Annotated in this window: 49 protein-coding genes and 1 pseudogene (2 of these 50 only partly in view); 33 read left to right on the top strand and 17 right to left on the bottom strand. The window is 72.1% G+C overall.

Translation table 11 applies throughout. From position 1 onward, the window contains the following. Nucleotides 1-1006, top strand: partial view of a recombinase RecA gene (gene recA / locus ACMATS_RS10875; protein WP_336412894.1) — the 3' portion only. 107 nt of this gene lie to the left of the window's left edge; only the last 1006 of its 1113 coding nucleotides appear in the window; its start codon lies off the left edge, out of view; the stop codon is at nucleotides 1004-1006. A gap of 6 nt (nucleotides 1007-1012) precedes the next feature. After that, nucleotides 1013-1624, top strand: coding sequence for a recombination regulator RecX (gene recX / locus ACMATS_RS10870; protein ID WP_414167805.1), 612 nt, complete (start codon nucleotides 1013-1015; stop codon nucleotides 1622-1624). Between the two features lie 65 nt (nucleotides 1625-1689). Here the strand turns inward: recX and ACMATS_RS10865 are convergent. The 8 genes and pseudogenes from ACMATS_RS10865 to ACMATS_RS10830 all read right to left on the bottom strand — a co-directional run. Continuing rightward, nucleotides 1690-2058, bottom strand: a pseudogene (locus ACMATS_RS10865) (rhodanese-like domain-containing protein); the annotation flags it as partial. Further along, a complete protein-coding gene (locus tag ACMATS_RS10860) occupies nucleotides 2055-2573 on the bottom strand; it encodes a cysteine dioxygenase (protein ID WP_414167804.1) in 519 nt (172 codons plus the stop codon). The gene ACMATS_RS10860 and the pseudogene ACMATS_RS10865, both read right to left, overlap by 4 nt. A gap of 125 nt (nucleotides 2574-2698) precedes the next feature. Next, nucleotides 2699-2770 (bottom strand): putative leader peptide, encoded by a 72-nt coding sequence (locus ACMATS_RS10855; protein ID WP_358344363.1) that lies wholly within the window; start codon nucleotides 2768-2770, stop codon nucleotides 2699-2701. Nucleotides 2771-2817: 47 nt separating this feature from the next. Beyond that, complete coding sequence (locus ACMATS_RS10850) at nucleotides 2818-4500, bottom strand: FAD-dependent monooxygenase (protein WP_414167803.1); 1683 nt, start codon at nucleotides 4498-4500, stop codon at nucleotides 2818-2820. Nucleotides 4501-4724: 224 nt separating this feature from the next. Next, complete coding sequence (locus tag ACMATS_RS10845) at nucleotides 4725-5645, bottom strand: amino acid ABC transporter permease (protein WP_414167802.1); 921 nt, start codon at nucleotides 5643-5645, stop codon at nucleotides 4725-4727. Beyond that, nucleotides 5642-6292, bottom strand: coding sequence for an amino acid ABC transporter permease (locus ACMATS_RS10840; protein ID WP_390778426.1), 651 nt, complete (start codon nucleotides 6290-6292; stop codon nucleotides 5642-5644). Before ACMATS_RS10840 ends, ACMATS_RS10845 begins: the two co-directional genes overlap by 4 nt. 30 nt (nucleotides 6293-6322) lie before the next feature. After that, nucleotides 6323-7246, bottom strand: coding sequence for a glutamate ABC transporter substrate-binding protein (locus tag ACMATS_RS10835; RefSeq protein ID WP_390778425.1), 924 nt, complete (start codon nucleotides 7244-7246; stop codon nucleotides 6323-6325). 130 nt (nucleotides 7247-7376) lie between these two features. Then, nucleotides 7377-8153, bottom strand: coding sequence for an amino acid ABC transporter ATP-binding protein (locus tag ACMATS_RS10830; RefSeq protein ID WP_390778424.1), 777 nt, complete (start codon nucleotides 8151-8153; stop codon nucleotides 7377-7379). 252 nt (nucleotides 8154-8405) lie between these two features. On the opposite strand from ACMATS_RS10830, the gene ACMATS_RS10825 reads away from it, so the two are divergent. Beyond that, nucleotides 8406-9110: a response regulator transcription factor gene (locus ACMATS_RS10825; RefSeq protein ID WP_414167801.1), complete on the top strand. Its 705-nt coding sequence runs from the start codon at nucleotides 8406-8408 to the stop codon at nucleotides 9108-9110. A 15-nt stretch (nucleotides 9111-9125) separates the two neighbouring features. After that, nucleotides 9126-10541, top strand: a complete 1416-nt coding sequence (locus tag ACMATS_RS10820) for an ATP-binding protein (RefSeq protein ID WP_390778422.1) — start codon at nucleotides 9126-9128, stop codon at nucleotides 10539-10541. Here the strand turns inward: ACMATS_RS10820 and ACMATS_RS10815 are convergent. Then, nucleotides 10531-11529: a TAXI family TRAP transporter solute-binding subunit gene (locus ACMATS_RS10815; RefSeq protein ID WP_414167800.1), complete on the bottom strand. Its 999-nt coding sequence runs from the start codon at nucleotides 11527-11529 to the stop codon at nucleotides 10531-10533. The two genes, ACMATS_RS10820 and ACMATS_RS10815, sit on opposite strands and share 11 nt — an antisense overlap. Before the next feature lie 115 nt (nucleotides 11530-11644). On the opposite strand from ACMATS_RS10815, the gene miaB reads away from it, so the two are divergent. Both miaB and ACMATS_RS10805 read left to right on the top strand, forming a co-directional pair. Continuing rightward, nucleotides 11645-13138, top strand: a complete 1494-nt coding sequence (miaB, locus tag ACMATS_RS10810) for a tRNA (N6-isopentenyl adenosine(37)-C2)-methylthiotransferase MiaB (protein WP_414167799.1) — start codon at nucleotides 11645-11647, stop codon at nucleotides 13136-13138. 76 nt (nucleotides 13139-13214) lie between these two features. Then, complete coding sequence (locus ACMATS_RS10805) at nucleotides 13215-13925, top strand: class III extradiol dioxygenase subunit B-like domain-containing protein (protein ID WP_390778419.1); 711 nt, start codon at nucleotides 13215-13217, stop codon at nucleotides 13923-13925. 58 nt (nucleotides 13926-13983) lie between these two features. Here the strand turns inward: ACMATS_RS10805 and ACMATS_RS10800 are convergent, their stop codons facing one another. After that, nucleotides 13984-14229, bottom strand: a complete 246-nt coding sequence (locus tag ACMATS_RS10800) for an antitoxin (RefSeq protein ID WP_390778418.1) — start codon at nucleotides 14227-14229, stop codon at nucleotides 13984-13986. Nucleotides 14230-14262: 33 nt separating this feature from the next. Further along, nucleotides 14263-14517 carry a hypothetical protein gene (locus tag ACMATS_RS10795; protein ID WP_390778417.1) on the bottom strand — a complete coding sequence of 85 codons (255 nt, stop codon included), beginning with the start codon at nucleotides 14515-14517 and terminating at the stop codon, nucleotides 14263-14265. A 183-nt stretch (nucleotides 14518-14700) separates the two neighbouring features. On the opposite strand from ACMATS_RS10795, the gene miaA reads away from it, so the two are divergent. The 6 genes from miaA to hflX all read left to right on the top strand — a co-directional run bounded on the left by miaA (nucleotide 14701) and on the right by hflX (nucleotide 22717). Beyond that, complete coding sequence (gene miaA, locus ACMATS_RS10790; RefSeq protein ID WP_414167798.1) at nucleotides 14701-15639, top strand: tRNA (adenosine(37)-N6)-dimethylallyltransferase MiaA; 939 nt, start codon at nucleotides 14701-14703, stop codon at nucleotides 15637-15639. Between the two features lie 108 nt (nucleotides 15640-15747). Beyond that, on the top strand, nucleotides 15748-16221 hold the full coding sequence (locus tag ACMATS_RS10785) for a hypothetical protein (RefSeq protein WP_390778465.1): 474 nt from the start codon (nucleotides 15748-15750) through the stop codon (nucleotides 16219-16221). 46 nt (nucleotides 16222-16267) lie between these two features. Further along, nucleotides 16268-17155 carry a diaminopimelate epimerase gene (dapF, locus tag ACMATS_RS10780; protein ID WP_390778415.1) on the top strand — a complete coding sequence of 296 codons (888 nt, stop codon included), beginning with the start codon at nucleotides 16268-16270 and terminating at the stop codon, nucleotides 17153-17155. A gap of 173 nt (nucleotides 17156-17328) precedes the next feature. Beyond that, complete coding sequence (locus tag ACMATS_RS10775; protein ID WP_391150602.1) at nucleotides 17329-19449, top strand: RelA/SpoT family protein; 2121 nt, start codon at nucleotides 17329-17331, stop codon at nucleotides 19447-19449. Nucleotides 19450-19602: 153 nt separating this feature from the next. After that, nucleotides 19603-21078, top strand: coding sequence for a M1 family metallopeptidase (locus ACMATS_RS10770; RefSeq protein ID WP_414167797.1), 1476 nt, complete (start codon nucleotides 19603-19605; stop codon nucleotides 21076-21078). A gap of 136 nt (nucleotides 21079-21214) precedes the next feature. Continuing rightward, on the top strand, nucleotides 21215-22717 hold the full coding sequence (gene hflX / locus ACMATS_RS10765) for a GTPase HflX (RefSeq protein ID WP_390778412.1): 1503 nt from the start codon (nucleotides 21215-21217) through the stop codon (nucleotides 22715-22717). A gap of 71 nt (nucleotides 22718-22788) precedes the next feature. Here the strand turns inward: hflX and ACMATS_RS10760 are convergent, their stop codons facing one another. Beyond that, nucleotides 22789-23991 (bottom strand): trypsin-like serine peptidase, encoded by a 1203-nt coding sequence (locus tag ACMATS_RS10760; RefSeq protein ID WP_390778411.1) that lies wholly within the window; start codon nucleotides 23989-23991, stop codon nucleotides 22789-22791. Between the two features lie 261 nt (nucleotides 23992-24252). Between ACMATS_RS10760 and ACMATS_RS10755 the strand changes: the two genes are divergently transcribed. From ACMATS_RS10755 to ACMATS_RS10740, 4 genes are read left to right on the top strand one after another with little or no spacing between them, the layout of a single operon-like run. Then, a complete protein-coding gene (locus ACMATS_RS10755; RefSeq protein ID WP_414167796.1) occupies nucleotides 24253-25488 on the top strand; it encodes an aminotransferase class III-fold pyridoxal phosphate-dependent enzyme in 1236 nt (411 codons plus the stop codon). A 20-nt stretch (nucleotides 25489-25508) separates the two neighbouring features. Further along, entirely contained in the window at nucleotides 25509-27437 is a 1929-nt protein-coding gene (locus tag ACMATS_RS10750; protein WP_414167795.1) for an IucA/IucC family protein, read from the top strand. Beyond that, on the top strand, nucleotides 27434-28243 hold the full coding sequence (locus ACMATS_RS10745; protein WP_390778408.1) for a GNAT family N-acetyltransferase: 810 nt from the start codon (nucleotides 27434-27436) through the stop codon (nucleotides 28241-28243). The genes ACMATS_RS10750 and ACMATS_RS10745 overlap by 4 nt, the downstream gene beginning before the upstream one ends. A 59-nt stretch (nucleotides 28244-28302) precedes the next feature. Then, nucleotides 28303-30282: an ATP-dependent DNA helicase gene (locus ACMATS_RS10740; protein WP_414167794.1), complete on the top strand. Its 1980-nt coding sequence runs from the start codon at nucleotides 28303-28305 to the stop codon at nucleotides 30280-30282. A gap of 126 nt (nucleotides 30283-30408) precedes the next feature. On the opposite strand, the gene lexA is transcribed toward ACMATS_RS10740, so the two are convergent. After that, entirely contained in the window at nucleotides 30409-31194 is a 786-nt protein-coding gene (gene lexA / locus ACMATS_RS10735) for a transcriptional repressor LexA (RefSeq protein WP_336412785.1), read from the bottom strand. Nucleotides 31195-31807: 613 nt separating this feature from the next. Here lexA and nrdR point away from each other — a divergent pair. From nrdR to ACMATS_RS10715, 4 genes are all read left to right on the top strand, one after another. Continuing rightward, on the top strand, nucleotides 31808-32356 hold the full coding sequence (gene nrdR, locus ACMATS_RS10730; protein ID WP_390778406.1) for a transcriptional regulator NrdR: 549 nt from the start codon (nucleotides 31808-31810) through the stop codon (nucleotides 32354-32356). Nucleotides 32357-32470: 114 nt separating this feature from the next. Continuing rightward, nucleotides 32471-35350 (top strand): vitamin B12-dependent ribonucleotide reductase, encoded by a 2880-nt coding sequence (locus ACMATS_RS10725; RefSeq protein WP_391150613.1) that lies wholly within the window; start codon nucleotides 32471-32473, stop codon nucleotides 35348-35350. Between the two features lie 200 nt (nucleotides 35351-35550). After that, on the top strand, nucleotides 35551-36156 hold the full coding sequence (locus ACMATS_RS10720; protein WP_390778404.1) for a YdbC family protein: 606 nt from the start codon (nucleotides 35551-35553) through the stop codon (nucleotides 36154-36156). A 235-nt stretch (nucleotides 36157-36391) separates the two neighbouring features. After that, nucleotides 36392-37051: a histidine phosphatase family protein gene (locus ACMATS_RS10715; protein WP_390778403.1), complete on the top strand. Its 660-nt coding sequence runs from the start codon at nucleotides 36392-36394 to the stop codon at nucleotides 37049-37051. A gap of 54 nt (nucleotides 37052-37105) precedes the next feature. Here ACMATS_RS10715 and ACMATS_RS10710 read toward each other — a convergent pair whose 3' ends face one another. Further along, on the bottom strand, nucleotides 37106-37486 hold the full coding sequence (locus ACMATS_RS10710) for a nuclear transport factor 2 family protein (RefSeq protein WP_391150616.1): 381 nt from the start codon (nucleotides 37484-37486) through the stop codon (nucleotides 37106-37108). A gap of 113 nt (nucleotides 37487-37599) precedes the next feature. Here ACMATS_RS10710 and ACMATS_RS10705 point away from each other — a divergent pair, with 113 nt between their 5' ends. From ACMATS_RS10705 to ACMATS_RS10690, 4 genes are all read left to right on the top strand, one after another. Continuing rightward, nucleotides 37600-38181: a TetR/AcrR family transcriptional regulator gene (locus ACMATS_RS10705; protein ID WP_391150618.1), complete on the top strand. Its 582-nt coding sequence runs from the start codon at nucleotides 37600-37602 to the stop codon at nucleotides 38179-38181. A 67-nt stretch (nucleotides 38182-38248) separates the two neighbouring features. Beyond that, nucleotides 38249-39142, top strand: a complete 894-nt coding sequence (locus tag ACMATS_RS10700; protein ID WP_414167793.1) for an ADP-ribosylglycohydrolase family protein — start codon at nucleotides 38249-38251, stop codon at nucleotides 39140-39142. Nucleotides 39143-39207: 65 nt separating this feature from the next. Next, on the top strand, nucleotides 39208-39918 hold the full coding sequence (locus ACMATS_RS10695; protein ID WP_390778399.1) for a ribonuclease HII: 711 nt from the start codon (nucleotides 39208-39210) through the stop codon (nucleotides 39916-39918). 59 nt (nucleotides 39919-39977) lie between these two features. Continuing rightward, nucleotides 39978-40556, top strand: a complete 579-nt coding sequence (locus tag ACMATS_RS10690) for a hypothetical protein (RefSeq protein WP_414167792.1) — start codon at nucleotides 39978-39980, stop codon at nucleotides 40554-40556. A 64-nt stretch (nucleotides 40557-40620) separates the two neighbouring features. Here ACMATS_RS10690 and ACMATS_RS10685 read toward each other — a convergent pair whose 3' ends face one another. Both ACMATS_RS10685 and ACMATS_RS10680 read right to left on the bottom strand, forming a co-directional pair. Beyond that, nucleotides 40621-41199: a hypothetical protein gene (locus tag ACMATS_RS10685; RefSeq protein ID WP_390778397.1), complete on the bottom strand. Its 579-nt coding sequence runs from the start codon at nucleotides 41197-41199 to the stop codon at nucleotides 40621-40623. Between the two features lie 241 nt (nucleotides 41200-41440). Next, the gene (locus ACMATS_RS10680) at nucleotides 41441-43606 is read right to left on the bottom strand and encodes a RecQ family ATP-dependent DNA helicase (protein WP_414167791.1); all 2166 of its coding nucleotides are present in this window, start codon (nucleotides 43604-43606) and stop codon (nucleotides 41441-41443) included. A gap of 132 nt (nucleotides 43607-43738) precedes the next feature. Between ACMATS_RS10680 and ACMATS_RS10675 the strand changes: the two genes are divergently transcribed. From ACMATS_RS10675 to ACMATS_RS10645, 7 genes are all read left to right on the top strand, one after another. Then, on the top strand, nucleotides 43739-45154 hold the full coding sequence (locus tag ACMATS_RS10675) for a DUF4192 domain-containing protein (protein WP_391150624.1): 1416 nt from the start codon (nucleotides 43739-43741) through the stop codon (nucleotides 45152-45154). 121 nt (nucleotides 45155-45275) lie between these two features. Next, the gene (locus ACMATS_RS10670) at nucleotides 45276-47306 is read left to right on the top strand and encodes a glycogen debranching N-terminal domain-containing protein (protein WP_414170694.1); all 2031 of its coding nucleotides are present in this window, start codon (nucleotides 45276-45278) and stop codon (nucleotides 47304-47306) included. An 89-nt stretch (nucleotides 47307-47395) separates the two neighbouring features. After that, complete coding sequence (locus tag ACMATS_RS10665) at nucleotides 47396-48157, top strand: NUDIX hydrolase (protein WP_390778394.1); 762 nt, start codon at nucleotides 47396-47398, stop codon at nucleotides 48155-48157. 219 nt (nucleotides 48158-48376) lie between these two features. Then, nucleotides 48377-50188, top strand: coding sequence for an ATP-binding cassette domain-containing protein (locus ACMATS_RS10660; RefSeq protein ID WP_414167790.1), 1812 nt, complete (start codon nucleotides 48377-48379; stop codon nucleotides 50186-50188). A 285-nt stretch (nucleotides 50189-50473) separates the two neighbouring features. After that, nucleotides 50474-51358, top strand: coding sequence for a FadR/GntR family transcriptional regulator (locus ACMATS_RS10655; protein ID WP_390778392.1), 885 nt, complete (start codon nucleotides 50474-50476; stop codon nucleotides 51356-51358). Nucleotides 51359-51735: 377 nt separating this feature from the next. Then, on the top strand, nucleotides 51736-53307 hold the full coding sequence (locus ACMATS_RS10650) for an RNA polymerase sigma factor (protein WP_391150631.1): 1572 nt from the start codon (nucleotides 51736-51738) through the stop codon (nucleotides 53305-53307). Nucleotides 53308-53446: 139 nt separating this feature from the next. Then, complete coding sequence (locus ACMATS_RS10645) at nucleotides 53447-54460, top strand: S1 family peptidase (RefSeq protein WP_414167789.1); 1014 nt, start codon at nucleotides 53447-53449, stop codon at nucleotides 54458-54460. Nucleotides 54461-54572: 112 nt separating this feature from the next. Here the strand turns inward: ACMATS_RS10645 and ACMATS_RS10640 are convergent, their stop codons facing one another. Continuing rightward, entirely contained in the window at nucleotides 54573-54803 is a 231-nt protein-coding gene (locus ACMATS_RS10640; RefSeq protein ID WP_071961820.1) for a hypothetical protein, read from the bottom strand. Between the two features lie 434 nt (nucleotides 54804-55237). On the opposite strand from ACMATS_RS10640, the gene ACMATS_RS10635 reads away from it, so the two are divergent. Further along, complete coding sequence (locus ACMATS_RS10635) at nucleotides 55238-57358, top strand: DNA gyrase/topoisomerase IV subunit B (RefSeq protein WP_390778389.1); 2121 nt, start codon at nucleotides 55238-55240, stop codon at nucleotides 57356-57358. Between the two features lie 169 nt (nucleotides 57359-57527). Beyond that, nucleotides 57528-57671 carry the 5' end (the start) of a DUF1453 domain-containing protein gene (locus ACMATS_RS10630; protein WP_390778388.1) on the top strand. Its footprint extends 345 nt past the window's final position, so the window shows 144 of its 489 coding nt (coding positions 1-144); its start codon is at nucleotides 57528-57530; its stop codon lies off the right edge, out of view.

The raw sequence follows: 57671 nt of genomic DNA, 5'->3' as shown, positions 1-57671 counted from the left end.
GATCGAGGTCATCCCCACGGGCTCGACGGCCCTCGACGTCGCCCTCGGCGTCGGCGGACTGCCGCGCGGCCGCGTGGTGGAGGTCTACGGGCCGGAGTCCTCCGGCAAGACCACCCTCACCCTGCACGCGGTGGCCAACGCCCAGCGCGCAGGCGGCACGGTGGCCTTCGTGGACGCCGAGCACGCCCTCGACCCCGAGTACGCCAAGAAGCTCGGGGTCGACATCGACAACCTGATCCTGTCCCAGCCGGACAACGGCGAGCAGGCTCTGGAGATCGTCGACATGCTGGTCCGCTCCGGCGCGCTCGATCTGATCGTCATCGACTCCGTGGCGGCCCTGGTGCCGCGCGCGGAGATCGAGGGCGAGATGGGCGACTCGCACGTGGGTCTCCAGGCCCGGCTGATGAGCCAGGCGCTCCGGAAGATCACCAGCGCGCTGAACCAGTCCAAGACCACCGCCATCTTCATCAACCAGCTCCGCGAGAAGATCGGCGTGATGTTCGGCTCCCCGGAGACCACGACCGGTGGCCGCGCGCTCAAGTTCTACGCCTCGGTGCGTATCGACATCCGCCGCATCGAGACCCTGAAGGACGGCACGGAGGCGGTCGGCAACCGCACCCGCTGCAAGGTCGTCAAGAACAAGGTCGCGCCCCCCTTCAAGCAGGCCGAGTTCGACATCCTCTACGGCCAGGGCATCAGCCGCGAGGGCGGCCTGATCGACATGGGCGTGGAGCACGGCTTCATCCGCAAGGCCGGCGCCTGGTACACCTACGAGGGCGACCAGCTCGGCCAGGGCAAGGAGAACGCCCGCAACTTCCTCAAGGACAACCCCGACCTCGCCAACGAGATCGAGAAGAAGATCAAGGAGAAGCTCGGCGTGGGCACCCGGCCCGAGGCACCGGAGGCCGAGCCCGGCGCGGACGCCGCCGCGAGCGAGCCCGCCAAGTCCGTCCCGGCCCCGGCCAAGGCCACGGGCAAGGCCGCCAAGGCCACGGCCAAGAGCTAGCCCGCCATGTCCGGAACGAGGACATGGCGAGCCGGCCGGCTGGAGCCGCATGCGGGCGACCGTACGGACGGGAGCGTCCCCCACCCGTCGAGGGCCGGGGACGGGGCGCCCCCGTCCCCGGAGGAGCAGGCGCGGGCGATCTGCCTGCGCCTGCTCACCGGATCCCCCCGCACCCGCAGACAGCTCGCCGACGCCCTGGCCAAGCGCGGCATACCGGCCGAGGCGGCCGAGGAGGTGCTCTCCCGGTTCGAGGACGTCGGACTGATCGACGACGCGGCCTTCGCCGGGGCCTGGGTGGAGTCCCGGCACCGCGGCCGCGGGCTGGCTCGCCGTGCCCTGGCGCGCGAACTCCGCACCAAGGGCGTGGACTCCGCGCTGATCGACGAGGCGGTGGGGCAGCTCGACCCCGAGCAGGAGGAGCACACGGCCCGCGAGCTGGTCGGGCGCAAGCTGCGCAGCACCCGCGGCATGGATCGCGAGAAGCGGCTGCGCCGGCTCGTCGGGATGCTGGCCCGCAAGGGGTACTCCGAGGGTCTCGCCCTGCGCGTGGTACGCCGGGCCCTCGAGGAGGAGGGCGAGGACCCCGAGCTGCTCGAGCACTACCTGCCCGGCGACTGACCCCAGCCCGGAAGCCGGCCACCCTCCGGCGGCGTCCCGTCCCCGGAGGGCCGGGGCCCGGGCGGCTGCACCGGCAGTCCCGCCGCACGCCACGCCCGGAAGCCTCCGGTCACGTCCGTGGCGTGCCGCAGCCCGAGCCGGTGCAGGGAGACCGCCGCCAGGCTGGAGGCGTACCCCTCGTCGCAGATGACGACCACGCGCAGGTCGTGCCCGGTGGCCTCGGCCGCACGGTGGGCGCAGGCCGGGTCCATCCGCCACTCCAGCTCGTTGCGCTCCACCACCAGCGCCCCCGGGATAGTGCCGTCCCGTTCCCGCAGTGCCGCGTAGCGGATGTCGACCAGCAGCCCGCCTTCGGCCTGGACGGCGGCCGCTTCCACCGGTTCGAGCCGGTCGAGCCCCGCCCGGGCCTCGGCCAGCAGCTCCTCCACCTTCATGCCCACTCCTGCGCCCACTCGACCTGCTCCAGCCTGAGCACCTGCCCACTGCGGTGATAACGCCGCATCATCGGCAGCGGCGGGTAATAGGCGTGCACGGACACCGCGTGCTCCGCCGAGGCGTTGAACACCTGGTGCACGTGATGCGGCCCGAAGGCCCGCCCGTTGCCGCCCTCCAGGTGCTGCTCACGGTCGATGCCGTCGGCGAGTTCCAGCAGCTTCCAGCCCTCGGTGGGCAGCCGGGCGGCGAGCGACTGCTCGGTCAGCCGGCCCACTGCCGTGGCGAAGGCGCCGTACGAACCGCCGTGGTCGTGCCAGCCGGTGCCCGCGCCGGGCGGCCAGCCGATGAGCCACGCCTCGCTGCCGCCCGGCCCCTCCAGGCGGATCCAGGTGCGCCCCTGAAGGTCGAGCGGCAGCGAGGCGACGAGCTCCGCGTCGGCCGCGACGCGGCGCGCGAAGGTGAGAAGTTCCTTGGCCCGAGGCCGACTTGGCGGTGCATCGGGTGCGGCGGGCACGGCGGACGCGGTGGAAGAAGGAAGGAGAGAAGACACAGGGACCGTCCTGGGTGATCGCGAAGGAAATGCGCAGCACCCGGCACCCGCAGGGGCGGACGTGCCGGCAGGGCGCGCAGGGGAGCGGATCAACAGGACGGACGACAGACGCAGCCCGCATAGCGGACGAGGTCCAGATGGACCCTCCGCCAGAAGAGCATGCTGCTGTCGGTCACACTCCGGACTCAACCATGACGGAACGGGCGGGTCAACGGTTGGCCGTAGCCTCACTGGCCGCCCCGCCGGCCGCCTCCTCGTGCTCCTCGGGCGCGGACGCCGCCGGACCGCCCGCCGCTCCGCCCCTGGCGGCGTCCGCGCACGCGTACAGCTCCGCGGGCCGCACTCCGGCCAGCGCCGCCACCAGATGCCCGTCCGGGCGCACCACCAGCACGGTGTGCGCGGCAGCTCCCGGATACCCTTCGGCGACCAGCAGTTCGGCCCGCATGGGCAGTGCGGAGACCGCCGCCGCGAGCCTCGGCATCAGTCCCGCCCCGAGCCAGTGCCGCCGCTCCCACACCCCCGTCCCTGGGGCCACCAGAACCACCAGCAGATCGCCGCCGAGCCGTTCGTGCAGCAGTACTTCCGCCCCTTCCGGATCCGTCACCGGCACGTCGGCGACCCGCTCGCCCACCTCCGTCCCGACCGGCACGGCCCCCGCGGGCGGTGCGGCCGGCGTCAGGGGCGTACGGGCGTACACCGGCAGCGCGCCGAGCGCCCCGCGCCCCAAGTGGCCCTCGGTGAGCAGGAGATCGTGGGTGCGTGCGGCGCCCGGCACCATCGCGCGCCGCACCGTGCGCCATCCGCCCTCGGCGCGCACCGACGGCAGCGCGCGGTCGGCGGCGCGCAGCCGGGCCACGATCGTCGCCCGCCGCTCGGACTGGTAGCTGTCGAGCAGCGCGTCCGAGGCGCCGTGGTGCCAGGCGAGTGCCAGCTTCCAGGCGAGGTTGCCGGCGTCCTGCAGCCCCTCGTCCAGACCCTGGGTGCCCAGGGCCCCCAGCAGGTGCGCGGCGTCCCCGGCGAGGAAGGTGCGCCCGCTGCGCCAGCGGCGCGCGAGGCGGTGGTGCACGGCGTGCACCCCGGTGTCCAGCAGTTCGTACGCCGGCGTCTCGCCGCACCACAGCGCCAGCGAGTCGTCGATGTGGGCCAGCAGGGCATCGGGGGTGACCAGTCCGCCGTCCGGCGGCAACAGCCAGTCGAGCCGCCACACCCCGCCCGGCAGCGGGCGGGCCGTCACCTCGCATCCGCGCGGAGGCGCACGGTGCAGCACCGCCTCGCCCGGCCAGGGCAGTTCGGTGCGCAGGGCCGCGACCGCGAACCGCTCCACGGCCGTGCGCCCGGGGAAGCGGGCACCGGTGAGCTTGCGGACCACCGAGCGGGCGCCGTCGCAGCCGACCAGGTAACTCGCCCGCCACGCCTCGCTGTTGTCGCTCCGGGTGCGTGCGGTGATGCCGGAGGCATCCTGCGTCAGGATGGTCAGACGATGACCGCGGGCGATCGTCACGCCGTCGGCTCCGGCGAGCGCGGCCCGCAGCTCCCGCATGAGCGCGTGCTGGGGCAGGTGCAGCGGAGACGGTTCTCCCGGGGCCGGGTCCGCCGCCTCGTCCTCCTTCTCGGCATCCCCGGAGGCCCCGAACGGCATCTGCAGTGTCACGGTCCTGCGGTGCAGGGTCCGCCAGCCCGTCCACCGGGCGCCCTCCGTCGTGGCGCAGCCGAGCCGTTCCAGCAGGGCGGCGGTCTCCGGCCGCAGTACGACCGTGCGGGCCGGGCGCCGTTCTTCGTGGTCCTCCTCCGCGGTCTCGTCCAGGACGACCACGGGGACCTCGTACCGGGCGAGGGCCAGGGCCAGGGCGAGACCGACCGGGCCGGCCCCGACGACGATCACCGGGTCCACGGCACGGCCCCCTGACGTGCGCGGCGGCGGCCGACGGTCCCTGCACCGGCGTGGTGCGTACGGGACGTACAGGGACTGCCAGGGGGAAAACGGTGCGCGATCACAGAACGTATGCAACCCATTGCTGCTGCTTGCGTCAAGTGATCAACGGCTTTGCCGCGGCGCGCCGTACGCGTGCGCCCCGCCGGTCCGGAGCAACCGACGGGGCGTCAGCGGCGGCCGGATCAGTCGGCCTTGGGGACGTCCGCGCCGGAGGCGCCCGGGCCGCCCCCGGCGGCGCTGTGGCCGGGATCGGCCATGACGGTCGCACCGGTGGCGGCCAGGGGAGGCGGAGTGCCCTTGCGCGAGCGCTTCGTGCGCCGTTCGACCCACGTGGCGACGGACGACAGTGCCAGGCACAGCAGTACGTAGATCGATCCGAAGACGATGACCATGGGGATGAAGGCGTAGACGCCGTTCACGGGTGGTGTCTGCTGGGCGAAGGACTTGCCGACGAACAGGAGTTCCTCGTAGAGGATGATGAAGCCGAGTGAGGTGTCCTTGAGGGTGACGACGAGCTGGCTGATGATCGAGGGCAGCATGGTGCGTACGGCCTGCGGCACGAGCACGGATGTCATCACCTGGGTCTTGCGCAGCCCGAGCGCGGACGCCGCCTCGCTCTGGCCCCTGGGCACGGCGTTGATGCCGGAGCGGAAGATCTCCGCCTGCACCGAGCCGTTGTAGAGGGTCAGGCCGATGACCAGGGCCCACATCGGGTCGGAGGTGAAGACGGCTGCGTAGAGCAGGAAGATCATGATGAGCAGCGGCATGGCCCGGAAGAACTCCACGAGCACGGTGGCCGCCCAGCGCACCGGCCGGTGGTCGGACAGCCGGGCGGTGGCCAGCACAGCACCGAGTGCGAGCGACAGGACGGCGGCGATGGCGAAGGTCTTGAGCGTGGTGAGCAGGCCGTCGACGATCCGCTGCTGGGTGTCGGTGTACTCGTAGGCACTCCACAGCCCGCCCTGGAACTGCCCCGTGGCATCCAGGCGGTAGACGGCGAAAGCGATCAGGCCGAGCAGCACGGCGGTGGCCAGGACACCGTAGACCCGGTTGCGCACCCGCGCCCGCGGGCCGGGGACGTCGTAGAGGACGCTGGTGCTCATCGGGCCACCGCCAGCCGGTTCTCCAGCAGCCGGAAGAGGCCGCTGATCGTGAACGTGATGATGATGTAGCAGAGCGCGATCCACAGGAAGATCACGTAAATGTTGTAGCCCGCCGCGGCGTTGAGGGTCTTCTGCACGGAACCGAGCTCGCTGACGTTGAAGCCCGAGGCGATCGCGGTGTTCTTGGCGAGGGCGATCAGCAGGCTGCCGATGGGCGGTATCGCGGTGCGGGTGGCCTGCGGGAGCACGATCTGCGTCAACGTCTGCCCGAAGGTCATCCCGATCGACCGGGCGGCCTCCGCCTGCCCCACCGGCACCGCATTGATCCCCGACCTGACCGCCTCACAGATGAACGCCGAGGTGTAACACCCCAGCGCCAGCACGGCCAGCCAGAAGGAATCCCACCCCTTCAGACCGAGCGCCGGCAGCCCCAGGGTGACGGCGAGGAACAGCAGCACCAGCGGGGTATTGCGCAGGAGCGTCACCCATGCCGTGCCGAACGCGCGCAGTGCCGGCACCGGAGAGACGCGGAACGCCGCGACGAGGGTGCCCAGCACCAGGGCGAGCAGGCCGCTGAGCGCCGTCAGTTCGACGGTGCCGAGAAACCCTTCGCGGAACATCGCGAAGTTGTCCGACAGAACGTTCACATCAACTCTCCGGGAATCGCATGCTGCCGGTCAGTACCGCTCGATCGCGGGCGGCGTGGGCGCCGGAGTGCCGGAGAGCCCCAGCGTGGCGTCGTACGCCTTCTTCCAGTCGCCGTTCTTCTCGTGCGCCTCGATGGCCTTGTCCACCGCCTCGCGCAGCGCCGTGTCGTCCTTCTTCAGGCCGACGCCGTAGGGCTCCTTGGAGAAGGGGTTGCCGACGACCTTGAGTGCGCCTTTGTTCTCGGCTGCGTAGCCCTTGAGGATCGAGTCGTCGGTGGTGACGGCGTCGACGGTGCCGTTGACGAGGTCCTGGACGCACAGCTGGTAGCCCTGCTGTGCCTTGGCCTCGGCGACGCCGTACTTGGGCTCCTTGATGCGCTGCAGCGGGGTGGAGCCGGTGGCCGAGCAGACCTTCTTGCCCTTGAGGTCCTCCGGGCCCTTGACGGGGCTGTCGGCCTTGACGAGGAGGTCCTGGCCGGCGATGTAGTACGGGCCGGCGAAGCCGACCTGCTTCTTGCGCTCGTCGTTGATCGTGTACGTGCCGACGTACAGATCGACGCCGCCGCTCGCGATCTGCGTCTCCCGGGCCTCCGAGGGCACCGTCTTGAACGTGATGTGCTTCTCGTCGAACCCCAGATCGGCCGCGATCATCCGGGCGATCTCCACGTCGAAGCCGGTGCGCTTCTTGGTGCCCGGGTTCTCGTAACCCAGGCCGGGCTGGTCGGCCTTGGTGCCGATCGTGATGGTCTTGCCCTTGATCTTCTCGAAGACCGACGATCCCTTGACGTCGGCCGAAGTGTTCACCGGATACGTCGGCACCGCCGGGGCCGACGCGCCGCCGGACGCCTTGTCGCTCTTGTCGTCGTTCGGGCTGCCCGACTTGCCGCACGCGGTCGCGGACGCGGCGAGCGCCAGCACCACGACGGCCGCTGCAGCGGTATTGCGGAGCTTCATGAAGAACTTCCTTTGCGTCTGCGGGCGTTGCCCGGCCTTCGGTGCGGCGGGGAGAGGCACAGCGAGGAGAAGCACAAGGGAGGTTTGGAACGGACCGTCCGCAGAAGGGCGGAGGGCTCGGGCGGAGCGGTCAGTGGTGCAGGATCTTCGAGAGGAAGTCCTTGGCGCGGTCGCTGCGGGGGTTGCTGAAGAACTGGTCCGGGCGTGCTTCCTCGACGATCCGGCCGTCCGCCATGAAGACCACCCGGTGGGCGGCGGAGCGTGCGAAGCCCATCTCGTGGGTGACGACGACCATCGTCATGCCGTCCCGGGCGAGCTGCTGCATGACTTCCAGCACCTCGTTGATCATCTCCGGGTCCAGGGCCGAGGTCGGCTCGTCGAAGAGCATCACCTTGGGATCCATGGCCAGTGCGCGGGCGATGGCGACCCGCTGCTGCTGTCCGCCGGAGAGCTGGGCGGGGTACTTGTCCGCCTGGCCGCCCACACCGACCCGCTCCAGCAGGCTCCGGGCGGCGGCCTCGGCCTCCCTGCGGTCCTTCCTGCGGACCTTGGTCTGCCCCAGCGTCACGTTCTCCAGAACCGTCTTGTGGGCGAAGAGGTTGAAGGACTGGAAGACCATCCCCACATCCGCCCGCAGCCGCGCCAGTTCCTTCCCCTCCTGGGGCAGCGGCCGGCCGTCGACGGTGATGGAGCCCGAGTCCGTGGTCTCCAGCCGGTTGATCGTCCGGCACAGCGTCGACTTCCCCGACCCCGAGGGGCCGATGACCACCACGACCTCACCGCGCGCGATGGTCAGATCGATGTCCTGGAGCACATGCAGCGCGCCGAAGTGTTTGTTGACCTTGCTCAGGACGACCAGTGCATCCGCGGCAGGAGCCGCGTCCTTGGTCACCGATACCTCGCTCATCGGCGTTCCTCGCTCCGTCCTCCTCGGTTGGGGAGGACCCTAATGAGCCGCAACGACCAGCGTCATTACATCTGAGCTGAAATTGAGCATAACGATCCGGCTTCGAGCGGACACCATGTGGACACAAGGTCTCCTGCCGTACAGGGGTACCGGCTGCATAACGGAAGGCCCCCGGCGGGCAGAACCCTCTTGACGCACCGGGCATCCATCGGCGTGGATGCGGTGTTGCCGCACCAGCCGCGCGGAGGGCCGATGAGACTGCTGCTCGTGGAGGACGACGATCATGTCGCCGCTGCCCTGTCGGCCGTCCTCGCCCGGCACGGCTTCGACGTCACCCACGCCCGCAGCGGCGAAGAGGCGCTCCAGGCCCTGCTGCCCGCGACGGGCGTGCCGTTCGGAGTCGTCCTGCTCGACCTCGGGCTGCCCGGCCAGGACGGCTTCGAGGTCTGCGACAGGATCCGCAAACGCACGGCCACGCCCGTCATCATGGTCACGGCCCGGGCGGACACCCGCTCGAAGATCCACGGCCTCAACCTCGGAGCCGACGACTACGTGGTCAAGCCCTACGACACCGGGGAGTTGCTCGCCCGCATCCACGCCGTCGCCCGGCGCACGCCGCCCGCCGAGAGCCCCCCGGCCGGGCAGCACGACCCCGGCGGGCCGAACGCGCTGCGGCTGGGGCCCGTCACCATCGAGGTGCCCACCCGCCGTGTCGCCGTGAACGGCACCGCCGTCCCGCTCACCCGCAAGGAGTTCGATCTGCTGGCGCTGCTCGCCCAGCGACCCGGAGTGGTCTTCCGGCGCGAGCAGATCATCAGCGAGGTGTGGCGCACCAGTTGGGAGGGGACCGGACGCACGCTCGAGGTGCACGTGGCCTCGCTCCGCTCCAAGCTGCATATGCCCGCGCTCATCGAGACGGTCCGGGGCGTCGGCTACCGGCTCGTCGTCCCGGCGTGAGGGCCGTACCCGCCCGTGCGCACCAGACTGCTGCCGCTGCTCATCGTCCTTATGGCAGGCGTGCTGCTCGCCCTCGGCCTGCCGCTCGGCGCCGGCATGGCCGCCGTGCAGCAGCAGCGCGTGGTCGTCGACCGCATCGACGACACCGCCCGCTTCGCCGCGCTCGCACAGTTCGTCACCACCAGCGCCCTCGAACCCGCTGCGGCGGCGGACGAACGGCTGCGCACCCTGCAGGCCGAACTCGCCCGCTACCAAGACCTCTACGGCATACGGGCCGGTGTCTTCTACCGCAACAGCAAGGCCATGGCCGTCGCCCCCGCCGACTGGTCCGTACCGCCCGCCGGGGAGGGCGGCCAGGCCTTCCAGGAGGCCCTCGCGGGCCGTCGCAGCCACGACCCCCAGCAGGTCTGGCCCTGGCGGCCCAGCCGGCTCACCGTCGCGTCGCCCGTCATCCGGGACGGCGACGTCGTCGCGGTCGTCGTCACCGACTCGCCCACCGGGAGGCTGCGTTCGCGGATCATGCACCGCTGGCTGGTGCTCGCAGCCGGTGAGACCGCGGCCATGCTGGTGGCGGTCGGGGCCGCCTTCCGGCTCACCGGATGGGTGCTGCGCCCGGTCCGCACCCTCGACGCGGCCGCCCACGGCATAGCCACGGGCCGGATGAACTCCCGGGTGGCCGCCGACTCCGGACCGCCCGAACTGCGCCGCCTGGCCCGGTCGTTCAACGAGATGGCCGACAACGTCGAGAACGTCCTGGAACAACAGCGGGCGTTCGTCGCCGACGCCTCGCACCAGCTCCGCAACCCGCTCGCCGCACTGCTGCTGCGCATCGACCTGCTGGCGCTCGACCTCCCCGAGAGCCACGACGAGGTGGTCTCCGTGCGGACGGAGGGACAACGGCTGGCACACGTCCTGGACGACCTGCTGGACCTTGCACTGGCCGAGCACGCCGACGCCGATCTGCAGGTGACCGACATCGCCGAGCTCGTCCACGACCGGCTGGACGCCTGGACCCCCGTCGCCGTCCGGGAGCGCGTCGCGCTCGCCTGCCGCGGCCCCGCCGCGGTGACCGGCTGGGCCGATCCGATCGCCCTCTCCAGTGCGCTCGACGCGGTCGTCGACAACGCCCTCAAGTTCACGCCTGCGGAGGCCCGCGTCGAAGTCGTCGTCGAGGCCGCGACCGACCGCATCACCGTCACCGTCGCCGACGAGGGGCCCGGCCTGGCCGACGACGAACTCGCCCGCATCGGCGACCGCTTCTGGCGCAGCAGCCGGCACCAGAACGTCTCCGGATCCGGTCTCGGCCTGTCCATCTCGCGCGCCCTCCTGGCCGCGGGCGGCGCCACCCTCTCGTACGCCCGGAACGATCCCCGCGGACTGCGGGTGACCATCACCGTGCCGCGCACGGCGGGGGAGGACGTCAGGGCTTGACCGACACGTAATAGCGCCGCGCACCCGCGTGCAGCTGCACCGGGTCGGTGAAGACGGCCGTCCGGAGGTCCACTTTCTGTGCCGCGTGGACGTACGTGCCGATGCGGTCGCGGCTTCGGATGACCGTCCGGGTGATGCCCTCGGTGAGCTCCGGGTCGGTGCTGTCCAGAGTCAGCAGGAGGTTCGCCACCGCGATGGTGTTCACCGCCCCGGCGGCGTGCAGCTCCGGATAGGCGTCCACCGGCATCACAGCGGCCCGGTAGAAACGCATCTGAGGGCCCTGAGCGTGCAGCGGGCCGACCAGGTCGCCGAGCTGGACCAGCCGGACGGGCGTTCTCTTGCCGAGCGATCCGATGGCGGTGGTGGGCAGCCCGCCGGACCAGAAGAACGCATCCAGCTCGCCGCTCTCCAGCAGCGCGATTGCTTTGTCGAGGCCGACCCGCACGGGCCTGACGTCCCTGTCGAAGTCGAGCTGCGCAGCGGCCAGCAGCCGTCGGCTGATCAGCTGGACGCCCGACTCGTCGGCGCCCACCCCGATGCGCAGCCCCTTCAGGTCCCGCGCGGACTGCACCGGCGAGTCCTTGCGGACCACGAGGTGTATGTAGTCGTCGTACAGCCGCGCGCACGCGCGCAGGCGGTGGGCACCCGGCTGCTCCTCGTCCAGGTAGGCGGCCACCGCGTCGGAGGCAGCCAGGACGAAGTCGGCCCTGCCCGACGTGAGCAGCCGGATGTTGTCGGGCGAGCCCCGGCTGTAGCGGATGGTGACGTCCAGATCGGGCAGGTCCCGCGCCAGATCCTCTTTCAGGAGCGTGCCGTACTTCGCGTACACGCCACTCGGGGCGCCCGTCGCAACGGAGATCCGCCCGCCCGGCACCGGCCGCCGGTCCGACGGCAGCAGCCACCACACCAGCAGCACGAGCACCGCAGCGGCCACCGCGCCCGTCCTCAAGAGGCAGCGCCTGGCCGGATGCGGTGGTCGGGGAGCCATGGGCGGATCCTGCCAGTCCGCCCGGCGGCCGGGAAGAGCAGAGAAGGGGCGGGGAGGGGCCGGGCCGACGGAAGAGGCGAGCTGTCCGGACGACCACGTACCCTGGTCGATTGAGATGAGTGCGAAGACATACGAGGTGCGCACCTACGGGTGCCAGATGAACGTCCATGACTCCGAGCGGCTGTCCGGCCTGCTGGAGGATGCGGGCTACGTCCGCGCGCCCGAGGGCACCGCCGAGGGTGACGCCGACGTCGTCGTCTTCAACACCTGCGCGGTGCGGGAGAACGCCGACAACAAGCTGTACGGCAATCTCGGCCGGCTGGCCCCGATGAAGACGAAGCGGCCCGGCATGCAGATCGCCGTCGGCGGCTGCCTCGCCCAGAAGGACCGCGACACCATCGTCAAGCGGGCCCCCTGGGTCGACGTGGTCTTCGGCACGCACAACATCGGCAAGCTGCCTGTCCTGCTGGAGCGCGCCCGCGTCCTGGAAGAGGCGCAGGTCGAGATCGCCGAGTCGCTGGAGGCGTTCCCCTCGACGCTGCCGACGCGGCGCGAGAGCGCGTACGCGGCCTGGGTGTCCATCTCCGTCGGCTGCAACAACACCTGCACGTTCTGCATCGTCCCGGCGCTGCGTGGCAAGGAGAAGGACCGCCGCCCCGGCGACATCCTCGCCGAGGTCGAGGCGCTCGTCGCCGAGGGCGTCAGCGAGATCACCCTCCTCGGTCAGAACGTCAACGCCTACGGCTCCGACATGGGCGACCGCGAGGCGTTCTCCAAGCTGCTGCGCGCCTGCGGCCAGATCGAGGGTCTGGAGCGCGTCCGCTTCACCTCGCCCCACCCGCGCGACTTCACCGACGACGTGATCGCCGCCATGGCCGAGACGCCGAACGTGATGCACCAGCTGCACATGCCGCTCCAGTCCGGCTCGGACACCGTCCTCAAGGCGATGCGCCGCTCGTACCGCCAGGAGCGCTTCCTCGGCATCATCGAGAAGGTGCGCGCCGCCATGCCGGACGCCGCCATCTCCACCGACATCATCGTGGGCTTCCCCGGCGAGACCGAGGAGGACTTCGAGCAGACCATGCACGTGGTCCGCGAGGCCCGCTTCGCGAACGCCTTCACCTTCCAGTACTCCAAGCGCCCCGGCACGCCGGCCGCCGAGATGGACGACCAGATCCCCAAGGAGGTCGTGCAGGCGCGCTACGAGCGTCTGGTGGCCCTCCAGGAGGAGATCTCCTGGGAGGAGAACAAGAAGCAGGTCGGCCGCACGCTGGAGGTCATGGTCGCCGAGGGCGAGGGCCGCAAGGACGACGCGACGCAGCGGCTGTCCGGCCGGGCCCCCGACAACCGCCTGGTGCACTTCACCAAGCCCGCCGAGCCGGTCCGCCCGGGCGACGTGGTCACCGTCGACATCACCTACGCCGCCCCGCACCACCTGCTCGCCGAAGGCCCGGCCCAGGCCGTGCGCCGCACGCGCGCGGGTGACGCGTGGGAGAAGCGCAACGCCGCGGAGGCGGCCAAGCCGCAGGGCGTGATGCTGGGCATCCCGGCCATCGGCGCCCCCGCTCCCTCCCCGGCCCCGGCCTCCGCCGGCTGCGGCTGCGACTGATCCGCTCAGGCCGATTCCGCCCCGTCACCCGGCCCGCCACGGCGGAGCCCGGGCGGCGGGGCGTATCGTTCGCCGCATGCTCGTCGCCGCCGCCGTATGCCCCTGTCCGCCGCTCCTCGTCCCGGAGGTGGCCGCCGGTGCCGCGGCCGAGCTGGACGGGCTGCGAGCCGCCTGTCTCGACGCCGTGGCCGTGCTCGCCGCTGCTCGTCCCGACCGGCTGGTCGTCGTCGGGCCCGCCGGACCGGAGGGCCGCAGCACGCACCCGCAGGGCGCGGTCGGTTCGTTCCTCGGCTTCGGCGTGGACGTGCAGGTGCAGCTCGGGACCGGCGGACCGGCCGGCGAGCGCGAGCTGCCGACGTCCCTGGCCGTGGCCGCCTGGCTGCTGGGGCGCACGGGCTGGTCGGCCGCGCCCGTGGAGGGCCTGGCGGTCGAGGAGCCGCTGGAGCCCGGACGCTGCCTGGAGCTGGGCCGGGAGCTGGCCGACGGCGCGGCGCGCACGGCACTGCTGGTGATGGGCGACGGCAGCGCCTGCCGGAGCCTGAAGGCCCCCGGCTACCTCGACGAGCGCGCCCGGCCCTTCGACGCGGAGGCGGCACGCGCCCTGGGAGCCGCCGACACCGCCGCACTGGCCGCGCTGGACGCACGGCTGGCCGCCGAGCTCCAGGCCGCCGGACGCGCCCCCTGGCAGGTGCTCGCGGGCGCGGCCGAGGGCACCGGGCTGAGCGGCGCGCTGCTCCACGACGAGGCGCCGTACGGCGTGGGCTACCTGGTGGCCGCCTGGTCCTGAGGGCGGACATGGCGACGGCCGTGGAGCACCCGCTCCACGGCCGTCCGCCGACGAGGTCTCAGGAGGTTCCGGAGCCCGTACCGCTGCCCTTCTCGCCGCCCTCGGCGAGTCGGCCGAGAGCGTCCTTGGCCTTGCCCGTGCCGGTCTCGATCTGGCTGCTGTACTTGCCCTTGGTCTTCTCGTCGACCGCCTTGGCAGCCTTCTCCAGCCCCTGCTCGATCTTGCCCCCGTGCTGCTGCGCGAGGTCTGCCGCCTTGTCCTTGAGCGGGTCGAGCTTCGCCTTGAGATTGTCCAACAGGCCCATGGAAACCGCCTTCGTCTTTCCTCGTTCAAGCCGTCATTTGCGGGCGCTCTCCCCGGCTTCGCTGTCGGCCGCCTGGTCCGCGGACTGCTGCTTCGGGATGTCCACTCCCTCGGCAGCCTCGTCCTCGGCGCCGCCCTCGGCCTCGGCCGCCTGCTCCGGGGCTGCCTCCTCCGGCTTCGCTTCGGCCGTCTCGGCGGCGTCGGCGGATTCCGCCGTCAGAGTGGCAGTCGCGGCCTCTTCCGTTGACGCCGAGGACGACTTGCGGCGAAACCTTGAAAACACGCCCATATCTACTCCATAACCTTACTGGTGTGAGCGAAATCCCGCGCCGTCCGGAGCGCCTCATTGCGCCGCTCCCGGACACCGGTCCGTGAACCGGCTCTCGGAACCTCGCAACAGGCAACGAGGCCGTCGGCGTCGCGTCACGTCGCTCGTTCGTGGGGCACTCCCGATGTTTGGGACACTGAACCGGTGAAAAACGCAGTTCCCGCACCCCGGGTCATCGCCGTCGTCGGTCCCACGGCGGCCGGCAAGTCCGATCTGGGCGTGGCCCTGGCCCAGCACCTCGGCGGCGAGGTCGTCAACGCCGACTCCATGCAGCTCTACCGCGGCATGGACATCGGCACCGCCAAACTCACCGAGGCCGAGCGGCAGGGGGTGCCGCACCGCCTGCTCGACATCTGGGACGTCACGGAGACGGCCAGCGTCGCCGAGTACCAGCGCCTGGCCCGCGCGGAGATCGACCGGCTGCTCGCCGAAGGACGCACCCCCGTGCTCGTCGGCGGCTCGGGCCTCTACATCAAGGGCACCATCGACGCCCTCGAGTTCCCCGGCACCGACCCGGCCGTCCGGGCCAGGCTGGAGGGCGAGCTGGCGGAGCTCGGCCCCGGCGCCCTGCACACCCGGCTGGCCGCCGCCGACCCGGACGCCGCCCGCGCGATCCTGCCCGGCAACGGCCGGCGCATCGTGCGCGCCCTGGAAGTCATCGAGATCACCGGCCGGCCCTTCACCGCGAACCTGCCGGGCGAGCGCCCCGTGTACGACGCCGTGCAGATCGGTGTCGACGTCGAGCGGCCCGAGCTGGACGAGCGCATCACACTGCGGGTGGACCGCATGTGGGAGGCCGGACTCGTGGACGAGGTGCGGGCGCTGGAGCGCGAGGGGCTCCGCGAGGGACTCACGGCCTCCCGCGCGCTCGGCTACCAGCAGGTGCTCGCGTTCCTCGCGGGGGAGTGCACCGAGGACGAGGCGCGCGCCGAGACCGTACGCGCCACCAAGAGGTTCGCGCGCCGCCAGGACTCGTGGTTCCGCAGGGACAGCCGGGTCCTGTGGCTGAACGGTGCCGCCGACCGGCGTGCGGAACTCCCGCAGAAAGCGCTGGCGTTGGTCGAACGGGCGATTACAGCCTGATCACGTGATGGCATCGGGACGCTCCGGGCGACATGACGGACCGTCCGGGCGTGCCATCATCAAGCTTCGATCGAGCCGTGAAGTCCGAGTCTGGGAGGGCGCGTGGCGATGGAGGCCGGCCCTCGCGACAGACCGCAGCAACCGCAGCGCGGAGGGCACCCCCCGGTGGCCGGGGGAGAGCCGGAAGCGCTGACGCCGGACGGCCCCGAGGACGTGCCCGGGAGCGTGCCGGAGAGCACGGTGCCCGCGTCGTTCCGCGAGCTGCGCCCGCAGCGCAGGCTGCGTCTGTGGCAGCTCGCACCGATCGTCGTGCTCGCCGCCGTCGGCTCGCTGATGTTCGCCTTCCCGCTGGCCTTCGAGTTCGGCGACGGCGGCCCTGTCGTCGCCATGCTGGGCCTGCTGCTCAGCTGCTGCGCCGCGGGCTGGGGCGTGATGGCCGCGCGCCGCGTGGGCTACACCTGGCCGGGCCTTCCGCCGCGCGGCTCCGGCCGCCGGCCGGACTGGCGGTACGTGGGCATGTACACCGTCATGGTGGCCGTCATGGTCGTGCTCGCCGTCTGGCGGGTGGCCCGCCTGCGCTGACCGCCCGGCTGCGGGGGCTGTCACAGGCGCCTCGTACCATCTAAGGGTGAGCACTGCGCAGATCGCCTTCCTCAAGGGCCACGGCACCGAGAACGACTTCGTGATCGTCCCCGACCACGAGGGCCGCATCGAGCTGTCCCCGGCCGACGTCGCCCGGCTGTGCGACCGCCGTGCCGGCATCGGCGCCGACGGCGTCCTGCGGGTCGTCCGGTCCGCCGCGCACCCCGAGGCGCACGCGATGGCCGGCGAGGCCGAGTGGTTCATGGACTACCGCAACAGCGACGGCAGCATCGCCGAGATGTGCGGCAACGGCGTCCGCGTCTTCGCCCGCTACCTCGAGCAGGCAGGCCTCGCGGAGGCCGGCGACCTCGCGATCGCGACCCGTGCCGGCATCCGGCAGGCCCACATAGCCAAGCCGGGCCCCTCCGGCGAGCCGGGCGGGATCACCGTCACCATGGGCCGCGCCCTGCTGCCCGAGGGCGAGGTCACGGTCACCGTCGGCGAGCGCACCTGGCCCGCGCGCAACGTCAACATGGGCAATCCCCACGCCGTCGCCTTCGTCGGCGATCTCACGGACGCGGGAAACCTGTTCACCGCCCCCCTCGTCACCCCGGCCGCCGCCTACCCGGACGGCACCAACGTGGAGTTCGTCGTCGACCGCGGCCCGCGCCACGTCGCCCTGCGCGTCCATGAGCGCGGCTCCGGCGAGACGCGCTCCTGCGGCACCGGCGCCTGCGCGGTGATGGTCGCGGCCGCCCGCAGGGACGGCGCCGATCCGGCGGTCACCGGCACCCCGGCGACGTACACCGTGGACGTGCCCGGCGGACGCCTGGTCATCAGCGAGAGCCCGGACGGGACGGTCGAGATGACGGGTCCCGCAGTGATCGTCGCGGAGGGCGTGTTCGACGCCTCCTGGCTGTCGGCCGCCGGCTGACGCCCCTGCACGAACGGCGCCCCGGCACCGGGTTCCGGTGCCGAGCTCCCTCGAATGGGTGATCCGTTTCACTCTGGGCGAGAGCGGGTCAGCGGTGCGTGATGGGCTCGGTAGCATCAAGCACCGGTCCGGAGGCGCGAGCCGACCGCCGGTCGACGCTGCCGGAGGTGCCCATGAGCGCAGAGGCCACGAACGCAGGTGCTCCCGGCCGCAGGCGCGGCCGTCGCATCGACCTGAGACGGCTCGGGCGCGCCGCGCTGAGCGGCTCCGGGGCCCGCGGCCGCCTCCCCGACGCCATCGACCACGTCGCCAAGGTCCACCGCAGCCACCACCCCGGCGCCGACCTCGACATCCTGCGGCGCGCGTACGTCCTGGCCGAGTCCTCCCACCGCGGCCAGACCCGCAAGAGCGGCGAGCCGTACATCACCCACCCCCTCGCGGTCACCCTGATCCTGGCCGAACTGGGCGCCGAGACGACGACGTTGACGGCCTCCCTCCTGCACGACACCGTCGAGGACACCGAGGTGACGCTCGATCAGGTGCGTGAGCACTTCGGGGAGGAGGTCCGCTTCCTGGTTGACGGCGTCACCAAGCTGGAGAAGGTCGACTACGGCGCCGCTGCCGAGCCGGAGACCTTCCGCAAGATGCTCGTCGCCACCGGCAACGACGTCCGTGTGATGTCCATCAAGCTCGCCGACCGGCTGCACAACATGCGCACCCTCGGCGTGATGCGCCCCGAGAAGCAGGCCCGTATCGCCAAGGTCACCCGCGACGTACTGATCCCGCTGGCCGAGCGGCTGGGCGTGCAGGCGCTCAAGACGGAGCTGGAGGACCTGGTCTTCGCGATCCTGCACCCCGAGGAGTACGCCCGCACCCGTGAGCTCGTCCTCGCCCATGCGGGCCGCCCGGATCCCCTGGAGGCGACCGCCGGGAGCGTACGGGCCGTCCTGCGCGAGGCGGGCATCAGTGCCGAAGTCGTCGTCCGCCGCCGCCATTTCGTCTCCGTGCACCGGGTGCGTCTGAAGCGGGGCGGGCTGAGCGGGTCCGACCTGGGGCGGCTGCTCGTCCTCGTCGCCGAGGACGCCGACTGCTATGCGGTCCTCGGCGAACTGCACACCTGCTTCACGCCGTTCATCTCGGAGTTCAAGGACTTCATCGCCGCTCCCAAGTTCAACCTCTACCAGTCGCTGCACACGGCGGTGGCGGGCGACGGCGGCCAGGCGGCCGAAGTGCTCATCCGCACGCACCAGATGCACCGCGTCGCAGAGGCCGGCGTCGTCGCCCTGGGCAATCCCTATGCGGCTCCGGAGGCGCCCGACGCGGCCGACGGCGAGCGCGCCGACCCGACCCGCCCGGGCTGGCTGTCCCGCCTGCTGGAGTGGCAGCGTGCCACCCCCGACCCCGACACCTTCTGGTCCTCCCTGCGCGACGAGCTGGCCCAGGACCGCGAGATCACCGTCTTCCGGGCCGACGGCGGCACGATCGGCCTCCCGGCCGGCGCGAGCTGCATCGACGCGGCCTACGCGCAGCACGGCGCCGATGCGCATGGCTGCATCGGCGCCCGCGTCAACGGCCGCCTGGCGACGCTGAGCACGGTCCTGCACGACGGCGACACCTTGCACCTGCTGATGTCCCGGGACACTTCTTCGGGCCCCGCTCCCGACTGGCTCGACCACGCCCGCACCCCGGCGGCCCGCATCGCCATCGGATGCTGGCTCGCCACCCACCCGCTGCCGGACCCTGCAGCACCCCCGGCCCCGCCCGTGCCCCCGAAGCCTGCTCCGCGCACCGCTGCCCCCGCGGCCCGCAGGCCGGTCGCCGTCGTCGCCGAGGGCGCGGCGCTGGCGGCCGCGAGCGTGCGCCTCGCGGGCTGCTGTACGCCCGTACCGCCGGACGAGGTGACCGGCTTCGCCGTGCGCGGCGGGGCGGTGACCGTGCACCGTGCGGAGTGCCCTGCAGTGGCCCGGATGGTCACTGCAGGGCGTGAACGGGTGACCGTGCAGTGGCGCACTCCGGACGGTGAGGGCGGCGGCGACTACCGGGTCACGCTGCGAGCCGAATCGTTCAGCAGGCCGCATCTGCTCGCCGATCTGACCGAGGTGATTGCGGCTGAGGGCGCAGCCGTCATCTCGGCCGCCGTCGAGCCGCCGCACGAGCAGCGTGTGCGGCACACCTACACCCTCCAGCTGCCGGACGCAGCACAACTGCCCGAGCTCATGCGTGCCATGAAGCGGGTGCCGGGCGTCTACGACGTGGAACGGGCCGGACGGACGGTGGCCACGGCGCAGTTGTGACCCGGAACGGAGCCCTGAGCCCGGGGCCGACGGCCCTCCGGGCGTCTTCTCGCGAGTCAGTAAATCGTCGTACGACCATTTGAGACGCTCATATGGGTGTGGCGGCGTCGTGGCGCCACGGTGCGGTGTCCGCCCGCTGGTAGCCGTGGACGCATGCCGCACTCACCCGGGACGCCCTCCCGGCGGCGCCGGTGGTTGTGCCGCCGTGCCGCCGCCCTCGTCGTCGCTGCCGCCTTCCTGATCGGGGCGACCGACCCGCCGTCCGTGGCGGCAGTGGGAGTCGACGACCGGCTGTTCCCGAACCTGGGCAACCCCGGCTACGACGTCGCCTCGTACGACCTCTCCTTCGACTACCGGGCCAAGGACCAGCCGCTCGACGCCGTCACGACGATCGTCGCCAAGGCCACCGCACCGCTGGGCCGCTTCAACCTCGACTTCGCCCATGGCACGGTCCGTTCGGTCCAGGTCGACGGCGCGCCCGCGACCTTCGCCCCCGTCCAGGAGGACGTGGTCGTCTCCCCGGCCCAAGCGGTCCCGCAGGGTGCGACGTTCACCGTGACCGTGCACCACACCAGCGATCCGCGCGGCAACACCGATGCGGGGTGGGTGCCCACGACCGACGGGCTGGTCATGGCGAATCAGCCCGACGGCGCCCACCGGGTCTTCCCCGGCAACGACCACCCGTCCGACAAGGCGCTGTTCACCTTTCACGTCACCGCCCCGAAGGACCTGACCGTGGTGGCCAACGGCCTGGCCGTCGGCCGCACCACACAGGGCGACCGCACGACATGGACGTACCGCACCGTCCACCCCATGGCCACCGAGCTCGCGCAGATCTCCATCGGGCACTACGCCGTCCCCCAGCGCACCGGACCGCACGGGCTGCCCGTCCGGGACGTCGTGCCGGCCGAGGGCGCCGGGACGCTGGAGCCCTGGCTGGCGAAGACGCCGGACCAGATCGTCTGGATGGAGCGGAAAACGGGCCCGTACCCCTTCGAGAACTACGGGCTGCTCGTCGCCGACGCCTCCACCGGATTCGAGCTGGAGACGCAGACCCTCTCCCTCTTCGAGAGCGGCATGTTCAGCCGGGCCGGCGTCCCGCCCTGGTACATCGAATCGATCATGGTGCACGAGCTGGCCCACCACTGGTTCGGCGACAGCGTCAGCCCGCGCACCTGGTCCGACCTCTGGCTGAACGAGGGCCACGCCACCTGGTACGAGGCGCTGTACGCAGAGGAGCGCGGCGGCACGAAGCTGGACGACCGGATGCGGGTCGCCTACCAGCTCTCCGATCAGTGGCGGGTCGAAGGAGGGCCGGTCGCCGTTCCCAGGCCGCCCGTCCAGGGCAACAAGGAGGGCATCTTCCGGCCCAACGTCTATGACGGCGGTGCGCTGGTCCTCTACGCCCTCCGCCAGCGCATCGGTGCCCCCGCCTTCGACCGGCTGGAGCGCGAGTGGGTCGCCCGGCACGCCGACGGCACGGCCTCGACCGCCGACTTCACCGCCCTCGCCACCGAGGTCTCCGGGCAGGACCAGGCGGCCTTCCTGAACACCTGGCTGTACGGCGAGCGGACCCCGCCCATGCCCGGCCACCCGGACTGGAAGGCGGCCACGCCGAAACTCGCGTGACGGTCCGGCGGCGACCGTGGGACCATCGACGGGTCGGCGAGGCCGCCGGCCCCGGGAATCTCCGGGGGTCACCGGGCGTTGTCGACGCTGAGAGCTCCCGTCCGGGGGCAGTCACCGATCATCACGTAAGGATCAAATGACCTCCTCTTCTTCCCTTCCCCAGGACCGGCAGGACCGGCAGAGCCTCCCGGAGAGCCTTCGGGCCGACGCCCTGATGGAAGAGGACGTCGCCTGGAGCCACGAGATCGACGGGGAGCGCGACGGCGACCAGTACGACCGCTCCGAGCGCGCGGCGCTGCGCCGCGTCGCGGGGCTCTCCACCGAGCTGGAGGACGTCACCGAGGTCGAGTACCGGCAGCTGCGCCTGGAGCGCGTGGTGCTGGTCGGCGTCTGGACGTCGGGCACGGTCCAGGACGCCGACAACTCCCTGGCCGAGCTCGCCGCCCTCGCCGAGACCGCGGGCGCCCTCGTCCTGGACGGTGTCGTCCAGCGCCGCGACAAGCCGGACCCGGCCACGTACATCGGCTCGGGCAAGGCGCAGGAGCTGCGGGACATCGTCCTTGAGTCGGGCGCCGACACCGTGGTCTGCGACGGTGAGCTCAGCCCCGGCCAGCTCATCCACCTCGAGGACGTCGTCAAGGTCAAGGTGGTCGACCGCACCGCCCTGATCCTCGACATCTTCGCCCAGCACGCCAAGTCCCGTGAGGGCAAGGCGCAGGTCTCCCTGGCGCAGATGCAGTACATGCTGCCGCGGCTGCGCGGCTGGGGTCAGTCGCTCTCCCGGCAGATGGGTGGTGGCGGCTCCGGTTCGTCCGGGGGCGGCATGGCCACCCGTGGTCCCGGTGAGACCAAGATCGAGACGGACCGGCGGCGGATCCGCGAGAAGATGGCGAAGATGCGCCGGGAGATCGCGGAGATGAAGACCGGCCGTGACATCAAGCGCCAGGAGCGCCGACGGAACAAGATCCCGTCCGTCGCCATCGCCGGTTACACCAACGCCGGCAAGTCCTCCCTGCTCAACCGGCTCACCGGTGCGGGCGTGCTGGTGGAGAACGCCCTGTTCGCCACCCTGGACCCGACCGTGCGCCGGGCCGAGACGCCCAGCGGGCGGCTGTACACCCTCGCGGACACCGTCGGGTTCGTCCGGCACCTGCCGCACCACCTCGTCGAGGCGTTCCGCTCCACCATGGAGGAGGTCGGCGACTCCGACCTGATCCTGCACGTGGTGGACGGCTCGCACCCCGCGCCGGAGGAGCAGCTGGCCGCCGTGCGCGAGGTCATCCGCGACGTCGGTGCGGTCGACGTGCCCGAGATCGTCGTGATCAACAAGGCGGATGCGGCCGACCCGCTCGTCCTGCAGCGGCTGCTGCGCATCGAGAAGCACTCGATCGCGGTGTCGGCGCGGACGGGCGAGGGCATCCAGGAGCTGCTCGCGCTGATCGACTCCGAGCTGCCCCGGCCCGCCGTCGAGATCGAGGCGCTCGTGCCGTACACCCACGGCGCCCTGGTCGCGCGGGCCCACGCCGACGGCGAGGTGCTCTCCGAGGAGCACACCCCGGAGGGGACCCTGCTCAGGGCGCGGGTGCACGAGGAGCTCGCGGCCGAGCTCCAGAGGTACGTCCCGGCGGCCCGTTCCTGAGCGGACCGACGGAAAAGGAGGGGCACCCCGACGCGGTCGGGGTGCCCCTCCTTCATGTCACCTGCGGGTGACTACTGGTTGACGAACTTCTGGCTGATGGCGTCGTAGACGCCCTTCGCCTCGGGGCCCAGGTGCGGACCCGCCAGCCACGTGCTGTTGGCCGGGCCGATCGAGGTGTTGGAGACCAGCACCGCCTTGCCGTCCGGGCCCTGGGTGAACCAGCCGCCGCCGGACGAACCGCCGGTCATCGTGCAGCCGATGCGGTACATCGTCGGCTGCGCCGGGTCGAGGCTCAGTCGGCCCGGACGGTCGACGCAGTCGTACATCTTCTGACCGTCGAAGGGCGGAGCGGCCGGGTAGCCCCAAGCGCCCATGCTCTGGAGCGACTTCACCTGCGGGACGTCGAAGTCGACGGTCAGGGCGTTGCCGACCGTCTCCTCGAGGGACTTGCCGGAGCCGGCCTCGGGCTTCACGTGCAGCACGGAGAAGTCGTACGGGGCGCCCGCGCCGCCGGTCTCGGCGCCCTGGCTGATCCACTGCGAGGAGGTCTGGGCCCAGTCCGCCCAGTACACGCCGTACGGGGCGACGTCCTGCACCGGGGCGCTGTTGACCTGCGCGCCCGGGAGGCCCTTGTCGTTGTAGGACGGCACGAAGGCGATGTTGCGGTACCAGCCGCCCTTCTGGCCGGCGTGCACGCAGTGACCCGCGGTCCACACCAGGTTGGACTTGCCGGGGTGCGCCGGGTCCTTGACGACCGTGCCCGAGCAGACCATGTGGCCCTCGGGGCTGTCGAAGAAGACCTTGCCGACCGGTGCCGCATTGTTGTGGTACGGCAGGTCGACGGACTTGGCCTGGACCGGGGACGGCTCGGGGTCGGTGACGCCCTGGTCGCCGGAGGACCCGGGGACGGTGCCCGGAGCGCTCTGCTTGGCCAGCGTCTTGTCGCTGGAGTGGGCGTCCTTCATCGTGTCGGGCTTCCAGTGGCCCTTGATGACGGGGTTGATGAAGTCCCGGGCCTCACGCAGCCACTGGTCCTTGTCCCAGTTCTTCCAGGCCCCGTCCTGCCACTTCTTCTTCCACTTCTGGATGTCCGCGGCGGAGGTGGGGAGACCCTTGGGCAGCTGGACGCTGTCGTCACCCTTCTGGCTCGCTGCCGCACTGGAGCTGTCGCTGCCCGCGGCCTTGTCGTCGGACGGGCCGCATGCGGTGGCGGTCAGCGCCAGCGCTGCGGTGAGGGCGGCCGCGGCCAAGGCCGACCTGCGGTTCGATGGCATGGAGTGGGTCCCCCTGAGTCATCTGTACGTGTTGTTGCGAATGCCTGCCGAATGCGGGCATTTGATGTGAACTTGTCATGCGAAACCCGGTGAAGGGCAGGGCCCTACTATGCCGGTGCCGTGGGAGACGGGTGCTGCCGGGTCCTCGGTTCCGGTTCGAAGGATCTTGTGCCCGAGCCGTGATCCGCAGCGCGCGGCGTCGTTGGTACGCACGGGGGACAGTCGGCCGGAGACCAGCGGCGGAAGAGAGGACCCGGAGCCGTGGCCTTGACCCAGCTACCGTCTGCGGTGCCGTCCGAGGCGTCGTCGTCCGCGCCGTTCGCCGCTCGTACGTATGCCCGCTCACTGCCCGTCGTCCCGGTGCGGGCCCGTGGACTGACGATCGAGGGGGCGGACGGCCGCCGTTACCTCGACTGTCTCTCGGGAGCGGGCGCCCTCGCGCTCGGCCACAACCATCCCGTCGTCCTCGAGGCCATCCGCTCCGTGCTCGACTCGGGTGCCCCGCTCCATGCTCCCGGACTCGCCACTCCCGTCCAGGACGCCTTCACCGGCGAGCTGTTCGCCACTCTGCCGCGCGGCCTGGCGGAGTCGGGCAGGGTCCTGTTCTGCGCGCCGGGCGGCAGTGACGCCCTCGACACCGCGGCCCGGCTCGTGCGGTCCGCGACCGGGCGGGACGGGCCCCTCCTGGCCCGTCGGCCGGAAGGCCCGTGCGACGCCCCCGGCGGACCGGAGCCCGCGGGGATCCTCGTCGAGGCCGTCCAGGGCCGGGACGGCGTACAGCCCGCACCGGACGCCTGGCTGCGCCGGGTACGGGCGGACGCCACCGCCCGCGCCCTCCCGCTCGTCGCCGACGAGACCGAGACCGGAGTGGGCCGCACCGGAGCCTTCTGGGCAGTCGGGCACAGCGGGATCGTCCCCGACGTGATGGTGCTGTCCAAGGCCATCGGCGGCAGCCTGCCGCTCGCCGTCGTCGTCCACCACGACAGCCTCGGCTCCGGACAACCCGCCGACCCCGCGGGCCTCTTCCGCGGCAACCAGCTCGCCATGGCCGCGGGAACGGCCACCTTGCGGTACGTCAGAGAGCACGGTCTGGCCGAGCGGGCGGCGGTGCTCGGCGAGCGCCTGCTGAACGGACTGCGCCCGCTGGCCCACGCGTACGGATGCGTGCAGGACGTCCGCGGGCGAGGACTCATGATCGGCGTCGCCTGTGCGGACCCGGAGGCACCGAACGATGCAACCGGCCGCTCAGCCGCACTCGCACAGGCCGCCACAGTGCAACAGGAGTGCCTGCGCCGCGGACTGATCGTCGAACTGACCGGCCGGTGCTCCTCCGAGATCCGCCTCATGCCGCCCCTCACCATCACCGACGAACAGGCGGACGCCGTGCTCGACCGGCTGTCCGACGCCATCGCCACGGTCTCCCGCACAAGCCGCCGCATCCCCACCCCCCGAACGCCGAAGGAGGCAGGCGCCGCATCCCCGGCCCGCAGGCCGTGACCCATGCACGCCGCACACCCATGAGCGCATCTCCGTACGCCGATGCGGCCACCGTCGGCCTCGCACCGGACGCACAGCCGTCGGCCCCTGTGACGACCGTGCCCCGTCCCGCAGCCCCTCACGATCCTCCGCCGCACGGTGTGCCCGACCCCCTGGACCACCCCGACCCGGCCACCGCGGCGGATGCCGCCGCCACCGAGAACCTGCTGCGCTGCTGGGTACGCGAGAACGGGGTCGCCCAGCCGCACGGCGACACCCTGTACGTACCGCTCACCGCCGGCGGAACCGTGCTCCAGGTGCCGGTGCACTACTGGTCCGTCACCGGATGGCACCGCTTCGGGGCACCCGTGCTCGGCGGGTGCCCCGACGACGCCCCGCCCCTCGATGCCGTCACACTGGCCGCCCTGCTCGGCCGGGAGGCCGCACACCACGCGGCACGCAAGGACGAGCCGCCCGTGCAGGACGGCGCCGGACTCGTCGGCCGCGTCGTCGACTCGATGCACCGCACCGCCGGATTCCTCGCCGGCCGGCGCGCCCGGCCGGCCGACCCGGACACCGGTCACCTCTTCCTGCACGGCGAGCAGTCCCTGATCCTCGGTCACCCGCTCCACCCCGCACCCAAGAGCCGCGAAGGGCTCGCCGAGTCCGAGGCGGACGACTTCTCACCGGAGTCGAGAGGATCGTTCCCGCTGCACTGGTTCGCCGTCCACCGCTCCGCGCTGGCCGCCGAGTCGGCCTGGACCGAGCGCGGCCGCGGCGTCGACGCCCCCACCCTGACGGCCCGTCTCGCCGGACCGGCCCTGGAGGCCGAACTCCCGCCCGACACGGCCGCCCTGCCGCTCCACCCCTGGCAGGCCCGCACCCTGCGCCGCCGCCACGACGTGGCCCGGCTCTTCGCCGAGGGCCTGCTCCACGACCTCGGGGCGAGCGGCGAGCCGTGGTTCCCCACCTCCTCCGTGCGCACCGTGCACCGGCCCGGCGCCCCCGCGATGCTGAAGCTCTCCCTCGGCCTGCGCATCACCAACTCGCGCCGGGAGAATCTCCGCAAGGAACTGCGGCGCGGCGTCGAGGTGCACCGGCTGCTGCGCAGCGGACTCGCCGAGCGCTGGCGCACGGCCTGCACGGGCGGGCTCGGCTTCGACATCGTGCGGGACCCCGCCTGGCTCGCGGTGGACACTCCCGACGGGACGCCGGTGCGCGGGCTGGACGTGGTCGTCCGGCACAACCCCTTCGGCCCCGGGGACGACGCCGCGTGCGTCGCGGGCCTCGTCTCGCCCCGCCCGTGGCCCGGCCGGACGACGCCCTCCGGACAGCCTGCGGTCTGCTCGCGGCTCGCCCACATCGTCGCCGGACTGGCCCACCGGACCGGGCGGCCGGCGGGCGCCGTCTCCGCAGAGTGGTTTCTCCGCTATCTGGACGCGATCGTGCGGCCGCTCCTCTGGCTCGACGGCGAGGCGGGCATCGCCCTGGAGGCGCACCAGCAGAACACCCTGGTGCTCCTGGACCGCGACGGCTGGCCCGTCGGCGGACGCTACCGCGACAACCAGGGCTACTACTTCCGTGCGTCCCGGCGGGCGGAGCTGGAGCAACGGCTCCCCGGCATCGGCCGCGACAGCGACACGTTCGTCCCCGACGAGGTGGCCGACGAGCGCTTCGCGTACTACCTGGGCGTCAACAACATCCTCGGTGTGGTCGGGGCGTTCGGCTCCCAGCACCTCGCCGACGAACGGATCCTGCTCGCCGCCCTCCGCCGCTTCCTGCAGGACACCTGCACCGGGCCCGCCCCCACCCGGTCCTCCCTCCCCGGGCACCTGCTCGGCTCCGCCGCACTGCGCTGCAAGGCCAACATGCTCACCCAGCTGCGCGGGCTCGACGAGCTCGTCGGCCCGGTCCAGACGCAGTCGGCGTACGTGACGATCGCCAACCCCCTCGCCATCCCCGCCGGATGAGCGCCGCAACCCCCGGCCCCGGGGTGAACGGGGCGGAAGGCACCGCAGGAACCGTCGGAGAAGGCGACACGCTCGAACTGCGAACGGCCGACGCGTTCACCGACGAGCTGGTCCACGTTCTGACGCAGGAGTTGCAGCAGGGAGCGACGCAGCAACAGGACGAGGCACAGGGCGGCGACTTCATCGAACTCATCGCCTGCGACCGCCCGAGCACCCCGGCCGCCGGCCGCGGCCCGGACCTCCTGGACGGCCTGGCCGAGTGGGGCCCCGTGAGCACCGGGGAGGGGCCCTTCCAGCTCGTCCCCGTGCGCGTCGAGCGCGACCTGCCACTCGTCGCACAGTGGATGAACGATCCGGCCGTCGCCGCCTTCTGGGAGCTCGCGGGGCCCGAGAGCGCCACCGCGGACCACCTCCGGGCCCAGCTCGACGGCGACGGGCGGAGCATCCCCTGCCTCGGCGTGCTGGGCGGCGTCCCCATGAGCTACTGGGAGGTCTACCGCGCGGACCTCGACCCCGTCGCCCGGCACTACCCGGCGCGCCCGCACGACACTGGACTGCACCTGCTGATCGGCAGGGTGGCCGACCGGGGCCGGGGCATCGGCACCGATCTGCTGCGCAGGGTCGCCGACCACGTCCTGGACCACCGGCCCTCGTGCACCCGGGTCGTCGCGGAGCCCGACCTGCGCAACACCGCCTCCGTCGCCGCCTTCCTCGGCGCGGGCTTCCGGCTCACCCGGGAGATCGAGCTGCCGGGCAAGCGCGCGGGGCTGATGATCCGCGACCGTGCCCTGCGGGGTCTGCTCTGACCTCGGCGTTCTCCGTTCGGCAGCCCGATGTCACTGCGGCCCCTTAGGCTGGCTGCGCTATGACTTCCTCCTCCTCGCCCTCCCTCACCGACCTGCTGCACGCCGCCGTCTCCGCCGTCGGCGGCACCGAGCGGCCCGGTCAGGTCGCCATGGCCGAATCCGTGGCGGAAGCCATCGAGGACGGTTCCCACCTGCTCGTCCAGGCCGGCACCGGCACCGGCAAGTCGCTCGGCTATCTCGTGCCCGCCCTGGCCCACGGCGAGCGCGTCGTGGTCGCGACGGCGACGCTCGCGCTCCAGCGCCAGCTCGTCGAGCGCGACCTCCCGAGGACGGTCGACGCGCTGCACCCGCTGATGCGCCGCCGCCCGGAGTTCGCCATGCTCAAGGGCCGGTCCAACTACCTGTGCCTGCACCGGCTGCACGAGGGCGCACCCCAGGACGAGGAGGACGGCCTCTTCGACGTCTTCGAGTCCGCCGCTCCGACGAGCAAGCTCGGCAAGGACCTGCTGCGGCTGCGCGACTGGTCGGACGACACCGAGACCGGCGACCGCGACGACCTGACCCCGGGCGTCTCCGACCGCGCCTGGTCGCAGGTCTCCGTCACGTCCCGGGAGTGCCTGGGTGCCTCGAAGTGCGCCTACGGCGCCGAGTGCTTCGCCGAGGCGGCCCGCGAGCGGGCCAAGCTCGCCGACGTCGTCGTCACCAACCACGCGCTGCTGGCCATCGACGCCATCGAGGGCGCCCCGGTGCTGCCGGGCCACGAGGTGCTGATCGTCGACGAGGCCCACGAGCTGGTCTCGCGCGTCACCGGCGTCGCCACCGGTGAGCTCACCCCCGGTCAGGTCAACCGCGCCGTGCGCCGGGCGGCGAAGCTGGTCGACGAGAAGGCCGCGGACGCCCTGCAGACCGCGTCCGAGAGCTTCGAGCGGCTGATGGAGCTGGCCCTGCCCGGCCGCCTGGAACAGCTCCCCGAGGACCTCGCCCACTGCCTGATGGCCCTGCGCGACGCCGCGCGCACGGTCATCACCGCCATCGGCAACACCCGCGACAAGTCCGTCCAGGACGAGGACGCCGTCCGCAAGCAGGCCCTCGGCGCCGTGGAGAACGTCCACGCGGTCGCCGAGCGCATCGTGCAGGGCTCCGAGTACGACGTCGTCTGGTACGAGCGGCACGACCGCTTCGGGGCCTCGCTGCGCGTGGCGCCGCTCTCGGTATCCGGTCTGCTGCGCGAGAAGCTTTTCAACGAGCGCTCGGTGGTCCTCACCTCGGCCACGCTCAAGCTCGGCGGTGACTTCAACGGGGTGGGGGCCTCGCTGGGCCTGGCCCCCGAGGGCACTGCGGGCGAGGACCAGCCGCAGTGGAAGGGCGTGGACGTCGGCTCGCCGTTCGACTACCCCAAGCAGGGCATCCTCTACGTCGCCCGGCACCTGTCCCAGCCGGGGCGCGAGGGCAGCCGCACCGACATGCTCGACGAACTGGCCGAACTGATCGAGGCCGCGGGCGGGCGGACGCTGGGCCTGTTCTCCTCGATGCGGGCGGCGCAGGCCGCTGCGGAGGCGCTGCGCGGGCGGCTGGACATGCCGATCCTGCTGCAGGGTGAGGAGACGCTCGGGGAGCTCATCCGCACCTTTGCCGGGGACGCCCGGACGTGCCTGTTCGGCACGCTGTCGCTCTGGCAGGGCGTTGACGTCCCCGGGGTGAACTGCCAGCTGGTGGTGATGGACCGGGTGCCCTTCCCGCGCCCCGACGATCCGCTGATGAGCGCCCGGCAGCAAGCGGTGGAGGAGGCCGGCGGCAACGGCTTCATGGCCGTGGCCGCGACGCACGCGGCGCTGCTGATGGCACAGGGCGCGGGCCGTCTGGTGCGGGCGGCGGGGGACCGGGGGGTGGTCGCGGTGCTGGACCCGCGCCTGGCGACGGCCCGCTACGGATCCTTCCTCCGGGCCTCGATGCCCGATTTCTGGTACACCACGGACCGCAATCAGGTGCGCCGCTCACTGGCGGCCATCGACGCGGCGGCGAAGGCCGCGGAGAGCTAGGGCCCTGTCCGAGCAGGCCCCAGGGCCTGCTCCGGGCCGCCGAGCGGCCCCGGGCGCGGCCTCCTGGGAGCACGGGCGAGCCCCGGAACCGGCGCAGTGGTTCCGGGGCCCGGTCTCTCGGGGCTTTCACACCCGGCGCAGTACGGCCACGACCTTGCCGAGGATGGTCGCCTCGTCGCCGGGGATGGGCTGGTAGGAAGCGTTGTGCGGCAGCAGCCAGACGTGGCCGTCCTCGCGCTTGAAGCGCTTGACGGTGGCTTCGCCGTCGAGCATGGCCGCCACGATGTCGCCGTTCTCCGCGACGGGCTGACGGCGCACCGTCACCCAGTCGCCGTCGCAGATCGCGGCCTCGATCATGGAGTCGCCGACGACCTTCAGGACGAACAGCTCGCCGTCGCCCACGAGTTGGCGCGGGAGGGGGAAGACGTCCTCGACGGACTCCTCGGCCAGGATGGGGCCGCCGGCGGCGATCCGGCCGACGAGGGGGACGTAGGAGGCGGCGGGCTTGCCGGTGGTGTCGGTCGGCTGGGTGCTCGGCTGGTCGGAGCCGCGCACCTCGTAGGCGCGGGGGCGGTGCGGATCCCTGCGCAGGAAGCCCTTGCGTTCCAGGGCCATCAGCTGGTGGGCCACGGAGGAGGTGCTGGAGAGCCCCACCGCCTGGCCGATCTCGCGCATGGAGGGCGGATACCCGCGGCGCTGGACGGAGTCCCGGATGACCTCGATGACACGGCGCTGCCGGTCCGTGAGGCCGGAGCTGTCCGCCCGGATTCCTGGTGGGCGTCCGGGGAGCGAGCGGGCCGGCTTCTGCCCCTCGGGGTTCATGGCTGCGTCATTCATCGGGTGCGTCTGGTCGAGTCGGTTCTGGGAGCGGTCCTGGGCGGTGATGGTGGCGCTGTCTGCGGTGGTGGTCACGTCGGCCCCTCTCGAGATGTTCTCCCTAGCTGGACAACGGTAGTTGCTTTCGAAAGGTTGCGCCAAACACACGTTCGAGTGAAATATCGCGGATCGGCTGACGCGATCAGGCGGCAGGGTGTACGGGCGGAGATCGATTCCACCCATTACGGTACTCTTCGGTCCGAAGTCCGCCGGTTCGCGGAGGGCCGCCGGCCGGGTGGCTCCGACCGCGGACCGATCCGTTCCGGCGGGGTTGCGGCCGGATTGCGGCCGGAACCGCCCGGGCCTCGCGGCGGTGCGCGCGGGGCGCCGCGCCGCCGGGTCCAGTGTGGCATCCGAAGCTCCCCGGGCATGCCCCGAGGGCCCCTCGCGTAGGCTCGTGTCCTGCCTCCACGGCGCGACACGCGCTGAGGGTCATTGGCCGCCCGGCACCAGATCTAGTGGTTTGATTGCGACGGCTACCCACAAGTTGTGGTCGACGGTCCTCCCCCGGTCAATTCCGGTCGCGGCCATCGCCTATGCTGGGGGCTGCTTCGCGGGGCCCCTCACGGGGTCCGCCGAAGCGGAGATCGTGCACAGTTGTCTCGAGGTTTCTCGGGGTTACCCAGAGGGTGAAGGAGGGTGGAGAGCCATGCACTGCCCCTTCTGCAGGCACCCCGACAGCCGCGTCGTCGACAGCCGGACCACCGATGACGGCTGTTCGATCCGCAGGCGCCGCCAGTGCCCCGACTGCTCCCGCCGGTTCACCACCGTCGAGACCGCGTCGCTGATGGTGATCAAGCGGAGCGGGGTCACCGAGCCCTTCAGCCGCAACAAGGTCATCTCCGGCGTGCGCAAGGCGTGCCAGGGCCGCCCGGTCACCGAGGACGCCCTGGCCCAGCTCGGTCAGCGGGTCGAGGAGGCGGTGCGGGCCACGGGCAGCGCCGAACTCTCCACGCACGACGTCGGGCTCGCCATACTCGGCCCGCTCAAGGACCTCGACCTCGTCGCGTATCTGCGGTTCGCGTCCGTCTACCAGGCCTTCGACTCGCTCGAGGACTTCGAGGCGGCCGTCGCGGAACTCCGCGCCGGCGCCCCCGGCCCCGCGTCGGCGGAAGGCGCCGAAGGGTCCGCAACCGATGCCGGCGGCCGCGGCGGGGACACCCCCGGAGTCCCCGCGCCTGCCGTCGCCGCCGACTGAGGCGGCGGCACACCAGACCTGCCCGGAGCGCTCGGCGCTCCTGGGCGACAGACACACATCGCGCCACGGAAGAAATGGGCGCATGAGGGCGTTTTGCCCGTAGAGGGAGGCGGCATGACCGAGACGACGAGCGGCCCGGCACGAGGTTCCCGCTCCAAGGGAAACAAGGGCGGCAAGGGTCTGCGCATCGAGCGCATCCACACGACCCCCGGCGTGCACCCGTACGACGAGGTGGTCTGGGAGCGTCGTGACGTCGTCATGACCAACTGGCGCGACGGCTCGATCAACTTCGAGCAGCGCGGCGTCGAGTTCCCCGACTCCTGGTCGGTGAACGCGGTCAACATCGTCACGAGCAAGTACTTCCGCGGCGCCGTCGGTTCGCCCGAGCGCGAGTCCAGCCTCCGGCAGCTCATCGACCGCGTGGTGCTCACCTACCGCAAGGCCGGTGAGGAGCACGGCTACTTCGCCTCCCCCGCGGACGCCGAGATCTTCGAGCACGAGCTCACCTACGCCCTGCTGCACCAGGTCTTCAGCTTCAACTCCCCGGTCTGGTTCAACGTCGGCACCAAGCAGCCGCAGCAGGTGTCCGCCTGCTTCATCCTCTCCGTCGACGACTCCATGGAGTCGATCCTCGACTGGTACAAGGAAGAAGGGATGATCTTCAAGGGCGGCTCCGGCGCCGGCCTGAACCTCTCCCGCATCCGCTCCTCCAAGGAGCTGCTCTCCTCCGGCGGCAACGCCTCCGGCCCGGTCTCCTTCATGCGCGGCGCCGACGCCTCCGCAGGAACGATCAAGTCGGGCGGCGCCACCCGTCGCGCGGCCAAGATGGTCGTCCTCGACGTCGACCACCCCGACGTCGAGGCCTTCATCGACACCAAGGTGAAGGAGGAGGAGAAGATCCGCGCCCTGCGCGACGCGGGCTTCGACATGGACTTGGGCGGCGACGACATCACGTCCGTCCAGTACCAGAACGCCAACAACTCGGTCCGCGTGAACGACGAGTTCATGAAGGCCGTCGAGTCGGGCTCCGACTTCGGCCTGCGCTCCCGCATGACCGGTGAGGTCATCGAGGAGGTCGACGCCAAGGCGCTCTTCCGCAAGATGGCCGAGGCCGCCTGGCAGTGCGCCGACCCGGGCATCCAGTACGACGACACCATCAACCACTGGCACACCTCGCCGGAGACGGGCCGGATCACCGCGTCCAACCCGTGCAGCGAGTACATGCACCTGGACAACTCCTCGTGCAACCTCGCCTCGCTGAACCTGATGAAGTTCCTGCGCGACGACGACAAGGGCAACCAGTCGTTCGACGCCGAGCGCTTCGCCAAGGTCGTCGAGCTGGTCATCACGGCGATGGACATCTCCATCTGCTTCGCCGACTTCCCCACCGAGAAGATCGGTGAGACCACCCGCGCCTTCCGTCAGCTGGGCATCGGCTACGCCAACCTCGGCGCCCTGCTGATGGCCACCGGTCACGCCTACGACAGCGACGGCGGCCGTGCCCTCGCCGGTGCCATCACCTCGCTGATGACCGGTACCTCCTACCGCCGCTCCGCCGAGCTGGCCGCGGTCGTCGGCCCGTACGACGGCTACGCCCGCAACGCCGACGCCCACAAGCGCGTCATGCAGCAGCACGCGGACGCCAACACCGTCGCCGTGCGCATGGACGACCTGGACACCCCGGTGTGGGCCGCGGCGACCGAGGCGTGGCAGGACGTGGTCCGCCTCGGCGAGAAGCACGGCTTCCGCAACGCCCAGGCCTCCGTGCTGGCCCCCACCGGCACCATCGGCCTGATGATGGACTGCGACACCACGGGCGTCGAGCCGGACCTGGCCCTGGTCAAGTTCAAGAAGCTCGTCGGCGGCGGCTCCATGCAGATCGTGAACAACACGGTCCCCAAGGCGCTCAAGCGCCTGGGCTACCAGCAGGAGCAGATCGAGGCGATCGTCGCCCACATCGCCGAGCACGGCAATGTCGTCGACGCCCCCGGCCTGAAGACCGAGCACTACGAGGTCTTCGACTGCGCCATGGGCGAGCGCGCGATCTCCGCCATGGGCCACGTGCGCATGATGGCCGCCGCGCAGCCGTTCCTCTCCGGCGCGATCTCCAAGACCGTGAACCTGCCCGAGTCGGCCACCGTCGAGGAGGTCGAGGAGGTCTACTTCGAGGGCTGGAAGATGGGCCTGAAGGCCCTCGCGATCTACCGCGACAACTGCAAGGTCGGCCAGCCGCTCTCCGCCAAGAAGAAGGAGGAGGAGAAGAAGGCCGAGGCCGCCCCCGCCCCTGCAGCCGCGGAGAAGGTCGTCGAGTACCGCCCGGTCCGCAAGCGTCTGCCCAAGGGCCGTCCGGGCATCACCACCTCCTTCACGGTGGGCGGTGCCGAGGGCTACATGACCGCCAACTCCTACCCGGACGACGGTCTGGGCGAGGTCTTCCTGAAGATGTCCAAGCAGGGTTCGACCCTCGCGGGCATGATGGACGCCTTCTCCATCGCCGTCTCGGTGGGCCTGCAGTACGGCGTGCCGCTGGAGACCTACGTCTCGAAGTTCACCAACATGCGCTTCGAGCCGGCCGGCATGACGGACGACCCGGACGTGCGGATGGCGCAGTCGATCGTCGACTACATCTTCCGCCGCCTGGCGCTGGACTTCCTGCCCTTCGAGACGCGCTCGGCCCTGGGCATCCACTCCGCCGAGGAGCGCCAGCGTCACCTGGACACCGGTTCGTACGAGCCGGCCGACGAGGAGGTCGACGTCGAGGGCCTGGCGCAGTCCGCGCCGCGCCAGACGGAGGCCCCGAAGCCCGAGGTCCCGGCCCAGCCCGCCGCGGTGGCCCCGGCGCCCAAGCAGGCCCACAACTCCACCGAGCTGGTGGAGATGCAGCTCGGTCTGAACGCCGACGCTCCGCTGTGCTTCTCCTGCGGCACGAAGATGCGCCGTGCGGGCAGCTGCTACCTCTGCGAGGGCTGCGGCTCGACCAGCGGCTGCAGCTGATGCACTGCTGACGGTCCTCGACCGTCGCCCGTCCGATGGCGGAGCCGGCACCTGCCGGCTCCGCCATCGGCGTTCGGCGGACGTGCTGCGAGGGACCGTGGTGCGGGAGCGAAACGGGCGCCCAGTGCGCCGGAACGCTCGCCCGGGTGCACTCCTGCGCTCCCTGATGCGGATCACTGCGCGGGCCGTACGATGGCCCGGTGCTGGTCAAGTGGATTCGCTGCACCGTGGTCGACCGCCGGGGCTTCGAGCGGGGGCAGCGAAAGTGGGCGGGGCTGCTCGGCGAGCCGGGGTTCCGGGGACAGGGCGGCGGCTGGAGCCGCGGACGCCCCGATGTTGCACACCTGTTCGGCTTCTGGGAGAGCCGTGCGTTCTACGACTCCTTCATGGCCCGGTCCCACGACAGGCTGGCAGCCGCCCAGTTCGGCACGTACAGGAACATCCAAGTGCGGCTGTTCGAGCACCGTTTCGACGTGAAGGTGGGCTTCCGGCCGCAGTTCACGGATGCGGACGTGGTGCGCATCGCCCACTGCCGGGTGCGCCCGGAGCGCATGGAGCACTTCACGCTGATGCAGGAGAAGGTGTGGAACCCGGCGATGGCCGGTTCGCCGGGGATGCTGCGCGGCGTCTTCGGCGAGGCGCCCGGCCCGGAGTTCCTCGTGCTGTCGATGTGGAACTCCGTGGCCGAGCACGGCAAGTACCGCGCGGAGCGGGTGGAACGGCTCGCACTGCGTGCGCAGACGGAGGCCGACATCGCGGCGATCACGGGCGACGTCGTGGCGATGGAACCGTCCTGGACGGTGTGAACGCCCGGGCGACCGCCCTCTCGACGACCGGGGTGCAGCGTGCGAAGCGTTCAGTACGTGTTCCGTGTAGAGGGCCCGCAGATCGCCCTGCAGGCTCCCGGTGCCGGGCGGCGTCGCGGACCGCGGCGCGGGTACGGGCGGTGCGCCCGCCGGGGCGCACCGTGCCGGTGCCGGATCGCGGTCCGACACAGGACCGCGTACGGCGCGCGGCGGCCGGGCGCTCTAGGGTGGCGGTATGGCACGGCCCCGGCGCATCGTTCTCATCCGGCACGGAGAGTCGGAGGGCAATGTCGACGACTCGGTCTACGAACGGGAGCCGGACCACGCCCTGAGTCTCACCGCGAACGGCCGTCGACAGGTCGAGGAGGCCGGTGTGCGGGTGCGGGAGCTCTTCGGCGACGAGCGTGTCTCCGCCTACGTCTCGCCCTACCGCCGCACTCACCAGACCTTCCACCTGCTGAGGCTCGACCCGGCCCGGGTCCGGGTCCGGGAGGAGCCGCGCCTGCGCGAACAGGACTGGGGCAACTGGCAGGAGCGCGAAGACGTGCGTCGGCAGAAGGCCCGCCGGGACGCCTACGGCCACTTCTTCTACCGCTTCGCGCAGGGCGAGTCGGGCGCCGACGTCTACGACCGGGTGGGTGCGTTCCTGGAGAGCCTGTGGCGCAGCTTCGACGATCCCGATCACCCGCCGAACGTCCTGCTGGTCACGCACGGCCTCACCATGAGGCTGTTCTGCATGCGTTGGCTGCACTGGACCGTCGCCGAGTTCGAGTGCCTGTCCAACCCGGGCAACGCCGAGACACGGGTGCTGCTGCTCGGTGCCGACGGCCGGTACCACCTCGACCGGCCCTTCGAGCGCTGGTGCACGCCCGAACCGTACGGCTTCACCGGTTAGACACTTCGCGGTGCCGAGCGGTCCGCATCTGCGTTCTCGTCAGACGAAGTCCCGTCAGACGAAGAAGGCGTTCATACCGGGGACGTCGGACAGGTAGGTCTCGATGTCGGCGATCCTGCCGTCCCGCAGGCGGCAGACAGTGGTCAGGTGCTCGTCCAGGATCGCGTCCGGGCGCTGGGCGGTGTTGTGCAGTGACAGGGCCATGTTCTCGCGGCTGACCAGGATGTGCAGCAACTCGAAGGACGGGCCGTAGGAGGCGATCTTCCGCGCGCGGTCGACCACGGCGTCTGCGCCGACGACGGTGCCGCTGATGGTGTTGTCGCCCGGCAGGGTCCAGGTGGCGTTGTCGTGGAGCATGGACCGGATGGCCGGCCAGTCGCCGGTGATGAGTGCGGCGTGGAAGCGCCGGCCCAGCTCGCGGGCAGTGGTGGTCATGGCAGTTCCCTCCGGAGCGATGGCGACGACCGCTTAAAGCAGATCGATTTGCTTTTGGTGAGGCTAGCGCTCCTCCGCCACTAAAGCAATCTGCCCTGCTTTAAGCTGGGGGCGTGAACGCCGAACCTCCCGCCAAGCGTCCCGGTGGCCGCAGCGCCCGCGTCCAGGCGGCGGTCCATCAGGCCGTCATCGACCTGGCCGGCGAGCGCGGCGCGGCCCAGCTGACGATTCCCGCGGTGGCCGAGCGCGCCGGGGTCAACCCCACCACCATCTATCGGCGCTGGGGCACATTGCAGGCCCTGCTGGCCGAGCTGGCGGACCAGCACGAGGCCGATGCCCGGATCCCGTCCAGCGGCGATCTCCGCACGGATCTCGAGGCCTACGCGGTCCGGACGCTGGCCGACCTGACCCGCCCCGGCGGCATCGCCTTCTTCCGCGCAGAGGTCTCCTCCGACATCGACGAGCGTCGCAGCGGCCTGCGGGAGTGCCTGCAGCGCGCCACCACCGGCCTCGACATGGTCCTCGAAGCCTCCCGCGGCCGGGGCGAAACGCCGCCTTCACTGGAACGGCTACTCGACCGGATCGTCGCCCCGCTCTACTTCCGCGTCGTCTTCTCCGTGCCGGACACCGACGACGCCTACGCGCACGCCTTGGTGGCCGACCTGTTCAGCGATCTCTCCCGACCGGAACGCTGACCGTCCGCCGACCGTGAGCCCCTCCGGGACCGCCGTGGCCGTTGAAAAGGAATTAGAGTTCGCTGCGATGAGCGCTGACCGTTTCCACCGAGCCCTGGCGAGCCTGCGCGGGCTGGCCGTGGGCGACGCCCTCGGCTCCCAGTTCTTCTCTCGCGCCAACTACCCGTCGCTCAAGCGCCGCGAGCTGCCGCCCGGGCCCTGGCGGTGGACCGACGACACGGAGATGGCCTGCTCCGTGCTGGCCGTCCTCGCCGAGCGCGGGCGCATCGACCAGGACGCCCTGGCGCGCTCCTTCGCCGAGCACCACGATGCGGACCGCGGGTACGGGCGGAGGGTCACCGGCCTGCTGCGCCGGGTCTCCGAGGGCGACGACTGGCGTGAGCCTGCAGCGGCCATGTTCAAGGGCCAGGGTTCCTGGGGCAGCGGGGCCGCCATGCGGATCGCCCCGCTCGGCGCCTGGTACGCGGACGACCCCGAGCAGGCCACCCACCAGGCGGAGATCTCCGCCTACACCACGCACCAGCACCGTGAAGCGGTGGCCGGGACCATGGCCGTGGCGGCCGCAGCCGCGATCGCCGCCGGGCCGGGGGGCTCCGCCACCCCCGGGAGCCTCCTGGACGGAGTGATCGCGCTGGTGCCGAAGAGTGCGGTGCAGGCAGGGCTGCGGCGTGCCCGCGACATGCTCGACTACGGCGACCCCACCACCGTCGCCGCCGTGCTCGGCTGCGGGCGCCGCACCAGTGCCCACGACACCGTGCCGTTCGCGCTGTGGGCCGCGGCCCGCAACCTCGGCTCCTTCGAGGAGGCGTTCTGGACGACGGCCCGGGCCGGCGGCGACGTCGACACCACGTGCGCCATTGCCGGGGGAGTCGTCGCGGCTGCGGAACGCGGTGCTCCGCCCGCCGGCTGGCTGGAGCTCGCCGAGGCGCTCCCCGGCTGGCTCCCCGCGGCCCCGCACTGATCCGTGCGGGGAGCCGGGGGCGGGGCGACGCCGGACGCCCCGGGGAGCGTAACCTTGCTGACGCCATGCCCTACCAACCGCCCACTCACAGCGTCGAACGCTCGCTCCGAGCGACGACGGGAGCCAAGGTCGTCGCCGGTGTCGACGAGGTCGGCCGCGGTGCCTGGGCCGGTCCGGTCACCGTGTGCGCAGCCGTCACCGGTCTGCGCCGCCCGCCGGACGGCCTCACCGACTCCAAGCTGCTGACCCCCAGGCGCCGACTGGTGCTCGCCGGGGAGCTCGAGACCTGGGTCACCGCTTATGCCCTCGGCGACGCCTCCCCGCTGGAGATCGACGAGCTGGGCATGACGGCCGCCCTGCGGCTGGCCGCGACCCGAGCCCTGGACGCGCTGCCCGTACGGCCCGACGCGGTGATCCTCGACGGCAAGCACGACTACCTCGGCGAGCCCTGGAAGGTCCGTACGGTCATCAAGGGCGACCAGTCCTGCGTGGCCGTCGCGGCGGCTTCCGTGATCGCCAAGGTCCGGCGGGACGCCATGATGGCCGAACTGGGCACCGGCCACGCCGACTTCGGCTTCTGCGACAACGCCGGCTATCCCTCGCCGGTGCACCGCGCGGCCCTGGCGGAGCTCGGACCCACCCCGTACCACCGGCTGTCCTGGTCCTACCTGGACTCACTGCCCAAGTGGCAGCACCTGAAGCGGGTTCGGGTCGTTCCGGCACCCCGCGCCGGTGCTTCCCCGGAAGCGGGCGGTCAGCTCGGGTTCGACTTCTGACCGGCCCGAAGCGGCACCCGCCGACGCAGCCCGCACCGGCGTTTGATAAACATCAACTCATGCCTCTCATCCCCGAGGAGCCTCAGATTCACGAGAGCGTCCCGGGTCCTCGCGCAGTGGCGGCCGTCGGCCGCACGGCGTCGACCCCCCGTCCTGTCCCTGGCCCCCGCCCGGCCCCCATGCGGCCCGGCAACCCCGGTGCTGCAGCTGTGCCGTCCCCGCGCACCCCGCAGCGGACGGCCCCGGCGGCCACCCCGCAGATCCAGCTCATCCCCGCTTCCGCGGAGGGTGCCCTGGACGCCGCGGACGAGGCCGTCGACCTGTTGCTGGACACCGGGCGCGCCCCCGGTGAAGTCCTGGTGCTCACCACCGGCGACCTGCACCCGTGGGCCGCGCACGAACTGTCCTTCGGCGAAGCGTCGTACTGGGCGCAGTACGACGCGGCCGACGACGTCTTCTACGCGGGCGCCGACGCACAGCGCGCGGCATTCCGCCCGGTCGTCGTCGTGGCCGTCAACGGCGGTTCGGACTCCGTGGTGAGCACTGCGCTTCCCACGGCCATGGCCCGGGCCGGCGCCCTGCTGATCGTCTGCGGGGACCCGCAGCGGGTCAACACCCTTCTGGCCACGGGCGTCTGAACGTCCGCGCCGCCGAGGGCCGGCCGGGTCCGGTCATCGGCGGCGCAACAGGCGGCCTGCGCGGTCATCGGGCTGCCGTGTGGCGGTGCGCCCCGGGCGCCCCGCCACCGGCGCTGAGCGGTGCGGGGACACGTGCCAGGGAGCACGGCTGCCGTCCGCTGCGGCCTTCGCCGAGGATGTGCCAGCCGCTTGCCGTCAGCGTGATGTACGCGCCGCAGCGCAGCCCGTGCAGGCTGCAGGCATCACGCAGGCCCCACATCCAGGCGCCGTCCTCCTGCGTCCAATGGGCCTCGCCCTCACGGCAGTAGAGCAGGACGGCGGTGCGGACGGGAACGCGCCTGCGCAGGTCGTGCGGGATCACCCGGCGCAACTGGGCGAGCAGCGCGTTGCGCAGCTCCCAGCCGTCGGGCGGGCCTGTACGTCTGACGAAGGAGGCGCTCGCGGCGAGCCGTTCGTCCGGGTCGAGCACGGCGACCACCGCCGTGGCCGGTGCGGGCAGATGGCGTGCATGCAGCCCGGTGACGACCTCGCGCGGGTTGCGCAGCAGCGGGACGCCGCACGCGGCCCATGCGGCGGGCTCGAGGAGCCTGCCCAGACGGGGAACGGGATCGGCCGGGGGAGGCGGAGCCAAGCCGAAGGCCATGATTCTCCCTTCGTCTGCACGCCCGTGTCCGGGCGGGAGTTCGGGCAGGAACGCACACCGCGGCAGCCGTCCACGGAAGCCGTGGACGGGCGGGAGCGGGGAGCCGGGGCAATTCTCCCGGGACCGATGGCCGTGCGGCAACGATCGATTCCCACCCGTGACCGGTATCCGGCGGTCCGCCGACTGAATTCCCCCCTCCGCCGCGCTCATCCCCGGCGGTGTTGCCCGCCTTCGCCCCCACTCATCCCTGCACGGCCAGGACCAGCGGAAACACCTGCCCGGCCCCGGACCGCCGCAACAGCCGCGCAGCGACGGCCAACGTCCAGCCCGAGTCGGTGAAGTCGTCGACCAGGAGCACCGGACCGCCTGCGGCCGCGAGAGCCTCCGCGAGCTGCGGCGGTACGGCCAGCGCGCCCTCCAATGCGCGCAGGCGCTGGGCGCTGTTGGAGCGCGGCACTCTGGTGTCCGTGTGGGCGTCGCGGTACTCGACCGTGCCGAGCAGGGGCATGCGGCCGACGGCGGCGATGCGTTCGCCCAGCGACCGGATCAACTGGGGGCGGGTGCGCGAGGCCAGGGTGACGACGCCCACCGGCCGGGCGGGGGCGTCCGGGGCGCCGGAGGCCCAACCCCCGGGGCCCCGGGCCCAGTCGGCCAGGACGGTCACCACGGCAGCGGAGACATCGTCCGGAACGGGGCAGTCCGGTGCCTGGGGTGCGAGCAGCGGCCGCAGGCGGTTGCCCCAGCCGATGTCGGAGAGCCGGCCGAGGGCACGCCCCGGAGCGGCCTGTTCGCCCGCGGGAATGCGGCCCTTGAGGTCGACACCGACGGCGGGCAGGCCCGTCGGCCACATGCGCCGCGGCTCCACTTCCACGCCGGGACGCCCCAGCTCGCCCCGCGAAGCGCCCAGGGCGGCCTCGGACACCTCGGCGGTGAACCGCGGCCCTGCGCAGTTGTCGCAACGGCCGCACGGGGCGGCCTGCTCGTCGTCCAACTGCCGCCGCAGGAACTCCATCCGGCAGGCCGTCGTCGTCGCGTAGTCGCGCATCGCCTGCTGTTCGGCCGTGCGCTGCTCGGCGACCCAGGCGTAGCGCTGGGCGTCGTACTCCCAGGGGCGGCCGGTCGCCGTCCAGCCGCCGCGCACCCTGTGGACGGCGCCGTCCACGTCGAGCACCTTGAGCATGGTCTCCAGGCGCGAACGGCGCAGTTCCACCCGGGGTTCCAGTGCGGGGAGGGAGAGCGGGACGTCCGAAGCGGCCAGCACGTCGAGAGTGCGACGCACCTGCTCCTCCGGGGGGAAGGCCAGTGAGGCGAAGTAGCTCCAGATCGCCTCGTCCTCGCGGCCGGGCAGCAGCAGCACCTCCGCGTGCTTCACCCCGCGCCCGGCTCGGCCCACTTGCTGGTAGTAGGCGATGGGGGAGGAGGGGGAACCGAGGTGGACCACGAATCCCAGATCCGGCTTGTCGAATCCCATACCCAGCGCGGATGTGGCCACAAGTGCCTTGACGCGGTTGGCGAGCAGATCCTCCTCGGCCTGCTGGCGGTCGGCGTTCTCGGTCTTGCCCGTGTAGGAGGCGACGGTGTGGCCGCGGTGGCGCAGGAACGCCGCGACCTCCTCGGCGGCGGCGACGGTGAGGGTGTAGATGATGCCGGAGCCGGGCAGCTCGTCGAGGTGGTCGGCGAGCCAGGCCAGCCGGTGGGCGGCGTCGGGCAGCCGGAGGACGCCGAGGCTCAGGCTCTCCCGGTCCAGCGGCCCGCGCAGGACGAGCGCCTTCTCCGCCCCCTCGCCCGTGCCCAGCTGTTCCGCGACGTCCGCGGTGACGCGGGCGTTGGCGGTGGCCGTCGTCGCCAGCACGGGGACGCCCGGGGGCAGCTCGGCGAGCATGGTGCGCAGCCTGCGGTAGTCGGGCCGGAAGTCGTGGCCCCAGTCGGAGATGCAGTGCGCCTCGTCGACGACGAGCAGGCCGGTGGCGGCGGCGAGCTTGGGCAGCACCTGGTCGCGGAAGTCGGGATTGTTGAGCCGCTCCGGCGAGACCAGCAGCACGTCGACCTCGCCCGCGGCGATCTCGGCCTGCACGGTGTCCCACTCCTCGGTGTTCGAGGAGTTGATCGTGCGCGCGCGGATGCCTGCGCGCGCGGCCGCCTCTACCTGGTTGCGCATGAGCGCCAGCAGCGGGGAGACGATCACCGTGGGGCCGCTGCCGCGCTCGCGCAGGAGCGCCGTGGCCACGAAGTACACCGCGGACTTGCCCCAGCCTGTGCGCTGGACGACGAGGGCACGGCGGCGGTCGGCGACCAGCGCCTCGATCGCTCGCCACTGGTCCTCGCGCAGTCGCGCTTCGCCCGTGGCGTCTCCGACGAGACGGGCGAGGACGGCGTCGGCCGAGGCACGGAGGGCTTCGTTGGTCATGCCCCCATGCAACACGACATCACTGACACCGCGCGAACGCACTGTCCACAGCCCTCAGTATTAGTAGGACCATATGGCAGGAGTTATCCACAGGGCTGGCGGGCCGCGGCGGGCTCACGGGACCCTCGGGCCATGAGCAACCGCGACGAAACATCCCGCCCGTCCGCCGCATCCGCCGACTCCTCGTCCGCCCCCTGGGATCCCCGGCCGGAACCCCAGATCACTCTCCGCAGTCCGGCCGAACTCGCCGATGCCCTCCCCTATCTGATGGGCTTTCACCCGACCGACAGCATCGTCATGGTGGCGCTGCACGGCGACCGCGGCCGCTTCGGCGGGCGGCTCAGGCTCGGCATCCCCGGCAGCCGGGACGAGTGGCCCGACGTGTGCGACCAGCTCGCCGAGACCCTGGTCGCGGGCAGCGCCAAGCGGGGCGCGCGGCCCGACGGCATCGTGCTGTTCCTCTGCCGGGACCCCGGCGAAGGGGAGACGGCCCTCGAGGTCATGAAGCGGCTCCAGCCGCTCGCGCAGTGCCTGCGCATCGCGTGCGGCGGCCTCGACGTGCCGGTTTACGAGGCGCTGTGCATCTCCGGCGGCCGGTTCTGGTCCTACTGCTGTCCCGACGAACGCTGCTGCCCGCCGGAGGGCGTGCCGCTGGCCCTCCCCGGGACCTCGGTGATGGCGGCGGCCGCCGCCTACGCGGGCATCCAGGTGCGGGGCACGCTGCGCGAGATGGAGGCCCGCTACGCACCCCTCACCGGAGACCGGGCCGAGGCGCAGCTGCGGGCGCTGGACGGGGCCGCCGCCGACCTCGTGCCCCGCATTCTGAGCGGCACGAGCTGCGAGACGGTCCGGCAGGAGACGCTGGACCTGGTGCGGCTGCTGCTGGACCGGTTCCACGAGGCGGGGCCCGGCGCGCAGCGCACGGAGTCCGATGCGCGGGACGACGCGCTGGTCGGCGTCGACGAAGCAGCGGCGGTCATCATCGGCCTGCAGGACCGCGCCGCGCGCGACCGCGCCGCCGAGTGGATGGAGGGCCCGCAGGCCCCGGCGGCGCTGCGGCTCTGGCGGGCCCTCGCCCGCCGCTGTGTGCCGCCGTACCAGGAGCACGCCACGGCGCCGTTCGCCCTGGCCGGCTGGGTGGCCTGGTCCGTCGGGGACCATCCCGAGGCGAGGGTCGCCCTGGGCGGTGCGCTGACCATCGATCCGGGATACCTCTTCGCCCAGCTGCTGCACCGCGCCTGCAACGAAGGCCTGGATCCGGAGCTCCTGCGCCGCTGCCTCCGCCAGGAACGGGCCGACCGGGCACTGTCCGCCGCCGTCGAGGCCGGGGCGAACGGTGCCGGGAGCGACCGTGCGAGGGCGGGCCGGTCCGGGGGAGTGGAGGAGAAGCCGGGTGCATCCCCGGCAGCGGACAAGGCACCGCCCGCCAGGCGCCGCCGCCCTGCGACGACGGACGCTCCCGGCGGCCCGGCGACGGCCAACGGCCCCGCGGGCAGGGCCCGGCCGCGGCGGCGCACCGGGCAGCGGGGCGCGCGGAGTCGGCAGTGACCGCGCTGTGGAACGGCCACCGTGACCTCCGCGGGGCCCGCACCGTTCACCCATGTAGCCCGCAATGGCTGTTCGACATCCGGACCGCGATGCCCCCAGGGAGCGCAGACGAGTGCAAGGCATTGCCCCCAACGGTCAGCAGGCCCACCGCCCGCCCGCACCCCGGCGCCCCGCCGGCGGACGCCCTCCCGGACCGGTCCCCGTGCACGGGGCGTTGATCTGCGTCGCGCTGCCCGCCCTGGCCATCTCCGGCGAGCACGGGCAGCTGACCGGCCAGGGCCTCGACGGCTTCTACCGCGGAGGGCGGCGCCTGCTCGCGCGGTGCAGGGTGCGGGTCGCGGGCGCCGAGCCGGTGCCCGTGCAGGGGCGCATGGTCGCCGCGGGCCGGGCCCGGTTCGTCGGCACGGTGCGGACGGCGGCCGATGCCGGGCCCGACCCGGCCGTCACCGTCGAGCGGCTGCGGGACGCCGAGGGCACCGAGCGCATCACCCTGCGCAGCGCGGCGGTCCAGGAGGTGCGACTGGCCTTGGAGGTGTCCCTGGGCACCGACCTCGCCGAGCTGGGCGCGGTGGCGGCGGGGCTGGCCGGTCCGGAGCTCCCCGCCGGGGTGCACGCCTCGGGGCTCCGCTGGTCGGGCCCCGGCGGTCAGGCGGTGGTCACCGCCGACCCCGCGCCCGGTGACGTCCTGGCCTCGGCAGGCTTGTTGTGCTGGGAGATACGGCTGCCGCCCGGCGGCAGCCACAGCATCAAGCTCCGGGTCCGTCCGGACGTCCCCGGCCGCCCGCATGCGGGCGGGAACGGCTGCCGTGACCGTGGCGGAGCACCCCCATGGAGCGACGCGGAGGCCGAAGGGGACGACCCGCGGGCCGCTGCCCTGCTGGCGGCGAGCCTGGAGGATCTGCGGGCCCTGCTGGTGCGCGACCCCGTGCACCCGGGCGACGCCCATCTCGCCGCCGGCATCCCCTGGCGCTGTGGCCGCCTCTCCCCGGCCGAGGCCCTGTGGGCCGCCCGGATGTCGCTTCCCCTGGGCACCGGCCTCGCCGCAGGGACGCTGCGCACGCTGGCACGCACCCAGCTCGCGGGGCCCGGCCCCGATGCCGGCCGCATCCCCGGCCCCCTGCGGCACGTCGGCGGCCATGTGCCGCCAGGCTGCACGGGCGTCGAGGCGACGCTGCTCTTCCCGACGGTCCTGGCCGAGGCCCGGCGGTGGGGGCTGCCACCGCAGGAGACGGAGCCGCTCGTGCCCGCGGCCGAGAGGTGCCTGGCCTGGCTCCGCGCAGCGGCCGGGGACAGCGGGTACCTCGCGGACCCGGTGCCCGGCGGCCCCTACCGCTGCGAGGTACAGGCCCATGCGCACCGGGCCGCGATGCTCGGTGCGGACCTCCTGATGGCGTTCGGCCGGCCCGGGGCAGAGGAGTTGCTCGACTGGGCCGCCGGGCTCAGGCGCCGCTTCCGGGAGGACTTCTGGGCCGACGACGTGGGCGGTGGCCGACCGGTGGCGTGCCTCACCCCCGACGGCCGCCGGATACCCCACCTGGGCTGCGCCGCCGCGCACCTGCTCGACACGGGGCTGCTCGGTGAGGGCCGGGTCGCCCCGGGGCTGCTCGACAAGGTGCAGACCGAGCAGGTGGCCCGGCTGTTCGGCGGGCCGGCCCTCGACTCCGGCTGGGGCCTGCGCAGCCTCGGTGCGAGAGAGGCCGGGTACAACCCGTTCGGGCACCGGAGCGGCGCGGTGCGGGTCCACGAGACGGCCGTTGCCGTCGCGGGCCTCGCGGCGGCCGGATACGAGAACGAGGCGAGCGGGCTGTTGCGAGGAGTGGTCGACGCCGCCGAGGCCTTCGGCCACCGGCTGCCGGAGATGTACGCGGGGGAGCAGCGGGCCAGAGGCGGCGTGCCGCTGCCGCATCCGGCCGCCTGCCGCCCCGCGGCCGTCGCCGCCGCGGGTGCAGTCCAGTTGCTGACCGTGCTGGCCGGGGTGCGGCCCGACGTGCCCGGGGGCAGCGTGGCGGTCCGCCCGCTGCGCAACGCCCCGCTGGGGGCCCTGCGTTTCACCGGGCTGCGCGTCGCCGGGCAGCCCTTTGCCGTCAGGATCAGCAGGCTCGGGCTCGGCATGGTCGAGGAAGCCGCCGACGGCCTGCAGTTGGGGATGTGAACGCCGTGCACGCCGGACTGACCGAAGGACCGCCTGCGGGCGTCGCCCAAGAGCCTGTTTATCGTCAGGCAGACGACTATGATCGCGTCATGCCCTACGACCCGTCGGCCTTTCCGCCCTTTGCCGTGACCGTCGACCTGGTCGTGCTGACCGTGCGCCGCCATGCGCTGTGCGCGCTGGCCGTGCGCCGTGGTGAGCCCCCGTTCCAGGGCCGCTGGGCGCTGCCCGGCGGGTTCGTACGGGCCGACGAGGACCTGACCACGGCCGCCGCACGGGAGCTGGCCGAGGAGACCGGCCTGCATGCCCACGATCCCGCGGGCCCCGTGGTCCCCAACGCCGCGCACCTCGAACAGCTCGCCACGTACGGCGATCCCAAGCGCGACCCCCGCATGCGCGTGGTGAGCGTGGCGCACCTCGCCCTCGCCCCCGACCTGCCGGCCCCGCGGGCGGGAGGCGACGCGCGCAGCGTCCGCTGGGCGCCGGTGGAGGAGCTGCTGGATCAGGAGGCCGGCTACGGGCGCGAGGGCGAGCAGGCCGTTCCGCTCGCCTTCGACCATGCCCGCATCCTTGCGGACGGCGTCGAGCGCGCCCGCTCCAAGATCGAGTACTCCTCGCTGGCCACCGCGTTCTGCCCCCAGGAGTTCACGGTCGGCGAACTGCGCCGGGTCTACGAAGCGGTGTGGGGCGTCGCGCTGGACCCGCGCAACTTCCACCGCAAGGTCACGGGCACTCCCGGCTTCCTGGTCCCCACCGGCGGTACGACGACGCGCCAGGGCGGGCGCCCGGCCCAGCTGTTCCGCGCGGGCGGGGCCACGCTGCTCAACCCGCCGATGCTGCGGCCCGAGGCGTGAGCCGTGGGGCGGGCCGTGAGCGGCCTGCCCCACGGGGCCGCCCATCGGGGGTGACACACCCCGGAAGAGCCGTCATTGCGTAGCAAATAAGACATACAGGGTTACGGTGCTGCGGTACGTCCTCCCGCCCCGCGCGCCGAGCCGGCCGTCGTGACCCCGCCGGTCACCGCTGATCCCGCGCGCCGAGCCGAATCACGTCACGCGCCCGCGAGAGAAGCCATGATCCAGGCCATCGGACTCACCAGCGCCCCCCGCCGCAACAAGCACCTCGCCGTCGACGACCTCACCTTCGAGGCCCGCCCGGGGCGGGTCACCGTCCTGCTCGGCGAGCCGGGAGCCGGCAAGACCAGCGCCCTGCGCCTGATGCTGAGGCTCGACCCCGGGCGCGGCGTCGCCCTCTTCCGCGGCCGCCCCCTGGACCAGGTGCCCCACCCCACCCGTGAGATCGGGATGCTCCTGGGCGACGTCCCCGGCCACCCCGGACGGACGGCCCGCGGACACTTGCGCATGCTCAGTGCCGCCGCCGGGGTCCCCGCCGAACGCGCCGACGACGTCCTCGAGGTCGTCGGGCTCAGCGGGCTCGCCGACCAGCGCCTGGGCGGGTTCTCCCTCGGCATGGACCGTCGCCTCGGCCTGGCCGCCGCGCTCCTCGGCGATCCCCACACGCTGATCCTCGACGAACCGGCCCACGGCCTCTCCCCCCGCGAGACCGCATGGCTGCACGGAATGCTGCGCGGCTACGCGGCCCAGGGCGGCGCCGTCCTCGTCACCTCGCGCGAGGCCATGGAAGCGGCCCGCCTCGGCGACCAGGTCGTCACCATCGACCACGGCCGACTCGTCGCGGACCAGGAGGCCGCCGCGTTCGCCGCATGCCGACTGCGCCCGCGCGTCGCCGTCCGCTCGCCGCACGCCGCCCGGCTCGCCCATCTCCTCGGCGAGGAGGCCGAGGCGGCAGCGGGGCCGGGGGGCGCGCCCCCCGGCCGTCCCGTCGAGGTCGCGTTCGACGGGAGCAGTCTGCTCCACGTCTACGGCAGCAGCGGCGCGGCCGTCGGCGAGGTCGCGTACCGGCACGGCATCCTGGTGCACCGCCTGACCGAGGAGACCGGCGACACCGGCCCCGTGACCCCGCTGGAACGCGCCGACGGCCGTACCCCCGAGGCCGCGGGCGGCCCGGCCGGCGTGAACTCCGCCGGGGACGAAGAGCAGGCCGCCGACGCCTCCTCGTCCCGCACACCTCCCCGTCTGCACAAACGCCGGTCCGCACCCGGTCCCACCTGGCCGCTGCGCTACGAACTGCGCCGCTCCGCGGGGGTGCGCACCGGCTGGACGGTGGGAGTCGTGGCCCTGGCCGCCTCCCTGGCCGTCTCCGTGCTGCTCGCCCGCACCGGGAACCCGCCGGCGCTGCGACTGCTCACCGGCTGGCCGCTCGCGTTCCCGCTCCCGCCGGTCGCCTTCGGCGCCGGGCTGCTGGGCGCGCTCGCCTTCGGACAGGAGTTCCGCTACCCCGCCCTCGGGCCGGACCAGGGCGCCGTCCCGCGCCGCCTGGGGCTGCTGGGCGCCAAGATGACGGTCACCGCCGCAGCCGCGCTGTTCCTCGCGCTCGCCTCCGTCGGCGTCGACGCCGCCGTCCTGCGCCTGCTCTTCGGGGAGCCGATCGCGACCCTTCCTGACGACTGGGGCATCACACTCACCGGGTGGGCTGCGCTGTCGGTGGGCTGCGCCTGGGCCGGTCTCTTCGCCGCAGGGCTCTTCCGGTCCACCGGGCTGGGGCTGCTCGCCGTCCTGGCGGTGCCGGTGTTCGTGGTGCCAGTGCTGAGCGGACTGTTCGCCCAGCCCGCGGTGCGCTCACTGACCGGTCTCCCGGAGCGGCTGCGCTCGACGGCCGTCGTCCAGTGGCCGTCCGGGATGGACCAGGGCTTCACGGCGGTGCTGCGGCTGATGGCCCAGCCGGTCGGCTGGGCACTGGCACTGGCTCTTGCAGGGCTCGGAGGGGCTTACCTCCTCGCCGTGTTGCGCGGGCGGCCGCGCTGAGGCTGTGCTAAGGCAACGAGCCGCGCGGTGATCCACGCAGAGTGACAATCAGTCCGGGGGTGCGAAGGCTGTCGCCGGGTCATGACCGTGGCAGATGTGGCCAGGGCACTGTCCGGGCAGCGAACCGACGAACGGGAGGCCGTGACACTCCGCATTCACTCTGCCGTGAGCTGTGCGGCCATATGTCCAATTGGGCGTCAATTGTCAGGTAATGGGCGATCACCCTTTCGTGTGCTTTTCACCAAAGACCTCAAGGGGCCAGAAGGTGTAGCCGACAAAGGAAGCGTGAGTACCCTTGCGCACACCATGATGACCGCGGCTCGCCCCGCCGATTCCGGCCTCGCCGGCCCGGGCGAGCTTGACCGCTACTCCTACGCCGAGGCCCCCGGGGCCGACCGTGGCGCCCCGCCCGCCTGGGAGGGCGAGGCGGAGCTCGGCCGTGCGGGCCGCCGTGCGGCCGGCAGCCGCGGCCGGGGCCTGCACGGCCAGCTCGTCCAGCAGCTGGGCCAGATGATCGTCTCCGGGGACCTGGGCGCCGACCGCCCGCTGGTCCCGGAGGAGATCGGGCAGCGCTTCGAGGTCTCCCGCACCGTCGTCCGCGAATCCCTGCGTGTGCTGGAGGCCAAGGGCCTGGTCAGCGCCCGCCCCAACGTCGGCACCCGGGTCCGCCCGGTCAGCGACTGGAACCTGCTCGACCCGGACATCATCGAATGGCGGGCCTTCGGCCCGCAGCGGGACGACCAGCGCCGCGAGCTGTGCGAGCTCCGCTGGACCATCGAGCCGCTCGCCGCGCGGCTGGCGGCGGGCCACGGCCGCGAGGACGTCCAGCAGCGGCTGGCCGACATGGCCGAGATCATGGGACACGCCCTGGCTCAGGGCGACTCGCTCACCTTCTCCCGCGCCGACGCCGAGTTCCACTCCCTCCTGCTGCAGGTCGCCGGCAACCGCATGCTGGAGCACCTCGCGGGCATCGTCTCGGCCGCCCTGCACGTCTCCGGGGCCTCGTCCAGCGGCTGCGACCGGCCCACCGAGGCGGGCGTCGGCCAGCACCTGCGAATCGTCGACGCGGTGGGAGCGGGCGACGCGGCCGGAGCGGAGGCAGCGATGCGTCAACTGCTGGTCGCCCACCCGGAGGTCGAGCGCGTCGTCCCCGCGCCGCGCGAGCACTGACCGGTTGGCGGGACCGTACGGACGGGACGGTTCAGCGCGGGATCGCTCATCCGGCGCGCGCGTACGGCCGTGCGCGCGGGCCGAGTGGGCCGTTCCGCGCGGCTGCCGGAGCCAGGAGCGACGATCTGCCCGGTTCGGTGTCCTTTCACTCCGTTATGGGGTGTGACTCGGGCCACGAGGATTGGGCGTAACGCTCTTTGAGGCAGCGCGATGACTAAAGAGGTGGTAGCCGCGGAGGGAATACAGGACTCCCGTGAGGCGCTGTGTTGCTCTGCACTACTGCCCGCGCCGTCGGTTCATCCTTGCCGGCGGTCGTCGGAACCGGTCGCCCGAAACGGCTGGCCGGGGCCGGAAGCCGTTTCCATCGTTCCGAGAGGTTGTTCGTGTCGGCCAGCACATCCCGTACGCTCCCGCCGGAGATCGCCGAATCCGAGTCTCTGATGGCGCTCATCGAGCAGGGAAAGGCCGAGGGGCAGATCGCCGGCGACGACGTGCGTCGGGCCTTCGAGGCTGACCAGATTCCGCCAACCCAGTGGAAGAACGTACTGCGCAGCCTCAACCAGGTCCTCGACGAGGAGGGTGTGACGCTGATGGTCAGTGCCGCAGAGGCGCCCAAGCGCACCCGCAAGAGCGTCGCAGCGAAGAGCCCGGCGAAGCGCACCGCCACCAAGGCCGTCGCCTCCAAGACGGTCACCTCCCGGCAGGCGGCACCTGCCGGATCGGCTGTCTCCGGCACGTCCGCCCAGTCGGGCGCGTACGGGGAGGACGAGGTCGGCGAGGGCGTGGCGCCCAAGAAGACTGCCGCCAAGAAGGCGGTGGCCAAGAAGACGGTGGCCAAGAAGGCCGCCGCCAAGAAGACGGCGGCCAAGAAGACCGCCGGCAAGAAGGATGCCGACGAGCTGCTCGAGGACGAGCTCCTCGACGAGACCCCTGCCCCGGGCAAGGGCGACGAAGAGGAAGAGGCCGGCGAGAACAAGGGCTTCGTGCTGTCCGACGAGGACGAGGACGACGCTCCTGCGCAGCAGGTCGCGGTGGCCGGTGCCACCGCCGACCCGGTCAAGGACTACCTCAAGCAGATCGGCAAGGTCCCCCTGCTCAACGCCGAGCAGGAGGTCGAGCTCGCCAAGCGCATCGAGGCCGGTCTGTTCGCCGAGGACAAGCTGGCGAACGCCGACAAGCTGGCCCCGAAGCTCAAGCGCGAGCTGGAGATCATCGCCGAGGACGGGCGCCGCGCCAAGAATCACCTGCTGGAGGCCAACCTCCGTCTGGTGGTCTCGCTGGCCAAGCGCTACACCGGCCGCGGCATGCTCTTCCTGGACCTCATCCAGGAGGGCAACCTCGGTCTGATCCGCGCGGTGGAGAAGTTCGACTACACCAAGGGCTACAAGTTCTCCACGTATGCGACCTGGTGGATCCGCCAGGCCATCACGCGCGCGATGGCCGACCAGGCCCGCACCATCCGTATCCCGGTGCACATGGTCGAGGTCATCAACAAGCTCGCCCGCGTCCAGCGCCAGATGCTCCAGGACCTGGGCCGCGAGCCCACCCCGGAGGAGCTGGCCAAGGAACTCGACATGACCCCCGAGAAGGTCATCGAGGTCCAGAAGTACGGCCGCGAGCCGATCTCCCTGCACACCCCGCTGGGTGAGGACGGCGACAGCGAGTTCGGTGACCTCATCGAGGACTCCGAGGCGGTCGTGCCGGCGGACGCGGTCAGCTTCACGCTCCTGCAGGAGCAGCTGCACTCCGTCCTGGACACGCTCAGCGAGCGCGAGGCGGGCGTCGTCTCGATGCGCTTCGGCCTCACCGACGGCCAGCCCAAGACGCTGGACGAGATCGGCAAGGTCTACGGCGTGACCCGCGAGCGCATTCGCCAGATCGAGTCCAAGACGATGTCCAAGCTGCGTCACCCGTCGCGCTCCCAGGTGCTGCGCGACTACCTGGACTGATCCACCGGATCCGGTCTGCGGGCAGGGCCCGGTCCCTCTTCGGAGGGGCCGGGCCCTGCCCGCTTCCGGATGCGGCGACCGCTCGTGGGAACGACGCTGGGTATGCGAAGAACTCCATTCGGTCAGGAGAGGTGGGTGTATGCGTGCCCTGAGCTACCCGCTGGTCGGGGCGGCCGTGCTGGTCCTGCTGGCGCCGGGCCCCGTCCGGGGGGACGACCGCGGGGTGGTCGGCGGGCAGGCGGTGAGCATCGCGGACGCGCCCTGGGCGGTGGCTCTGGCGAGTCGTGACCGGTTCGGCCCCATCCGGTCCGGGCAGTTCTGCGGCGGGGCGCTGGTGGGGCGCACGACCGTCGTCACGGCGGCGCACTGTCTGAGCCGTGAGGTGCTCGGAGGTGATCCGTCGGACGCGAAGGACCTGCGCGTCATCGTCGGCCGCACCGATCTGCGGACCCGGCAGGGCAGCGAGCTGCCGCCGAAGAGCATCTGGGTCAACCCGGACTTCGACCCGGAGACCAACGCGGGGGACGTCGCCGTCATCACTCTGGCCACTCCGGTGCCGGACAACTACCCGATCACCATGGCGCAGGCCGGGGACGGCGCCTACGCCCCCGGTACGTCGGCCGGTGTCTACGGGTGGGGGGACATGATCGGCAACGGCAACTATGCGGACGGGCTGCGGGCGTCCCAGGTGTTCGTGCTGGAGGACGAGCAGTGCCGACGGGTGTATCCGGGCGGCCAGGAGGCCGTGTACCAGTCGTCGTCGATGCTGTGCGCGGGCGTGCTGCAGGGCGGGCGGGACGCCTGCCAGGGGGACAGCGGAGGGCCGCTGGTGGCGGGTGGACGGCTGGTGGGACTGGTGTCGTGGGGCAGTGGCTGTGCCCTGCCGCAGCATCCGGGGGTGTACACGCGCATCTCCGCCGTGGCCGCCCTGGTGCAGCAGCACAGCACCGACAGCCTGCTGCGGCCGCCTGCCGTGGACCCGCAGCCCGCCGCGCCGCCCGCAGCGGTCACGCCACCGCAGGCTCCGCCGCCGGCCGCGGCGCCTCCGCCGCCGCCCCAGACGGCTGTTCAGGGGCCTCCGCAGCCTCCCGTGCAGGTACTGGCCGCTCAGCAGCCACAGGGCGCTCAGCCGCCCGGGAAGACCCCGCGGTGAGGGTACGAGAGCGGGCGGCCTCCCCGTGGGGCGGCCGCCCGCGGCTGTCCAGCCCTGGGTGGCGGGACCTCGCTCGTCGTGGAATGCGATGTATCAGCGTTCCGAGAGGGACTCAGCGGTCCTCGTCGGACGCGGACGCCGGGACGGCGGTGAGCCGCTCCGTCTCGTCCTGTATCTCCGCGGCGATCTTCTTGAGTTCTGGCTCGAACTTGCGTCCGTGGTGGGCGCAGAAGAGCAGTTCACCGCCGCTCATGAGAACGACGCGCAGGTATGCCTGAGCGCCGCACCGGTCGCAGCGGTCAGCGGCCGTCAGCGGGCTCGCGGGGGTCAGAACAGTAGTCACGTCGCCTCTTCTCTAGCTCGACGAGCTGTCGTACCAGGGTCAACATCCAACCAGGCCGAAAACGTTCCCGCTCGTGGCTTTTCCTCGAAACTTCCTTCCGAGTGAGCCGGATCTTGACGATTTGGCGGCGAATGAGCCGTATTGCGTGGGCCTACGGTTTCACGTCGCTGGGGGTTGTCGTCCGCCCCGGCTGGCTGCCGGGTTGTTCTTGAGGACGTGCCCGGAGCCTAAATGGTTCATGCCTCCAAGGGAACGTGATGTGCACGTCACCCCGGGGAGGTATCGAACACGTGATCTAGGTCTGGATTAGCATGGCCTGGTTACGGGTGGCGGCACAAAGGCTCTACCAGGCCTCGGTACCCTCTGAACGGCGACCCGAGCCATCCATGTGCCCGAACGCGGGCCAGACAGAAATTCAGCGAGGAGCGAACCGCGTGACCGCCGAAATGTCCGTGCCGTCCACTGCGCTGCTGACCGGAGCAGACCGGGACGGCTCCAACTACACCGCGCGGCACCTGCTCGTCCTCGAGGGCCTCGAAGCCGTCCGCAAGCGACCCGGCATGTACATCGGGTCCACGGACAGCCGCGGCCTGATGCACTGCCTCTGGGAGATCATCGACAACTCCGTCGACGAGGCCCTGGGCGGCTACTGCGACCGCATCGAGGTGGTCCTCCACGACGACGGTTCGGTGGAGGTGGGGGACAACGGCCGCGGCATCCCCGTGGACGTCGAGCCCAAGACGGGCCTGTCCGGCGTCGAGGTCGTGATGACCAAGCTGCACGCGGGCGGCAAGTTCGGCGGCGGCTCCTACGCCGCCTCCGGCGGTCTGCACGGCGTGGGCGCCTCCGTCGTCAACGCGCTGTCGTCCCGGCTGGACGTCGAGGTCGACCGCAGCAGCAGGACGCACGCGATCAGTTTCCGCCGCGGCGTCCCCGGCATCTTCACCGAGTCCGGCCCGGACGCCCCTTTCGACCCCGCCAGCGGCCTGCTCAAGGGCAAGAAGGTGCCCAAGAACCGCACCGGCACCCGCATCCGCTACTGGGCGGACCGGCAGATCTTCCTCAAGGACGCCAAGCTCTCCCTGGAGACGCTCTACGGACGCGCCCGGCAGACGGCGTTCCTGGTGCCGGGGCTGACCATCGTCGTGCGCGACGAGCGGGGCCTGGACGGCGCCGAGGCCACCGAGGAGACGTTCCGCTACGACGGCGGCATCAGCGAGTTCTGCGAGTACCTCGCGCAGGACAAGGCCGTCTGCGACGTGCTCCGGCTGACCGGCCAGGGCACCTTCAAGGAGACCGTCCCCGTCCTGGACGAGCGCGGTCACATGACGCCCACCGAGGTCACCCGTGAGCTCGGCGTGGACATCGCGCTGCGCTGGGGCACCGGCTACGACACCGCGGTCAAGTCCTTCGTCAACATCATCGCCACCCCCAAGGGCGGCACGCACGTGGCCGGATTCGAGCGGTCGATCACCAAGACCGTCAACGAGGTGCTCCGCTCGGCCAAGCTGCTCCGCGTCGCCGAGGACGACGTCGTCAAGGACGACGCCATGGAGGGGCTCACCGCCGTGGTGACCGTGCGGCTGGCGGAGCCGCAGTTCGAGGGGCAGACCAAGGAGGTCCTCGGCACCTCGGCCGCCTCCCGCATCGTGGCGAACGTGGTCGCCAAGGAGCTCAAGGCGTTCCTGACCTCGACCAAGCGCGACGCGAAGCAGCAGGCCCGGGCGATCCTGGAGAAGGTCGTCGCGGCCGCCCGCACGCGGATCGCCGCCCGGCAGCACAAGGAGGCCCAGCGGCGGAAGACGGCCCTGGAGTCCTCCTCGCTGCCGGCCAAGCTCGCCGACTGCCGCAGCGACGACGTCGAGCGCAGCGAGCTGTTCATCGTCGAGGGCGACTCCGCGCTGGGCACGGCCAAGCTCGCCCGGAACTCGGAGTTCCAGGCCCTGCTGCCGATCCGCGGCAAGATCCTCAACGTCCAGAAGTCGTCGGTCTCCGACATGCTGAAGAACGCCGAGTGCGGCGCGATCATCCAGGTGATAGGAGCGGGCTCCGGCCGCACCTTCGACATCGACGCGGCGCGCTACGGCAAGGTCATCTTCCTCGCGGACGCCGACGTGGACGGCGCCCACATCCGCTGCCTGCTGCTCACGCTGTTCCAGCGCTACATGAGGCCGATGGTGGAGGAGGGGCGGGTGTTCTCCGCGGTGCCTCCGCTGCACCGGGTGGAGCTCATCAACCCCCGCAAGGGCCAGGACAAGTACATCTACACCTACTCCGACAGCGAGCTGCGGCAGACGCTGCTGGAGCTGGAGCGCAAGAACATCCGCTACAAGGAGAGCATCCAGCGCTACAAGGGCCTCGGTGAGATGGACGCCGACCAATTGGCCGAGACCACGATGGACCCGCGCCACCGCACGCTGCGCCGGATCAACATCAGCGACCTGGAGGCGGCGGAGCGCACCTTCGACCTGCTGATGGGCAACGAGGTGGCCCCGCGCAAGGAGTTCATCACCAACTCCGGGGCCACGCTGGACCGCTCGCGCATCGACGCCTGATCCCCGGCGGCCGGGCCGGCGTCCACCCCCGGGTGGAGAAAGATCTCCACCCGGGCTCCACCCCGGGCCCACCCGTGCTCCGATCCCCGCCGGGAGCCGGATCCGTAGCGTCGGACGTGTCCTTCCCGCGGTCCTGCCGCGGACGTCCCCGCTCACCGGAGGCTCCTTCATGTCCGGCCTTGTCGACGTCGCCGTCATCGTCGCCGTCATCGCGATCGTGCTGGTGCGGCAGCTGAAGCCGCGCAGGCTGGCCCAGGACGCCGGGCGCTGGTGGCTGCTGCCCGCCGTGCTCGTGGTGATGGCGGTGCGTCAG

This window comes from Streptoverticillium reticulum (genome assembly GCF_047456005.1).
GTDB classification, from domain to species: Bacteria; Actinomycetota; Actinomycetes; order Streptomycetales; family Streptomycetaceae; genus Streptomyces; species Streptomyces reticulum.
This window is presented reverse-complemented; position numbering and strand designations above follow the sequence as displayed.

Excerpts from the sequence above, each read along its gene's own strand:
- recX (WP_414167805.1), top strand. The coding sequence starts at position 1,013 with ATGTCCGGAACGAGGACATGGCGAGCCGGCCGGCTGGAGCCGCATGCG.
- ACMATS_RS10845 (WP_414167802.1), bottom strand. The coding sequence starts at position 5,645 with ATGAGCACCAGCGTCCTCTACGACGTCCCCGGCCCGCGGGCGCGGGTG.
- ACMATS_RS10835 (WP_390778425.1), bottom strand. The coding sequence starts at position 7,246 with ATGAAGCTCCGCAATACCGCTGCAGCGGCCGTCGTGGTGCTGGCGCTC.
- ACMATS_RS10830 (WP_390778424.1), bottom strand. The coding sequence starts at position 8,153 with ATGAGCGAGGTATCGGTGACCAAGGACGCGGCTCCTGCCGCGGATGCA.
- ACMATS_RS10825 (WP_414167801.1), top strand. The coding sequence starts at position 8,406 with ATGAGACTGCTGCTCGTGGAGGACGACGATCATGTCGCCGCTGCCCTG.
- ACMATS_RS10815 (WP_414167800.1), bottom strand. The coding sequence starts at position 11,529 with ATGGCTCCCCGACCACCGCATCCGGCCAGGCGCTGCCTCTTGAGGACG.
- miaB (WP_414167799.1), top strand. The coding sequence starts at position 11,645 with ATGAGTGCGAAGACATACGAGGTGCGCACCTACGGGTGCCAGATGAAC.
- ACMATS_RS10805 (WP_390778419.1), top strand. The coding sequence starts at position 13,215 with ATGCTCGTCGCCGCCGCCGTATGCCCCTGTCCGCCGCTCCTCGTCCCG.
- ACMATS_RS10800 (WP_390778418.1), bottom strand. The coding sequence starts at position 14,229 with ATGGGCCTGTTGGACAATCTCAAGGCGAAGCTCGACCCGCTCAAGGAC.
- ACMATS_RS10795 (WP_390778417.1), bottom strand. The coding sequence starts at position 14,517 with ATGGGCGTGTTTTCAAGGTTTCGCCGCAAGTCGTCCTCGGCGTCAACG.
- ACMATS_RS10785 (WP_390778465.1), top strand. The coding sequence starts at position 15,748 with ATGGAGGCCGGCCCTCGCGACAGACCGCAGCAACCGCAGCGCGGAGGG.
- ACMATS_RS10775 (WP_391150602.1), top strand. The coding sequence starts at position 17,329 with ATGAGCGCAGAGGCCACGAACGCAGGTGCTCCCGGCCGCAGGCGCGGC.
- ACMATS_RS10770 (WP_414167797.1), top strand. The coding sequence starts at position 19,603 with ATGCCGCACTCACCCGGGACGCCCTCCCGGCGGCGCCGGTGGTTGTGC.
- hflX (WP_390778412.1), top strand. The coding sequence starts at position 21,215 with ATGACCTCCTCTTCTTCCCTTCCCCAGGACCGGCAGGACCGGCAGAGC.
- ACMATS_RS10760 (WP_390778411.1), bottom strand. The coding sequence starts at position 23,991 with ATGCCATCGAACCGCAGGTCGGCCTTGGCCGCGGCCGCCCTCACCGCA.
- ACMATS_RS10750 (WP_414167795.1), top strand. The coding sequence starts at position 25,509 with ATGAGCGCATCTCCGTACGCCGATGCGGCCACCGTCGGCCTCGCACCG.
- ACMATS_RS10745 (WP_390778408.1), top strand. The coding sequence starts at position 27,434 with ATGAGCGCCGCAACCCCCGGCCCCGGGGTGAACGGGGCGGAAGGCACC.
- ACMATS_RS10740 (WP_414167794.1), top strand. The coding sequence starts at position 28,303 with ATGACTTCCTCCTCCTCGCCCTCCCTCACCGACCTGCTGCACGCCGCC.
- nrdR (WP_390778406.1), top strand. The coding sequence starts at position 31,808 with ATGCACTGCCCCTTCTGCAGGCACCCCGACAGCCGCGTCGTCGACAGC.
- ACMATS_RS10725 (WP_391150613.1), top strand. The coding sequence starts at position 32,471 with ATGACCGAGACGACGAGCGGCCCGGCACGAGGTTCCCGCTCCAAGGGA.
- ACMATS_RS10715 (WP_390778403.1), top strand. The coding sequence starts at position 36,392 with ATGGCACGGCCCCGGCGCATCGTTCTCATCCGGCACGGAGAGTCGGAG.
- ACMATS_RS10710 (WP_391150616.1), bottom strand. The coding sequence starts at position 37,486 with ATGACCACCACTGCCCGCGAGCTGGGCCGGCGCTTCCACGCCGCACTC.
- ACMATS_RS10700 (WP_414167793.1), top strand. The coding sequence starts at position 38,249 with ATGAGCGCTGACCGTTTCCACCGAGCCCTGGCGAGCCTGCGCGGGCTG.
- ACMATS_RS10695 (WP_390778399.1), top strand. The coding sequence starts at position 39,208 with ATGCCCTACCAACCGCCCACTCACAGCGTCGAACGCTCGCTCCGAGCG.
- ACMATS_RS10690 (WP_414167792.1), top strand. The coding sequence starts at position 39,978 with ATGCCTCTCATCCCCGAGGAGCCTCAGATTCACGAGAGCGTCCCGGGT.
- ACMATS_RS10685 (WP_390778397.1), bottom strand. The coding sequence starts at position 41,199 with ATGGCCTTCGGCTTGGCTCCGCCTCCCCCGGCCGATCCCGTTCCCCGT.
- ACMATS_RS10680 (WP_414167791.1), bottom strand. The coding sequence starts at position 43,606 with ATGACCAACGAAGCCCTCCGTGCCTCGGCCGACGCCGTCCTCGCCCGT.
- ACMATS_RS10675 (WP_391150624.1), top strand. The coding sequence starts at position 43,739 with ATGAGCAACCGCGACGAAACATCCCGCCCGTCCGCCGCATCCGCCGAC.
- ACMATS_RS10665 (WP_390778394.1), top strand. The coding sequence starts at position 47,396 with ATGCCCTACGACCCGTCGGCCTTTCCGCCCTTTGCCGTGACCGTCGAC.
- ACMATS_RS10660 (WP_414167790.1), top strand. The coding sequence starts at position 48,377 with ATGATCCAGGCCATCGGACTCACCAGCGCCCCCCGCCGCAACAAGCAC.
- ACMATS_RS10645 (WP_414167789.1), top strand. The coding sequence starts at position 53,447 with ATGCGTGCCCTGAGCTACCCGCTGGTCGGGGCGGCCGTGCTGGTCCTG.